Genomic DNA, 57,142 nt, shown 5'->3' with positions numbered 1-57,142 from the left:
TGGCGGGTTTTCAGCGAGTTCGCCTGGATGCCGAACTGGGCCGCGGGGAACACCCACGCGCCGCCCACCCGCCCGCGGTTGAACTCGGCGCGTGGCGTCACGGTTTCCAGGTCCAGCAGTTCCAGGTCGTCGCGAAAGCGGCTCATTTCGGTGGTGGCTGCCGTCTTTTTCTTGCCTTCGTTGTGCGACACCATGACGCTGTGCGCGCCGCCGCCGGTGGGAATGCATTCGGACTTGGAGTCCGCTCGCCACAGGCCGAAAGTGATGTAGAAGGTGTGCAGCAGGGTCGCGTGGTACGGGTCCTTCAGGTTTTCCAGGTACATCTTCCAGTTGCTGGGGATCAGCTGGCGGCTGTAGCCCAGCAGCTTGAGCGGCTTGCCCGGCAGCATGTGGTCGATCTCGGCCAGCACTTCCGGGCCGCAATAGTCTTCGAAGCTGGGGGCATCCTCGGAAAACGTGGCCCAGATCGAACCGCCGCGGTTCACGCTGCGCAGCTTGCGGATGCCGTTCTGCTTGGGGTCGAAGTCCTTGGGCATGCCGCCCTTGCCCATGGCGCCGCGGCGAAACGGCACCCCCTGCAGGTTGCCGTTCAGGTCGTAGTTCCACTGGTGGTAGGGGCAGGTGAAGTCGGTCACCTTGCCGGTGTTGTGCCAGCAGATCTGCGCCCCGCGGTGCGCACAGCGGTTTTCCAGCACGCCGACGTCACCGGTTTCGGTGCGCACCATGATCACCGGACGATTGCCGATCCAGTTGCGCTTGTAGCAGCCCACGTCGGGCACTTCGCATTCCAGGCCGACGTAGTTCCAGGTCTGGCCGGCAAAGAACACGTCCATTTCCTTCTGGAATATGGCCGGATCGGTATAGACCCAGTTGGGAATGCGCGTGTAGCCCTCTTTGGGCCAGCGGCGTTCAAGATGAATGGGGGCCGCGGCAGGCGTGTCCAGCAGGGCGGAGTCGGAACAGGTCATGGCAGGTTTCCTTGCAGCGGATTCAGATGGGAACGATCAACGACGTGCGCACGCGATAGTTGTCGTACACGCAGTCGCGCCGGTTGATCGCAATGCCGCCCGGCGTGACGCGGAGCACGTCCAGGTAGCGGCCGACCATGTTCAGGGTCGGCTCGCGGTCGGACAGCGACTCCATCACGGCGAAATTGGCCTGGGACACGATGTGCTCGCCCTGCACGTCCATCACGCGCACGCCGCTGATGAAATGGCGCAGCGAGCGCGGCTCGAACATGGTGGTTTCGCGCAGCGCCGTCACGCGGTCGCGCACCATGTTGCGATTCATGCAGTAGATCAGGCCTAGCGGCAGGCCCGCATCGTGGTTTTCTCGGGACAGCACGCGGTAATGGCAGTCTTCGGTGAAGAAGTCCGGCCATTGCTCCAGCCGGCCTTCGTCCAGGCAGAAGGCGTAGTCGTCGTAGAAGTCCCGCAGGCGCGCGCGCAACGACGGCGCGTCGGACAGTTCAGTCAGGGTCATGGTGGGTCCGGGTGTCGATTCGTCGGGGCGCGCGGTCACGAGGCGGCGGCCAATTGCGCGCGGTTGCTTTCAAAGCCGCTCTGGCTGCCCAGCGCCAGGATGGGTTCCTGCATGCGCTCTTGCCAGATCAGCGATTCCATCGCGATCTGCAGCGGGTGGTCTTGCACGGTCAGCGCCGACGTGGTCTCGGTGCCCGAGTGGTGCGAGTGCATGGCCCAGCCGGGGGCCGACAGGATCAGGTCGCCCGCCTTCCAGTCCAGCCGCACGCCATTGACCTTGCTGTAGCCATTGCCGCGCAGGTAATAGTTGATGGCCGACGAACTATGGCGATGCGGCACATGGTGGTTGTCGGGCGGCGACGACGAGATGGTCGCGAAAAAGCTGTGCGTGGTGCCGATGCGGCGTTCCGTCGCCGGGTTGTACAGCACGAAGAGGCGGCGGCCGTTGTAGCCCCGCGCCATGTCCTCGACCGTGGGCAGGTGGCGCGACACCGCCTGCCAGGGCCAGAGCAGCGCCTTCGAGTCCAGCACGTCGATATCGATCAGCCATTCATAGCCCAGCAGCCACGCGCCCTCGGGCGTGATCTGTTCGCGCAGCGCCAGGTCGCGCGACCGGGCGGCGTCCGGCGCCCTGGGCGGCGCGGGCCGGGTATTGGCGTCGGCCGGCGGCACGGCGCCGTCGAACTCTTCGACGTAATGGATTTCCAGCTTTTCCAACAGGGGCGCGTTGGAATAAGACAGCCGCACCCAGGGCGTCTTGCCCTCGTTGCGATACGAATGCACCTGCATGGCGGGCGTATTCCAGACGTCCCAGTGGCCCACGCGGATGTCGCGGCCCGCCACCGTGGCCACGCCTTCTCCGCTGATACAGATTTCCAGCATGTTGGAATTCTTGCGCAGGTTGAAGCTGCGCTCGCCCGGGTTCACCACGTTGATGGTGACGTCCGTGCCGGGGGCCAGCCCCAGGCCCGGCGCGCTGGCCTCGGGATGGGTGATGAGCGAGGCGCGGCGGCCGTTGTCCGGCCGGGGCGCGTCGATCAGGCGTGCGATTTCCAGATCGATGTCCTCTTTGGGGATCACGATCGACGGCCATTTGTTCTGTTCCCGGGGCGGCGCCCCGCTGACGTCGACGAACATGCTTGTCTCCTCTTCCCGCCGGCGTCGGCGGTCTTGGTTGATGGAATGCGGATCAGGGCTGCGCCAGCAGCAGGTTTTCGCGGGTCTGGGGCGGCAGCGCCAGGCCCAGGTCCTGGTCGCGGGCGTGTTCAAAGACCACCCGCGCCATCGCCAGGTCCGACAGGCCCATGCCCATGCCCTTGAAGATCGTCAGGCGGGCGTCCGCAGGCCGCGCCAGTCCCTGCGCCAGCCAGTCGCTCAGCACCGTCACGCCCGGCCACGGCGCGCCGTCGGCGCCAAAACGCTCGCGCAGTTCACGCGAGCCGCGGCGGGCGTTTTCCAGGTCGTCCACCACCACGCCATCTGCGCGCTCAAACACGTCCTGGGCGAACTCGGCCTTGCTCGGCAGAATCGCGCCCACGGCGTTCAGGTGCCGGCAGTCCGCCAGCCGCGCCGCGTCCACGAACGGGTCGACGGCGCGCGTGATCAGCGTGACGATCTCGGCGCCGGCCAGGGCGTGTTCCAGCGTGTCCGACGCCTGGATGTCGAAGGCATACTTGTCCGCCACGCTGGCCACGAAGGCGCGCCGCTTCTCGGCCGTGGGGCTGTAGACGCGGACCTGGCGCAGCGGGCGCACCGCCGCCAGCGCGGCCAGCTGGGTGACGGCCTGCGGACCGGTGCCGATCAGCGCGGCGCAGGTGGCATCCGCCGGCGCCAGCGCCCGGGTGGCCACCCCGCTGATCGCCGCCGTGCGCAGCATGCCCAGGGCGCGTGCCTCGATGATGGCGCGCAGCGCGCCCGAGCCGGCATCGAACAGGCTGAACAGCGATCCGCCGCCCGCCTTGGTATGCACCCAGGTCTTGAAGCCGGCATAGCCTGCCGCGCCGGTCTGCACCGAACCCAATGCATGCATTGAACTGCCGTCGCCCCACGTGGCCAGCGTCTTGGGCAGATTGCGCGCCTGCTCCCTGCCCTGCGCGATCAGCATGTCATGCAGGGCGTCGATGGCCCGGGGAATATTCAGGACGGACACGACATCGCGTTCCGTCAGGTACCGCAGCGCATCAGCCATGCGGGTCTCCTGGTTGACGCGGCGGGTTCGTCCGCCACGATATTGCTCAAGGTGCCGATCCCGGGAATCTCCACTTCCAGCCGATCGCCCGCCGCCAGAAATCGCGGCGGCTTGCGGCTGGCGCCCACGCCTTCCGGCGTGCCTGTGGCGATCAGGTCGCCGGTGGATAGCGGGGTGAAGGCGCTGATGTAGGCGATCAGCTCGGGAATGGGAAAAATCAGGTCCGACACGTCACCGTGCTGCATGACCTCGCCGTTCAACCGCGAAATGACCTGCAGGCGGGCGGGGTCGCCGATCTCGTCGGCGGTCACCAGCCAGGGGCCGATCGCGCCGCTGCGCTCGAAGTTCTTGCCCGGCGTCACCTGGGCGTTGTGCTTCTGGAAATCGCGTACCGAGTTCTCGGCCATGCAGGTGTAGCCGACGACGTGCGACAGCGCATCCGCCGCGGCGATGTGGCGCCCACCCCGGCCAATCACCACCACCAGTTCGCCTTCGTAGTCGAACTTCTCGGACGCGCGCGGCTTCCACACGGCTTCCCGGTGGCCGACCACGCTGTCCGCGAACCGCGGAAACAGCGAGGGGTGGGCGGGCAGCTCGCGTCCGGCCTCAAGCACATGGCGGCCGTAGTTCAGCCCCACGCACAGAATCTTGCGAGGCGCGGGCACAGGCGGCAGCCATTGCAGGTCCGCCAGCGCAATACAGGACAGGCCCGGCGCCTGGGCGGCCTGCGCGATCCGGGCCGGGCCGGCCGCGAGCGCGGCGATGACATCGGGCCATACGGGGGTCAGCACCACCACCTCGGTGCCGCGCAACACGCCCCAGCCGGGGCGGCCTGCGTGGGCGAAGCTAATCAGCTTCATCTTGTCTCCTGGGCTATGTCAGGTCCCCAATGGCATGCAATGGACTTTTCTTTGCATGCATTGAGGCGCTTATTTTCGTCTCAGACGCTATTTTTCCGAATTATTGCATGCAATTTTGATAAATCGCAAGACAGGTAGAGATATTTACAGCCCTATTGCATGCAATTTTCTGGGTACACTGGAGCCCCCTTTCAGACTATCTTCAGCCCACGCTCCGCTATGGCCGCACAGATCGACAAAGTGATTTCCGAACTCCGGGACATGGTGCTTTCGGGCGCCCTGCAACCCGGAGAACGCGTGGTGGAATTGCAGTTTTCCGCCCGCCTGGGTGTGTCGCGCACGCCGCTGCGCATCGCGCTGACGGAACTGGAAAAGGAAGGCCTGCTGGAACGGCTACCGTCCCGGGGCTTCCGGGTACGGGCGTTCACCGTGGAAGAAATCGGCGACGCCGTGGATGTACGCGGCGTGCTCGAAGGCATGGCGGCCCGGCTGCTGGCCGAACGCGGCGCGTCCGAGGCCGTGCTGGCCCAGTTGTCCGAAGCCGTCGAAGAAGGCCGCGCGCTGCTGGCGCCCGCCCGGCGCGATCCCAACACCACCGTCGACGCCCGCGCCTGGGGCCAGATCAATCGGCGCTTTCACGAAATCCTGTGCGAGGCCGCCGGCAACCGCGCCCTGCTGTCCGCGCTGGAACACAACAACAAGACCCCGCTGGCCGGCCCCGCCGCGCTGACGCTGCCGTCCACCCCTTCCCTGCTGGAAACGCCGTTTGTGCTGCGGGCGCAGGCAGACCACGAAGACCTGCTGCGCGCCATCACCCGGCGCGAAGCCGTGCGCGCCGAAAACCTGATGCGCGAACACGCCTACCGCAGCCGCGAGAACAAGCGCGTGCTGCTGGAATCGCTGCGCGGCGCGTCAGCGGCGCGGCCATTGCTGGCCGACCACGCGGCGTAGGGAAACGTTCTTTTGCAACGGGTCTGGCGCATCGTCCAACGCCCCGTCGTCCCAGGTGGCCTCGGCATCCACGGTGTATCGAGGCCGCTTGCCGCCCTTGCCTGGCGGCCACCCTGCGCCCGTGCCCGCCCTGCCCTGAGACGAAAATATGACAGATCTTCATCCCGACATGAGTCCCGAAGCCTTTGCCGCCGCGCTGCGCGAGAACGCGCAGGCGCAGCAGTTTCCCGGCGGCATGCTCATGCCATCCGGCCCGCAGGACTACGTTGGCGCCGTCATCGCCATTACCGGCACGCTGTACTTCGAAGACGGCTTCACGCCCTCCAAGCGGGCGGCGATTGCCCAGTGTTTCGATGATTACCGGGCCCAGGCCGGCGACGTATTCACCTGGCTGTGGCGCGGCGAGCCGCCCTCGGGTCCGCCCTGCCTGCCCTATGCCAAAGCCCCTGCCATCCGCGACTGGTTCAAGGACCGCGACGAAGACGAACAGATCGACCTGAATTACGCGAGCGGGGTCAAGCGCCAGGACGCAGGCCCGTACTCGTTCTATGTCAATGCCGCGCCGAACTGGATTGCCAGGAAAGGACGGCGGCTGGACGTGTTGCGCTTTGCGCTGCCCTTCGTGGACATCATCGAACAGCCCAAGGCATTTCAGCGCCTGTTCGTCGAGTTCGCGCGCAAGCTCGAAGCGCGGCATGGACACGGCGGCTTCGGCTTCGTGCTGACGCCTTCCGAATGGAATGCCAACCAGCCCACCGAGGCCTTCGTCTCCGAGCAGATGCGCGGCGTCGATGTCGGCGCGCCGGTGTTTTCCGCCTCCAAGCTCAAGCGCGACACCTTCAAGACCGTTTCCTGGCTGACGGCGATCAATCACAATATGGTCGAGCAGGCGGGCGGCTTGCATACGCTGCGCTCGGCGCTGCCCCCCGACTGGTTCGCGTTCTACGACTACGGCACAGGCATCGTGATACAGGCGGGCAATGAACCGGATACCGCCGCGACATTGATCGACCCCAAGCCGCCCCAGTATGTGCTGCCCAATGCCGCGCTCAAGGCACTGAGAAGTTCAGAGCCCGGAATACATTTGGCAGCCAGCGCGGCCGGAGAGCCGCGTCTGACCGGCGTCAAGCGCGAGGCCTGGCTTCAGCGCTTCGACGTGACCGACGATGAATTGCTGGATGCCAAGGCCCGGCTGCTGGACACGCCACGGCTGGATCAAGTCCATACGCTGGACCGCACGCCGTGATCGTCCCCTAGCCCTGCCGTCCGCTCGCGCATGCGGTAGTGCCGCAACCCGATCCGCGTTCGGCCACCGCGTCAGGCCGGCGAAACTGCGTGTGGCAGACACCGGTTTCGGGCAACACCAGCTCGACCCGCCGGGCGGCCTCCCAGTCGCCGGCCAGGGCCGCCGCCACCGAGCGCACCTGTTCGTAGCCCGTCCACATCAGAAACGTCGGCGCCCTGCCGTAGCTTTTCATGCCCACCACGTATAGCCCGTCTTCCGGATGCGACAGTTCCTCCGCACCGTGCGGCCGCACGGTGCCGCAGCTATGCACATTCGGATCGATCAGCGGGGCCAGCCGGACCGGGCTTTGCGTAGCCGGATCCAGTTCCAGGCGCAGTTCGGACAGCAACCCCACGTCGGGCCGAAAGCCCGTGGCCACGATGACTTCGTCCACCGGCGGCAGCACCTGGCTGTCGGCATGCAGGCGCAGCCCTTCAGGCGATGCGGCGATCCGGTCGACATGAACGCCGGTATGCAGCGCGATCTTGCCTTCATCCAGCAGCCGCCCGATCACCAGACCCAGTTTGCCGCGTTCCTGCAATTGGTCGTTCTTGCCCCCGCCCAGGATGCGTTCGAGCGACACGCCGCGAATCGCCCACGACACCTGGGTGCGCGGCTCGGCGGCGGCAAGTTCGGCCAGGTCGTGAAGCGCGTTAAACGCGGAATGGCCGCTGCCCAGTACCAGGACGCGCCGGTTGGCATAGCGCGGGCGCGCAGCGCCCAGCACGTCGGGCACGCCGTAGGCGATGCGGTGCGCTGCGCCGATTTCGCCCAAGGCAGGAATCCCATGCGCCCCCATCCAGTTGGGCGTCGAGTAGGTGCCGGACGCATCGATCACCGCGCGCGCCAGCACATCCCGCTCGCCGTCCGGCCCTGCCACCCGCAACAGGAATGGCGCCTGGCCGCGCGGCGCGCTGCGCATCACGTCGTGGCCCACGCGGCTGACCGACACCACGCGGCTGTTCAAGTGCAGGCGCTGGCGGATCGGCGCCAGCTCGGCCAGCGGCCACAGGTACTGTGCCAGCAGATCCCGGCCCGTGGGATACGCATCAGCCGGTGGCGCCACCCAGCCCGTGGGCGCCAGCAATGCCGCGGCCTTGACGTCGACGTTGAAGCTCCACGGCGAAAACATGCGCACATGGCCCCAACGGCCAATGCTGGCCCCCGCCGCGGCCCCGGCTTCGAACACCAGCGGCTCAAGCCCCCGGTCCAACAAGTGGGCCGCTGCGGCCAGGCCGACCGGCCCGGCGCCGACGATGGCAATGGGTAGGTGATTCATGCTCATGACTGATACCTCTTCCTTCCAGACAAGCGTGGGGGGATTCCCACTATTAATTGGTACTACCAACTATTTGATTGAAAAAAATGCCGTGCTTGCGCCACGGCAGACCTGCATGGATGCTGTGCCTGGATGCGCTATTGCGCCTGGCTGGCCGTCACCGCGCCACAGCGCGCCTGCGCCGCGCGCGTCAGTTGGCCCAGCAGCGTCAACGCGCCGTCCAGTACCGCTGGCGGCATGTGTTCGATCATGGCGGCCTCTTCGGCGATCAAGTCCGCGCGAATCGTCTGGTACAGCGCCCTGCCCTTGGCGGTAGGCGTCAGTTGCACCGCGCGCCGGTCGGCGGCATCGGCCACCCGCGTGACGTAGCCCTTGCGTTCCAGTGAATCGACGACCCGGCTGGCCGTGCTTTTGTCCAGGAACATCTCCTGCGCCAGCGACTGCAGCCGCAGCGAGCCCTGCTTGACCAGGGTTTCCAGCGCATAGCACTGCGCCACCGACACGTCGTAGCAACAGATGCGGTCGCGATCACGGAACTGATGCACCCGGATCAGTTGATTGACGGCCTCGTAGAGGGCTTCTGCGTCCTGGGTCGCGGTGCGCGTGCGGGGGGAGCTCATGGCTGAATCGACGATCCACGAATAATTAGTTGTTAGTAGCAACATTATCCGCTGCGCCCAGCGCTGTCAAGCCCCGGCCCCGCCACGCCTAAGCGGTCGCCAACCGCTCGGCCATCGAATAGCGATCGATGTAGTCGCGGAAATGCTTCAGGAAGGCGGCCTCGGCCGGCGTGTGCTGGGCGTCTCGGTGCCACAGCAGATGCAGGTCCACCGAGCACACGCCCTCGCCCGGCGGCAGCCGCCACAGGCGGCCTTGCGCCAGGTCTGCCTGCACGCTGTGTTCCGGCAGGCAGCCGATGCCAAAGCCGGCGATCAGCAGCCGCTTGACCTCATCGTGATGCGTCGACGACGCGACGATGCGGCCTGAAAAACCGCGCTGGTCGCGAAAGATGGTCAGCGGCGACAGGCTGTCGCCCAGGGCGTCGCTGGCAAAAGACACGAAATTCTCGCCCAGCAGGTCTTCGATGCGGATGTCCTGACGCCCGAACAGCGCGTGATTGCGGCCGCAGAACAGCGCATAGCGTTGTTGCAGGAAGACCTTGTGATCCAGCCGCTTGGGCATCTGCCGGCACAGCGCGATGCCGGCCGTGGCCGCGCGCTGCTGGACCAGGGTGCTGATCTCGCTGCTGGGCAGCACGTCCATCTGCACCTCGATGCGCGGATGCACGCGATGAAAGTCCGCCCAGAAGTTGTCGTACACGGTGGAGTGGATGCGGCTGGCCACCAGCAAGTGGATGCGTCCCACTTCGGCCACGTCGGTCTGCGACACGTGGGTCAGCAGGTGCGACACATTGCCGTGTATGGCTTCGGCCGCGCGGCAGACTTCTTCGCCCGCGTTGGTGACGGTGAACGCGGTGTTGTGGCGTTCGATCAGCCGCCGCTGCAACTGGTCTTCCAGGCGTTTGAGCGCCTGGCTGACGGCGGACTGCGTCAGGTGCAGCTTGGCGGCAGCGCCGCTGATGCTGCGTTCCTGGACGATGACCAGGAAGGTGCGCAGCAGGTTCCAGTCCAGGCGTTCGCCGGGGCGGGTGGCCAGGGGGGTCGTAGAGGGCATCAGGGCGTTCCGCGGCAGGCGACGGCGGCGGCCCGGCCCGGGAAGTGCCCCGCAGCGCCAGCAAAACCGCCATACATAAACAAAATTTAAGTTAATTATTATAAAACATAAATTGACGTTATATGGCGCCGGGAGCGATAAACCGCCTTCGAACATCAATACCCATACAAGGAGACACCCATGGCCGCTCCCGCCAGCCCTGCCCCGCAACGGCAACCGGTTCGCGCCGCCACCGCCGCCTTCGTCGGCACCACCATCGAGTGGTACGACTTCTACATCTACGCCACCGCCGCCGCCCTGGTTTTCGGCAAGGTGTTCTTTCCCACCGCGGACCCGTTCGTCAGCACCATGGCGTCGTTCGGCACCTTTGCCGCAGGCTTCCTGGCCCGGCCGCTGGGCGGGGTGATCTTCGGCCACCTGGGCGACCGCGTCGGCCGCAAGAACGCGCTGATGGCGACGCTGGTGATCATGGGCCTGGCCACGGTCGGCATCGGTCTGTTGCCCAGCTACGCCAGCGCCGGCCTGTGGGCGCCCGCCCTGCTGTTGCTGCTGCGCCTGGCCCAGGGCCTGGCCGTGGGCGGCGAATGGGGCGGCGCCGTGTTGATGGCGGGCGAACATGCGTCGCAACGCCGCCGCACCTTCGCGGCCTCGTTCGCCCAGCTGGGCAGCCCGGCGGGCCTGATCCTGTCATTGCTGGCGTTTCGCCTGCTCACCACGCTGGACGAAGCCGACTTCGTCAGCTGGGGCTGGCGCGTGCCCTTCCTGATCAGCGCCGTGCTCTTGCTGGTGGGGTATTTCATCCGGGTCGGCGTCAATGAATCGCCTGATTTCGCCAAGGTGCTGGAACGCCAGCAGCGCGCCGAGGTGCCCGCCAAGGAAGTGCTGCGCACCGCCTGGCGCACCGTGCTGCTGTGCATGGGCGTGTGCACGGTGGCGATCGGCGGCATCTATTTCACCAACACGTTCATGCTGTCCTACACCACCCAGACGCTGGGCCTGAACCGCGCGCTGATCCTGGACTGCCTGTTCGTGGTCGCGATCATCCAGTTCATCGTGCAGCCCGTGGCGGCCTGGCTGGCCGACGTGGTGGGCACGGCGCGCGTGCTGATCACGGCGGCCCTGTTCTCGGTGTTTGCGCCCTACCCGATGTTCATGCTGGTGACGCGCGGCGACGCCTTCAGCATCGTCGCCGGCATCGCGATCGTGCTGGTCTTCATGGCGGCCATCTATTCCGCCATGGCCGGCTACATCAGCTCGGCCTTCGCCACGCATGTGCGCTATTCCGGCATTTCGCTGTCGTACCAGCTGTGCGGTGCAGTGGCTGGCGGGCTGACCCCGCTGATCGGCACCTGGCTGACCTACCACTACCCGGGCCGGTGGCTGCCGCTGGCGATCTTCTATTCGGTGCTGTCGGCCATCACGCTGGTGTCGATCTGGGCGCTGGCCGGCCACAAGCGCCGCCTGCGCCTGGACGCGATGCACGCCGCCGCTGCCTGATGGGCGACCCGAGCGGCCACCCGGGCGACGGCCCGGACAGCCGCTTGGGGCCGCCGCCCTTTGATCATTGCTTTTCACCATTCAAGGAACCCCGCATGACACAGACAACCCCTCCCGCCCCGCTGACCGAGCAGCAGACCCGCCGCATTCTGCAAGCCGTGGACGCCCGCTTCGACGCCCAGCTGGCGTTCACGCAGGACCTCGTGCGGTTTCCGTCGCTGCGCGAGCAGGAACATACGGCGCAGGACTTCCTGTTCGAAGCCATGCGCCAGCGCGGCTTTGCGATGGACCGCTGGAAAATCGACGTCAAGGACATCGAGTCGCACCCTGGCTTCGGCCCGGTCACCGTGTCGTACGAAAACGCCTTCAACGTGGTCGGCACGTACCGCCCCGAGGCGCAGACCGGCCGGTCGCTGATCCTGAACGGCCACATCGACGTGGTGCCCACCGGCCCGGTCGACATGTGGAGCCGTTCGCCGTGGGACCCCGCCATCATCGACGGCTGGATGTACGGCCGCGGCGCGGCCGACATGAAGGCCGGCCTGGCCGCCAACCTGTATGCCTACGACGCCGTGCGCGCCGCGGGCTATGCGCCCGCAGCCCCGATCTACTTCCAGTCGGTGGTGGAAGAAGAATGCACCGGCAACGGCGCGCTGGCGGCCCTGCTGCGCGGCTACCAGGCCGACGCCGTCATCATTCCAGAGCCCGAAGAGAACATGCTGGTGCGCGCCAACGTCGGCGTGCTGTGGTTCAAGGTGCGCGTGCAGGGACACCCGACCCACACCCGCGAAATGGCCAATGGTTTCAACGCCATCGACGCGGCCTATGCCGCCATCGAGGCATTGCGCCGGATCGAGGCCAAATGGAACGGCCAGCACCATTGCCACCGCCATTTCGAGCACCTGGACCACCCGATCAATTTCAACATCGGCAAGATCGAAGGCGGCGACTGGCCGTCGACCGTGCCGCCCTGGTGCGAATTCGACGTGCGCGCGGCGATCTACCCCGGCACCACGGCCGACGAGGCCCGCGCCGAGATCGACGCCTGCCTGCAAGACGCCGTGTCCGACCCGCGGCTGGGCGGCACGCCGCCCACGGTCACCTACACCGGCTTCTACGCCGAAGGCTACGTGCTGGAAGAAGGCAGCGCCGCCGAAGACACGCTGCGCGCCTGCCACCGCCAGGCGTTCCAGAGCGATCTGCAGAGCTTCACCACGCCCGGCTACCTGGACGCCCGGGTGTTCGTGATCTACGGCAACATGCCCACCCTGGTCTACGGCCCGAAGTCGCTGGACATCCACGGCTTTGACGAACGCGTGCACCTGGAATCCCTGCGGCTGATCACCAAGACCATCGCCCTGTTCATCGCGCAGTGGTGCGGCGTCAGCGAAGCCCGCTAGCCCCTGGGGCCCGGCCTGGCAGGCATTGCCGCGCGGCCGGTCATCCGGCCGGCGCGGTATTTCAGATATCCTTGGCCGTTGCACCTGCCCCCCGCCGCCATGTTCATCCGCCAACTCAACTACCTGATCGCCCTGGACAAGCACCGGCATTTCGGCCGCGCGGCCGAAGCCTGCCACGTGTCGCAACCGGCCCTGTCCAACGGCATCCGCGAGCTGGAACGGGAACTGGGCATCACCATCGTGCGGCGCAACCGCAGCTTCCAGGGCATCACGCCTGAAGGCGAACGCGTGATCCAGTGGGTGCGGCAGATGCTGACGTCGCTGGAAGGCCTGCGCCAGGAAGCCGGGCTGATCCGCAGCGTGCCCAAGGGCCACTTGGCCATCGGCGTCATTCCCACGGCCGGCCACGCAGCCTCGCTGCTCAGCGCGCAGTACCGCGAGATCCTGCCGCAGCTGTCCATGGAAGTCGCCGCGCTGAGCACCCCCGAAATCTTCAAGCGCCTGAAATCGCAGGATATTCAGCTGGGCATCCTGTATGACCGGTCGGTGGCCGGCGCCGACTACGACGTGCTGCCGCTGTTCTCGGAACGCTACGTGCTGGTGGCCGACGCCCAGGCCTCGCTGCCGCGCCAGCTGGGCTGGGCCGAAGTGGCCGAGCTGCCGCTGTGCCTGCTCAGCCGCGACATGCAGAACCGCCAGACGCTGGACGAACAATTCAAATCGGCCGGCGCGCAGCCCGACGTGGTGCTGGAAACCAACGACATGCGCCTGCTGCTTGCCGAATGCCAGAGCGGCCGCGCCTTCAGCATCCTGCCGCTGAGCGCCCTGCCCACCCGCCATGAAGGCGCCGACCTGCGGGTGCATCCCATCACCCCGGAAATCACCCAGGACGTCTGCCTGATCCGCCTGCGCCGAGAGCCGCAACCGGCCTTGTCCGAGGCGGCCTGGCAGATCGCCACCGGGCTCGACCTGGAAGCTGCCCTGAACGAGCCGCTGAACCGGGACGCCGCCGCGTGAACCGGGATACCCGCTGAATCGCGATACCGGCGCACGCCGCACCATTCGCAGCCTTACCCCCCATGATAACCGCCGGTTATCACGAAATTCAGTCAAACGATTGGCCTGCTGCACCGCCGCAAGGCAGGCTATCGACCTTGGGCGTGGACGGCACCGTCTTGCCGTCACGGGCTGCGGCCCGGCGCCAGCAGGAGAATCATGATGAGCAAGCAACGAGAAGTGCCCGGCATCCGCCCCTACAACGGCCCGGCCGGCGGCTGGGGCGCGCTGAAGGCCACCGCCCAGGCCGTGCGCCAGCAGATGGAAGTGGTGCAGGCCCCCGTGCTGCTGCTGCGCACCAACCAGCCCACGGGCTTTGACTGCCCCGGCTGCGCCTGGCCCGACAAAGAGCACAAATCCACCTTCCAGTTCTGTGAAAACGGCGCCAAGGCCGTCACCTGGGAAGCCACCAGCAAGCGCGTCACGCCGGCATTCTTCGCCCAGCGCACGGTCACGTCGCTCTTGGCGCTGTCGGACCACGAACTGGAAAACTTCGGCCGTCTGACCCACCCCATGGCCTACGACGCCGCCAGCGACACCTTCCGCGAGGTGTCCTGGGAAGATGCTTTCACCCGCATCGGCCAGGTCATGCGCGAACTGGAAACGCCCGACCAGGCCGAGTTCTATACGTCGGGCCGGGCCTCGAACGAAGCGGCCTACCTGTTCCAGCTGTTTGCCCGCGAATTCGGCACCAACAACTTTCCCGATTGCTCGAACATGTGCCACGAGGCCACCAGCGTCGGCCTGCCGCGGTCCATCGGCATCGGCAAAGGCACCGTGTCGCTGGAAGACTTCGACCACACCGATTTCATCATCTCGATCGGCCACAACCCGGGCACCAACCACCCCCGCATGATGGGCACGCTGCACGAAGCCGCCCGCCGCAAGGTGCCGATCATCGTCTTCAACCCCTTGCGCGAACGGGCGCTGGAACGCTTCGCCGACCCGCAAAGCATCGTCGAGATGGCGACCTACGGGTCCACCGACATTGCCTCGACCTACTACCAGGTCAAGGCCGGCGGCGACGCCGCGGCGCTCAAGGGCATCATGAAGGCGCTGCTGGCGCTGGATGCCGAGCGCGGCGACGCGCTGGACCACGACTTCATCGCCCAGCACACCCAAGGCCTGGACGCGCTGGTCGCCGACCTGGAAGCGACCTCGTGGGCCGATATCGAAAAGCACAGCGGCCTGCCCCGCGCCAGCCTGGAACAGGTGGCCGAAGCCTACTCGCGGTCCACCGCCGCCATCGTCACCTACGGCATGGGCATCACCCAGCACAACAAGGGCACCGCCAACGTGCGGCTGATCGCGGACCTGCTGCTGTTGCGCGGCAATATCGGCAAGCGCGGCGCCGGCATCTGCCCGCTGCGCGGCCATTCCAACGTGCAGGGCAACCGCACCGTCGGCATCACCGAAAAGCCCTCCGAGAGCTTCCTGCGCAACTTGGAAGACGTGTTCGGCTTCTCGCCGCCGCGCGCCCACGGCCACGATTCGGTGCAAGCCATGCAGGCCATGATCGCCGGCCAGGTGCAGGCGCTGATCTGCCTGGGCGGCAACTTCGCCATGGCCATGCCCGACCCTGAACGCTGCTTCGACGCCATGAAGCAGCTGCGCCTGTCCGTACACCTGGGCACCAAGCTGAACCGGTCGCACCTGCTGGTAGGCCAGGAAACCTTCATCCTGCCCGTGCTGGGCCGCACCGAGCTGGACGTGCAGGCCGGCGGCCCGCAGTCGATCACGGTGGAAGATTCCATGTCGATGGTGCACGCATCCGCTGGCGGCTTGAAGCCGGCCTCGGTGCACCTGCGGTCCGAACCGGCCATCGTCGCCGGCATGGCGCGCGCCGTGCTGCCCGGCAGCAAGGTCGACTGGCTGGGCCTGGTCGACGACTACGACCGTATCCGCGCGCTGATCGAACGAACCATCCCGGGCTTTGACGACTACAACGCCCGCATCCGCGTGCCAGGCGGCTTTCGCATGCCGCTGGCGGCCACCGAGCGGCGCTGGAACACGCCTTCGGGCAAGGCGATGTTCTCGGTGTTTCCCGGCATCCGTGAAAGCAACACGGCGTGGGAAGACGACGTCCTGACCCTGGTCACGATACGCAGCCACGACCAGTACAACACCACCATCTACGGCCTGGACGACCGCTACCGCGGCGTGTTCGGCCGGCGCGACGTGCTGTTCATGAACCCCGACGACCTGGCCGCGCTCGGCCTGGAACACGGCGATCGGGTCGACATCGACACCGCCACCGATGGCCGCAAGCTGACGCTCAGGAACATCACCGCCATCGAATACAGCATCGCGCGCGGCACCGTGGCGGCCTACTACCCGGAAGCAAACGTCCTGGTGCCGCTGGACTACATCGACCAGGACAGCGGCACGCCGTCGTACAAGTCAGTGCCGGTGCGGGTACGACGGGCCGGGTTGGACGACTGAGCCGCGCGCCGGCGGCCGGCGTGAAAACCGGTACACCGTCGCGGGCGGCAGATTGAACAGCGTGCGGCCCACGCGGGTCGCCTTCAGGCCCAGCCGATCCAGAATCACGCGCGGCACCGGGCAACGCACGCCATAGGTGAACTGGTAAAAACAGCCCTGCGGCGCCAACGGGCCGAACGCACTCGCCAGAATGGCCATGACCTGGCGCGGCGGCATCGCCAGCAAGGGTAAGCCGCTGACCACGGCCTCGGCAGAGCCAGCCGCAAGCCCCGCACGGCCCAGGCGCGCCGCGTCGATCTGGTGGATACTGGCGCGCGGGTAGCGCCGCTGCAGCAGTTGGGCAAAGCGGGCATCCGGCTCGACCAGCACCAGGCTGGCCTCATCCACGCCCCGCGCCAGCAAGGCCCGCGTGAACGCGCCGGTGCCCGGCCCCAGTTCCAGCACGGGCCCGCCACCGGGCCGGACATCACGGGTGATCAGCTCGGCCAGCGCCGCGCCCGACGGCGCGATGGCCGCGACCTTCAGCGGGTTGCCCAGCCAGGCCGCAAAGAAATGCAGGTAATCCGAATACCGGGAGGCATGTGTCGTCATTGCAGGATTTCCGTGTCGTTCCCAAACGCCACCGCCCGGCATCATGGCCGGGCGGCGTCTGCGTAGAGTCTACGGGCCGCCGATTTAAGAAAACATGAACGCCACGGTCGTGAATATCTCTATCGGTGACGGCGCGGGGGCAAAAACACGCGGCTGGCAGGCGCCACCTCCCATGGCACGACGGCCGCGCGCGCTCGAGGTGCGTGATGCGCTTCTTCAGAATTCTCTACACTCGGTGACTTGCGCCGCAGGCAGTACTGGTAAGCGGGACGCGTGTTCGTCCCGCGCCTGGGGTCTTCGTCAGCCCAAGAGGCACGGCGGCAAGGCCCCGTGCCGCGAGCGGCCGAATGCCGACTTGCCGGCATCCATTACCCCTCCCACCGACAGCAACGCCGTAGCGGAAAACAGGCCATGAACGCTTCAAGATCCTCCAATCGCTGGGTCGCCGCCCTCGTCGGCGGCAGCCTCGCGGCCTATGGCCTGGCCGTCCACCTGTGGCAGGTGCCACTGTGGGTCGGCCTGGCCTACCTGGCGCTAAGCCTCATCACCTTCGGCGTCTACGCCCGCGACAAGGCCCTGGCCCGCGCCGGCCTGTGGCGCATTCCCGAACGTACCCTGCATGGTTTGGCGCTGGCGGGCGGCTGGCCCGGCGCGTTGCTGGCCCAGCGCTGGCTGCGGCATAAATCGGTGAAGCGGCCGTTTCGAATCGTCTACGGCATCACGGTTGTGTTGAACCTGGCCGTGTTCGCAGGGGTGTGGTCGCCGATGGGCCGCGCGCTGTGGCAGCCCCTGGCCAAGCCGTGGATGGGGTAACGGGCCTGGCCGTCAGGCCTTGCCCGACTTCAGCGACAGCACCAGCACGCCCGCCCCGACCAGCGTCAGCCCCGCCGTCGTGTTCAACCGCGCCGCCACCGCCGGACGCGACACCAGCCAGCCGGACAAGCGGGCCGCAAACGCGCCCACCAAGGCAAAGATGACGAAAGTCAGCAAGGCAAAGATCGACCCGTAGACCAGCATCTGCACCTGCACCGAGCCCCGGCTGGCATCCGCGAACTGCGGCAGGAATGCCAGCACGAACAGCCCCGGCTTGGGATTGAGCACATTCGAGAAAAAGCCCACGCTCAGCACCTTGCGCAGCGGCAGGTGGTGCGACTTGCGCAGGGTGATCAGGTCCTTGGCGCGCAGGGCCTTGATGCCCAGGTAGATCAGGTAGGCCGCGCCCACCAGCTTGATGCCCCAGAACAGCGCCTCGGACGTCTGCATCAGCAGCGACAGCCCAAACGTGGCCGCCACCGTATGCACCATGATGCCCCCGGCCGCGCCCAGCGACGACACGGCGGCGGCCACCCTGCCCTGGCTCAGGCCGCGGCTGAGCGCCAGGATGTTGTCCGGACCGGGCGACACCACCACGATCCCGCAGGCAAGCAGATAGGGCAAAAGGACTTCAAGGGGGAACATGGGGGATCTCCGACAAAAAAGGGCGATGCCACCGACGGGCCCGCGCCATCGGGCAATGATACCCGGGCAGCTGGCGGACAAGCGCGACAGCACTATATAGTGCTGCCCTGCCCCCCCCCCGCCGGAGTCCGAGATGTACATAGACGTGCGCCGCCGTTTGGTGTTCTTCGACCAGACCGATCGTTTCCTGCCCCAGCCCGGACTGGCCAGGTACGACCTTGCCAGTGGCAAGTTGTTGGCCGTACCCGGCGCGCAGGCCGGCGACGTCGTCAATGATGTGGCCCGCGACGGCAATGCCCTGGCGTTGGCCTCGGCCGACTGGGTGACGGTGCGCAACGCCAGCCGCACCCGCCTGACCTTCGTGGTCAACGGCAACGTCGCACACCAGACCGACAAGTTTCTGTCGTTCTGGACGCGATTCGACCCCTCGGGCCGTTTTGCCCTGGTCAGCGCCTTCAATGGCAAGCGCCGCCCCGTGGTGATCGACCTGGACAGCGGCGAATGCAGTGACCCCATCGCGCGCGATCTCGACGCCCGCTTCGGCGACGTCGACCCCTTCGATGGCCGCTTGTGGGCCCCGGACGAACGCGCGAAAGATGCGCTACTGGCCGTCGACTGCCGCAGCGGCGATGTTCAAAAGGTCAAGCTCCCGTTGGGCGAAAAAGTGGCGCGGGTGCGTTTCGCACGAGACGGCGCGGCCTTGTTCGCCACGGCCGCCAACAACCGCCTGCTGTGCTGCGACCGCGACGGCGCGGTGCGGTGGTCGCGCGATATCGGCGAGTACGGCGAAGTCCACGCCGGCAATATCCACTTCAACGAAGACGGCACCTACCTGTGCCTGCCCCTGTCAGAGACGCCCCGCAGCAACTGGGGCGAAGACCTGGTCATCGATGCCCGTACCGGCGCGGTCGACAACGCCATCCTGCGGCATCGCGGGCCGCCGGCACGGCTGGCGTCGGATTGGTTTGGCGATCGGCTATTGACGCATGGCGGCGAGATCGTGGATTTTCATACCGGGGCGGTGGTTGAACAGCTGACATTCGGGCCGGTCGCCAGGGCTTGATGGGTAAGTGGAAATCGCGCTGTCGCGCAAAAACGTAGACTGACACGTCGTCTCTCCCGGAGTCCCCTGTGCCCCAAGCCCCTCTGCGTGCCAGCCTGCTGGCCCTGTGTGCCGCCCTCCTGACTGCCTGCGCATCGACTTCCCCGTCGCTCCCCGCCGCATCCCTGCCAATGGTCATCGCACACCGGGGCGGCACGGCCGATGCGCCGGAGAACACGCTGGAAGCGATCCGGCTGGCCATCGAGCACCGCGCTGACGCCTTGTGGCTGACGGTGCAGTTGAGTCGCGATGGGGTTCCGGTGCTGTACCGGCCGGCGGACCTGTCGGCGTTGACCGACGCGCGTGGCTCAGTCGCCAGCCATACGGCGGCCGAATTGGCGCGAGTCAATGCAGGGTGGACGTTCCAGCGGCCGGGCACGAGCAGCAAAGACAAGGGCAACGGCAACACCAACAGCTACCCCTACCGCGACCATCCGACAGGCATTCCGACGCTGCGCGAGGCGTTGCGCGCCATCCCGCCCGGGATGCCGGTCATCCTGGACATGAAGGCCCTGCCTGCCGCCCCGCAAACGCAGGCCGTGGCTCGTGTGCTGTCCGAGGAACAGGCCTGGCCGCGGGTGGTGATCTATTCCACCGAAGCCGATTACCAACAGCGTTTTTCGGCGTATCCGCAAGCCCGTCTGTTCGAGTCGCGCGACGCGACGCGTTTGCGCCTGCTGCAGGTGAGCCTGGGCGCCGGCTGCATTGAACCGCCCGCGGCATCGACCTGGACGGCCTTCGAACTGCATCGCAAGGTGACGGTGACCGAGAAGTTCACGCTGGGTGAAGGCCGGTCGGAGATCGACGCGACGCTGTGGTCGCCCGAGTCGGTGGCGTGCTTTCGCCAGCGATCGCCACAGGTGCGGATCGTGGCGATTGCCGTGAACAATGCCGCCGATTACCAGGCGGCGGCATGCCTGGGGGTGGACGCGGTGCTGGCGGATTCGCCGGCCAAAATGGCGGCGATCCGCGCGGACCCCGCGTTCGTCAGAACAAGTACCGAATGCCGCCGTTGAACATCCACGACTGCACCCCGGCGCTGCCGATGTCTTCCTGCCGCGCCACTTCGCCGTAGAGCGAGAACTGCTCGGTGACGGTGCCGGTGGCGCCGATCGACAGCCGCATGGCGTCGCCGTACTTGCCCGAGTCAAAGCGCACGTCGCCGACGCGCACGTCGCTGCCGCCGACAAAGCCGTGCATCACATCCAGGCCCAGGTAGGGCGTGAGGATGCCGCGGTTGAGTTCGAACGGGCGCGTCAGGCGCACGCCCAGCCGGCCCGTGATCTGGTTCTGCGAGCCGATGTCCACGTCCAGCCCGTCGACATCGGTGCGGCGGTCGAAGCTCAAGCGTTGGGCGATGACCTGGGCTTGCGGTTCCAGGATGAAGCCGCGGCTCAGGGCGATGGGGTAGCCGGCTTCGACCGACGCGGCGTAGCTGTCGCCGCGCAGGTCCATGGCCTTGCCGCGCGCGTCGGTGGCGATGCTGCCGTCAAAGCGGCCGACGGACAGGATACTGTCGACGTACCAGCCCTGCTGGCTCTGGTAGGTGGCGTAGCCGGACAGGCGGTAGATGTCGGCCTTGCCCTTGCTGTGGCCATCCACCGCGTCGGGCGTGAAGTTCAGCCAGCCCAGGGTGCCCGCCGCGCCAAAGCGCCAGGTGCCGTGGTCGTCGCGCAGCCTGAGCAGGTTGCCGCCCAGCTGGATGGCGCTGTAGTCGCCGTCAGCGTCGTAGCCGTACTGCTTGAAGCCGCGGTTGCTGCGGTAGCTGAAGTCGCCGCCGTAGGCGCGAAAGAAGAATTCCCCCGGGCCCTGGTCGCGCGTCAGCTGGCGGTCGTCGCGGATTTCACCCAGGCGGCGGTGCAGCGAGTCCAGGTCGGCGATGGTGGCGTACTGCAAGGCGATGGGCGCCGTGAGGTAGCTGGCGACTTGCGGCGCGACGGCCGGGCGTGCATCGGACGGCACGCTGGGACTGCCGCCGGGGCCGCCACCGGGATCGACCGGGCCTTCGGGTGTGACGTAGGCGCTTTGCAGGCGATAGTCCCAGAAGCTGTCGCCGTTGCCCACGAGCGATTGCGAGGCATCGGCGGCGCCGATTTCCGAGCCGGGGCCATAGGCGTACAGGTGGTAGGCGTAGGGCGAATCGTGCGTGACGGCGTAGCCGCCGGGCAGCGCGAAAGCCCGAGCGGTGGCGTGCCCGCCGACCTGCACCAGCGAGATGCCTTCGTGCGCGCCCAGCGAACCGTCGGGCGTGGTGAGACCCCCGGGGCTGCCATCCACGGGCGTGACCTGCACATAGGTGGTGCCGGACGCGTCGCCCGCGATCAGCAGGCGGTCGGTGTGCTGGTCGGCCAGCGGGCCGCCGGCGTTCAGGTAGGTGTTCACGCCCAGGGCGCCGTTGTCGCCGCGGTAGTCGCCGGTGACCTGCACCACGCGGTAGGACGCGGCGCGGGTCGGGTTAGCGGCCACGTCTGCGGCGGCGCGCAGGTTCACCAGGCTGTCGACGTTGACCAGCGTGGTCACGACCGAGTCGCCGGTGACTTGCCAGGTGCTGCCGTCTGCCAGGTTCAGGTGGGTGGTGCTGCCGGCCGGCGTCAGCACGCGGCCGTCGATGACAGAGCCGCTGGCCACGATGTCGGCCTGCCCTGGCGCGTCGGCGCCGATGTTGAAGGCGGCGTTGCCGCCGGTGACGGACGAGCCGGTCAGGTTGATGACGGCCGGGCCGCCGCTCAGGTGGATGCCGTCGGCCTGGTCGGACGCGATGGCCGAGTCGGTCAGGTCAAAGACCTGGGCGGCGGCGCCTGCGGTGCCGGTCAGGTGCAGGCCCTGGGCGTTGGCGCCCGCGGCGTGCAAGGTGGCGCCGGTGGCGGAAAAGCGCGTGGCATTGGGCGACACGCGCACGGCGTCGGCGCCGTCGCCTTCGGTGCTGACCAGGGTGCCCGAGCCGTCATGGCGGCCCAGGTTGACCGTGCCCCAGCCTTCCACGTGCACGCCGTGGGAGGCCTGCCCCACTGTGTGCACGTAGGCGCCATCGATGTCGGCGACGGACCCGGACTGCACGCGCACGGCCACCGCGTTGTTGCCCTGCGTCTGCACCGCACCGCCCTGGAGTGTGACGGGCGCCGAGGACGTGGCGAACAGGCCGTAGGTGCCGTCCTTGACCCCGTTGATGGTCGTGCCCACCAGGCCGACCTGGCCGCCACTGACGTAGACGCCGTAGCTCTGGTCGGACTGGATCCACATATTGTTGCCCTGGAACACGCCGTTGCTATTCACATAGACGCCGACCGCCCCGGCGCCCTGCGTATGGATGCGGGTGCCGTCGCCGGTGTAGGCGCCCTGGCTTTGCACCAGCACGCCATAGCTGGTGGCGGCTTCGGTGGTGATGGAGCCGCCGTTTGTCGTGATCCGGGCGCTGTCCAGCACGTGGATGCCATGGGCGTTGGCGCCGCGCGTCAGGATGTCGACCTGGTTCAGTTCTGCGCCTGCGCCCTGCCACAGCTCGACGCCCTTGGAGTTGTCCTGCAGCGTGGTCAGGGTGGAATCGTGCAGCACGGTGGTGGCCTGCGCGCCGAAAGAGCGCAAACCGTGCGAGTCCAGGAAGTCGGTGATGACGTAGACATTGGTACCGGTGAACTCGGACGCGGCCGCGCCCGTGCCCACGTTGTAAATGCCCCGCACGCTGCCGCCGGTCGCATGGATGTACGTGCCCCCGGCCTTGACCTCGATCTTGCCGCCGCTGCGCACATACAGGCCGTCGATGGCGTCGCCGCTGACGTTGATATGGATGGGACTGCCGTCGCCGCGCGAGGGGTCCAGGATGGCGCTGCCGCCGATGACCTGGATGCCGGTGCCGCCCATCTGGGCCGGATACGGCGGGGTCGGGTTGATGATCGTGCCGCCGACAAAGACTTTTTCTTCACCGTCACGCACCTGGAAGGGTTCGGTGTAGGTGCCTTGCGGCACTTCCTGCGCCAACACCGGCATGGCGGCGAAGGCGGCAAACAGCGCGACCGTCAGGGGAGCCAGGCGGGAAATCAAGCGGCGCGTCTGACGGTTTCCGTGTTGAGCCCGCGCGGCGCGCGTCACCCTCCTGTCTGCCATCTTTTGTCCGTTCGTTCCCGCCTTGCTACATCCACCTTCCTGGTCTGCGCATCTCATGATGGGCTCCTGATTGAAGTCGTTGATGACGACCGACGTCAGCCAGGGGGTGCGCACTTGCTGCTGTGCGCTCTTGTGAAGCGACCAACGTCAGCACTGCCACCACGTTAGCGCTAGCATTTGATAGGTACAAACCCTGATGAACCGTCCCTTGATCTCGCGCAACGACAAGGGAAATTTGGCAGGAATAATTGTGTGAAAGCGCGTCAGGAATCGTTAATTTTCAAAGACTTGGGTTTTTTATTCCCGGGTCGGCATGGCCAAGCGCGCACGCGGTGCGTCGGCCGCGTCGAGCAGGTTGACTCGACCTGATCGCAACCCCGCGCCCATTGGCAAATTTCATCATCTTCGCTCAAACCTAGGGTTTCCACTCATAAATTCGCTGAATTCCAAGGATAAGAATTCAGAATTTTTCTTATGGAAGGGGCGCGCGTATAACGACTGACGCAGCAACCTCAACCCACTTTCAGAGAGATAAACATGAGGGGAAATTCCAAGACGGGCCACCAGCCGGTGCGCGCGTCCACGGCCGCTTTCGTCGGCACCATGATCGAGTGGTACGACTTCTATATCTACGCCACCGCCGCCGCGCTGGTGTTCGGCAAACTGTTCTTTCCATCGGCCACGGGCTTTTACGGCACGCTGGCCGCGTTCGGCACGTTTGCCGTGGGCTTTTTCGCGCGGCCGCTGGGCGGCGCGATCTTCGGGCATATCGGCGACCGCATCGGGCGCAAGAAATCGCTGGTCATCACCTTGCTGATGATGGGCACGGTGACAGTGCTGATCGGCCTGTTGCCGACCTACGCGTCGATCGGCATCTGGGCGCCGATCCTGCTGGTGCTCTTGCGCATCGTGCAAGGCGTGGCGGTGGGCGGTGAATGGGGCGGCGCCGTGCTGATGGCGGGCGAGCATTCGCCGGACAAGAACAAACGCACCTTCTTCGCGTCGTTCGCGCAGCTGGGCAGCCCGGCCGGCCTGATCCTTTCGATGCTGATGTTCAAGCTGGTGACGGGGCTGGACGACGCGGCCTTCCTGTCGTGGGGCTGGCGCGTGCCGTTCCTGTTCTCGGCCGTGCTGCTGGCCGTGGGCTTCGTGATCCGCCTGAGCGTGAACGAATCGCCTGATTTCCTGGAAGAAAAGCAAGCCCGGGCCGAGAAGCAAAAGCTGCCTCAACATTCCAAACCCGAACGCGCCCCGCTGGCGCAGGTGCTGACCGGCGCGCCCAAGCTGCTGGCGATGGCGGTGGGCGCCAATGTGCTGGGCATTGCGGGGTTCTATTTCACCAGCACGTTCATGATCGCCTACACCACGCAGTACGTGGGCCTGAACCGCGCGGTGATCCTGGACTGCCTGCTGGTGGTGTCGATCATGCAGTTCTTCATCACGCCGCTCGCCGCCTACATCGCCAGCCGCGTGGGCAATCTGCGGTTCCTGGCGTTCACCGCGCTGGTGTCGATCTTCACGCCGTACGCGATGTTCAACCTGGTGGACATGGGATCGCTCTCGTCCATCACGCTGGGCATCGGCGTGGCGGTGCTGTTCATGGGCGCCTACTATGCGGTGATTGCGGGCTTTGTCAGCGACAGCTTTCCCACGGCGATCCGCTATACCGGCATTTCAATGGCCTATCAGCTGTCGGGCGCGATCTTCGGCGGCCTGACGCCGATGCTGGGCACGGTGCTGGCCGAGAATTTCAAGGGCCAGTGGTGGCCGCTGGCGCTGCTGTTCTCGGGGATTTCGCTGCTGTCGCTGGTATCCGTGCTATTGCTGGGGGCCTACGGCCAGCGCCGCGTTCAATTCCAACTGAAGGGGCAACAAGCATGAAGGCGTTTTTCCACGACGACCAGAAACTGCATCATCCGCAGACCTACTTCTCGCGCGGCAAGATGCGCACGCCGCAGGAAGTGCCGTCGCGCCTGGACGCGCTGGCGCAGGCCGCCCGCCACCTAGGCTTTGACGTGCAGGCGCCTGCCGACCACGGCACCGAGCCGTTGGCCGCGGTGCACACGCCGGCCTACCTGCAGTTCCTGCAGAACGCCCACGCAGACTGGAAAAAGCTGCCCGAGGACTGGGGCGACGAGGTCGTGTCCAACGTCTTCGTGCGGGAACCCAACGCGCTGCGCGGCGTGCTGGCACAGGCGGCGCGCTACCTGGCCGACGGCAGCTGCCCGGTGGGGCCGAACACCTGGCGGTCGGCCTATTGGTCGGCGCAGTGCGCCGTGGCCGCCGCCGACCGCATCGTGGCCGGCGACCGCCATGCCTACGCCATCTGCCGTCCGCCCGGCCACCACGCCCGGCGCGATGCGGCGGGCGGCTTCTGCTACCTGAACAACGCCGCCATTGCCGCCCAGCGCCTGCGCGGCAAATATGGCCGCGTGGCGATCCTGGATACCGACATGCATCACGGCCAGGGCATCCAGGACATCTTCTACGAGCGCAACGATGTGCTGTACGTGTCGATCCACGGCGATCCCGAGAACTTCTACCCGGTGGTGGCCGGCTTTGAGGACGAGCGCGGCGCGGGCGATGGCTATGGCTACAACGTGAATCTGCCGATGCCGCACGGTTCGCCCGAATCGGTGTTCTTCGACCGCCTGGCCCAGGCGCGTGCGGCCATCGAGACGTTCCAGCCCGACGTGCTGGTGCTGTCGCTGGGGTTCGACATTTTCGAGAAGGACCCGCAGGCGATGGTGGCCGTGTCGGAAGATGGCTTCGAACGCCTGGGCCGCGAGGTGGGCGGCCTTAAGCTGCCCACCTTGATCGTGCAGGAAGGCGGCTACTATATCGAGGGCCTGGAATCCAACGCCGCGCGATTCTTCGCAGGACTGGCCGGCGCCTGACCCCCTGGCGGCCGGTTTGGCGGACAGGCCGTTATCGGCCTGCCCCGGTCCGCTTCAATGCCTTCTTGTCCGCCCACATGCCCGCCTCGACTGAACGCCCCGCCGTCCGCCCCGCCAACGCCCTGCCGCTGGCGCCCGAGCGCATGGACTGGAACCTGCTGCGCACCTTCATGTTCGTGGTGCAGGCGCGCGGCGTGGGCCGGGCCGCGCAGGCGCTGCACCTGAGCCAGCCGGCCGTCAGTCAGGCGCTCAAGCGGCTGGAAGATGCCGTGGGGGGCGTCCTGCTGCACCGGCGCAACGGCGAATTCCGCCTGACCAGCCTGGGCGAGGAAATCTACGCCATCGCCCGCGACATGTACGGCACCATGGCGCGCATCGAGAACGCCGCCGAGCAGGACCAGGCCGAGGTCGCCGGCACCTTGCGGCTGCTGGTGATGAGCCGCATCCAGAGCACGCCCTACGACGATTTCCTGGCGGACTTCCACCAGCGCTATCCCAAGGTGGAATTCCACATGGAAATGCAGCCCAGCGCCGATATTCTCGATGCGCTGGCCAAGCGTGTGCCGGCCTTGGGGATCTGCCTGTGCCGCAAGCCGGTCGAAGCGCTGGAACGCAAGCTGTTCCTGCGCCACCAGTACGCGGTGGTGTGCGGCCGGCGGCATCCGCTGTTCACGCGGCCGCGGGTGGCCATCGAAGACCTGCTGGACCAGAATTTCGTCTGTTTCGCCAGCGACCAGCTTGGCGACACGCTGTCGCCGCTGACCATCTTCCGGGACCAGCAGGGCTTCACCGGGCGCATCGTCGGCACCTCGCCGCACCTGGAGGAAGTGCGCCGCATGGTAGTGGCCGGCATCGGCTTGAGCTTCCTGCCCGAACACCTGATTGCGCAGGACGTGGTCAACGGCGAACTGCGACGCCTGCCGCCGCAAGACAGCGTGGCCGAGATCGACGTGTTCCTGACCTGGCACAAGCAGCGCAAGCTGAGCGCCGTGGAAACCGCTTTCCTGGCGGCGTTCGACCGCTTTCTGGCGCGCACGTCGCTGGCGGCGCGGGCGCGCTGACACGGCCTGGGCAATTGCCGCAGCGCATCATCGACGCCGTCCACGACAGCGGCCGAAAAGCGCCCAATCTGGCGATAATGGCGCTCTCGATCCCCGCACTTTCCCTTGAGGACGCACATGTCTCGTTGGACCTTCTATACCGCACCGGGTACCTGCGCATTGGCCACCCACATCGCCTTGCAGGAAGCCGGCGCCGACTTCGACGTCGTGAAGCTGGACTTTGCCGCCGGACAGCAGCAAAGCGCCGAGTACCTGGCCATCAACCCCAAGGGCCGCGTGCCCGCGCTGAAGACCGAACACGGCGTGCTGACGGAAACCCCCGCTCTGCTGACGTTCGTGGCCCAGCGCTTTCCCGAGGCCGGGCTGGCGCCGCTGAACGACCCGTTCGCGTTCGCCCAACTGCAGGAATTGAACAGCTACCTGGCGTCCACCGCCCACGTGGCCCATGCGCACAAGCGCCGCGGCGCCCGCTGGGCCGACGACCCCGCCGCCCATGAATCGATGCGCGCCAAGGTGCCGCAGACGATGACGGCCTGCGCCGCCTACCTGGAATCGCAGATCGTCGGGCCGTGGGTCACGGGTGAACACTTCAGCGTGGCCGATGCGTATCTGTACACGATAGGCAGCTGGCTGGAAGGCGACGGCGTGGACCTGAAAGCGTTTCCCAAGCTGACGGCCTACCTGGCGCGCGTGGCGGCCCGCCCGGCGGTGCAGCGTGCGCTGGCGCAGGCGCAGGCCAATACGTAATACGTAGTCCGTCATCCGCGGCCCCGGGGCGGCGGCCGGCCCTGCGCGCCGGCCACCCGCCGGCCGCTATCCGCCGACCGCCATCAACGCCGCGGTCGCGCGGCATCCGCCGGCAGCTCGCGAGGCAAGGTCGTGCCGTAGTCTTCGTCGGCATAGATGCAGGCCGGCAGGGGCGACACGGCGCGGCCGCCCTGCTCCCACAGCGCTTCGATCCAGTCCGCCGCCGTGTCGGCGATGGCGTCCTGCACGCAGAAGTCCGGATCATTCCTGAACAACGGCACGCGCGGCGTGACGCCGGTTTCGCCGTGCACCACGTCGAACACGTGGCGGTAGCCCTCTATTGCCTTGTTCAAGACGTACAGGTCGGGGCCGTCCAGCCCGATCACCACCGAAAACGTGCCCTCGCCATCCTGATCGGGAAAGATGCCGAACTGGATTTCGCGCGCCTTCTCGGGCAGGCGCGGAAACAGGCCGGCCAGCGTGCGCAGCGCGGTGTCGGTATGCGCGTCGAGCACGCGCCGCAGGGTGTCCTGGTAGTCTTGTCGAGTCATTGCACGGGGCCTCTCACACGAAAACCCCAAGCGTACCGGATGAATCGGTTTCTGTTATTTCTGTCTTGACAGAAATAACAGAAACCTCATACAGTGGCCCCATGAAACTGACTCCGATCGCCGAACGCTTCATCCTGCACTGGGGCGAAATGGGCTCGCGCTGGGGCGTGAACCGCACCGTGGCCCAGATCCATGCCCTGCTCTACCTGATGGGCCGGCCCTTGCCCGCGGAAGAAATCGCCGACACCCTGGGCGTGGCGCGGTCCAACGTCAGCAACAGCCTCAAGGAACTGCAGGCCTGGCGCCTGGCCAAGGTGGTGCACGTCATGGACGACCGCCGCGACCATTTCGAGACGTCCACCGACATCTGGGAACTGTTCAAGCTGATCGTCGAAGGCCGCCGCCAGCGTGAAATCGACCCTACCCTGACCGTGCTGCGCGACAGCCTGGCCAGCCCCGAGATGGCCAACGAAAGCCAGTTGACCGAACAACGCGTGCGCGAAACGCTGGAATTCATGGAAATCCTCACCACCTGGTCGGACGAAATGCTGCGCATGAAACCGGAAACCCTGATGAAGACGCTGGGCATGGGCGCCAAGATCAGCAAGACGATGCGGCGCGGCAAAAGCTGATGCGACGGACTCGGGGCGGGTTGGCCTGGCCGGGTCAGGCCAACCCCGCCGCCGCCCTTGAGCCCCTTTTTTTACACCGTTATTTCTGTCTATACAGAAATAACAGAAATAAAAGAATCGATCGATGCACCCACCTGATGAGGGCAACGGCATGAACATCCTGGTCTGCGGCGCCAACGGCTTTATCGGCCGGGCCCTGTGCGAAGCCCTGCTGCAGGACGGGCACCGGGTCTTGAAAGGCGTGCGCCAGCCCACGCGGCCGGACGAGATCGCCATCGATTACCTGGCAGACACGGACCCGGCCGCCTGGACCGACCGGCTGCGTGGCATTCACGTGGTGGTGAACGCGGCCGGCATCCTGGTTGAGCGCGGCGACGCCACCTTCGACCGGATTCACCGGCGCGCGCCCATCGCGCTGTTCGACGCGGCCTGCCAGGCGGGCGTGCGGGGCATCGTGCAACTGTCGGCGCTGGGCGCCGCCACGGGCGACACGCCCTACTTCCAGAGCAAGCGCGCGGCCGACGCGCATCTGCAATCGCTGCCGGTGGCGCACTGCCTCCTGCGGCCGGCGCTGGTCTATGGCGCGCAAGGGGCATCGGCGCGGTTCTTTCGTGCGCTGGCGTCGGCGCCGCTGCACTTGCTGCCGGCGGGCGGCCATCAGCGCCTGCGCCCGATGCGGGTGGACGAGCTGGCCGAGGTCGTCGTGCGGTGGCTGCGCGGATCGATAGCGGCTCCGCACGACAGCGCCGCCGTATTGAATCTGGTCGGCGCAACCGAGGTCACGTACCGCGACATGCTGGCCGCCTATCGGGCATCGATGGGCTTTGCGCCGGCCTGGCGGGTCACCGTGCCCGGCTGGCTGATCGGCGCCAGCGCGGCGCTGCTGGACCGCGTGCCCGGCTCGATGCTGACCCGCGACACCTGGCGGATGCTGCGGGCCGGCAACACGGCCGACGTCGCCACCACCGCCCAGGCGCTGGGCCGCCTGCCGGCCGGCATCGACACCTTCATCCGCCCGCCGGATGCCCCCGCCATGCGCCAGCAAGCCCTGGCCGCCTGGCGGCCCGGCCTGCTGCGCGGCGCGCTGGCGCTGATCTGGCTGTGGACGGCGGTGTGCAGCGCCTTGCTGTATCCCGTGGACGGCAGCCTGGCGCTGCTGGCGCCGGTGGGCCTGCATGGCACGCCCGCCCTGGCGGCCCTGTATGGCGCGGCGGCGCTGGATTTCGGGCTGGGCATCGCCACGCTGTGGCGGCCCGGCCGCCGGCTCTGGGCCCTGCAAGCCGGGCTGGTGCTGGTCTATTCCGTGGTGATTGCCGTGGCATTGCCGGCGTTCCTGTTGCATCCCTTCGGCCCCGTCCTGAAAAACGCGGCCGTGCTTGCCCTGTTAATCATGCTGCTCAGCGAGGAAACCCGGCCATGAATGCGTATCTCACGATCAAGACCCTGCACATCCTGTCGTCGGTGCTGCTGGTGGGCACGGGCTTTGGCACGGCGTTCTACCTGTTCTTCGCCAACCGAACGGGCAATATTCCGGCAATTGCGGCGGTGTCGAAACTGGTGGTGCGCGCCGACCTGTGGTTCACGACCCCGGCGGTGGTCTTCCAGCCCTTGTCGGGGTTGTGGCTGGCGCATGCGGCCGGATGGCACTGGACCACGCCGTGGCTCAGCCTGTCGATCGGGCTGTACCTGCTGGCCGGCGTGTGCTGGCTGCCGGTGGTGTGGCTGCAATACGAAATGGCCAAGATGGCCGCCCAGGCGCACAGCGGCGGCGCGGCCGCCTTGCCGGCGCGTTACTGGCACTTTGCCACGTGGTGGGAACGGCTGGGCTACCCTGCTTTCCTGGCGATGGTGGCGGTGTATTTCCTGATGGTGGTCAAGCCGGCGCTGTGGGCTGCTTAGGTAGCCACGCCCCCCGCCCGCTGGCGTGTCAGCGGCCGTTACCGCGCCGCACACGCCAGTCCACTTTGATGCAATTTCGCTGAACCAGAATCGGCCGCCTTCCCGCCCATGGGGCGGCCGAAGTACCGTTTCCCCCGGGAGCCGCCCACCGTTCCCGCCGCCGCGGTTTTCCCTGCGCCACCGACGCCGTGTTTTCCCTCATGGACACGATGTGTCCTGAAAGACACATTGCGCCCGACGGCCCGACCGGCGTTTCCCGGCCGGCCGCAATCAAGGGGAACCGCTTTGAACGTTTCAAGAGTCTTTACCGCAATGGGCCTGACCCTGCTCTGCGCGCACGCCGCGCAGGCCGGGACCACGTTCGATACCGTGAAGAAGCGCGGCTTCGTGCAGTGTGGCGTCACCACCGACCTGCCGGGCTTTGCCTACACCGACAGCAAGGGCGTGTGGCAAGGCATCGACGTGTCCACCTGCCGCGCCATTGCCGCCACGATGTTCGGCGACGCCACGAAAGCCAAGATCGTGCCGCTGACCACCCAGGCGCGTTTTACCGCGCTGCAATCGGGCGAGGTCGACGTGCTGACGCGCAACACCACCCAGACGATGACGCGCGATACGACCCTGGGGTTGATCGGCACGGGGGTCAATTACTACGACAGCCAGGGCCTGATGGTGCATACCGCGCTGGGCGTGAAAAGCGCCAGGGAACTGGGCGGGGCCACCGTGTGCGTGCTGCCGGGCACCACGACCGAACTGAACCTGGCCGACTGGTTTCGCGGCAACGGGCTGGAATTCAAGCCGGTGGTGCTGGAACGTTTCGACGAGATCCTGCGCAGCTTTGCCGCGGGCCGCTGCGACGCCATCACGGCCGACAAGTCCATGCTGGCCGCCACCCGCCGCAACCTGGGCGAGGCCGACCTGGTGATCCTGCCCGAACCCCTGTCCAAGGAACCGCTGGGGCCGATGGTGCGCCAAGGCGACGAGCAATGGTTCAACACCGTGCGCTGGACGCTGAACGCGCTGCTCGAAGCCGAGGAATACGGCATTACCCAAGACAACGTGGACGCGCAGTTGAAGTCCGGCAATCCCAATATCCAGCGCATCCTGGGCGTGACGCCGGGGCTGGGCAAGAACCTGGGGGTGGACGACAAGTGGGCCTACAACATCGTCAAGCAGCTGGGCAATTACGGCGAAATCTACGAACGCACGCTGGGCATGCAAAGCGCGCTGAAGCTGGAACGCGGCATGAATGCCCTGTATACGCACGGCGGCCTGATGTATGGCTGGCCGATCCGCTGACCTCGAACCTCTTTTGCGCCGAATCCAGGAGCCCCACATGAAAGCGCGCGACCCGCACCCCGACGTTCACTTTGCCACCCAGGCCATCCACCACGGCTATGACCCGGCCGCCCACCAGGGCGCGGTGTCGCCGCCCGTGTTCCTGACATCGACCTACGCGTTCGAGTCGACCGCCGAGTTCGACGCCGTGTTCACCGGCGAAAGCGACCGCTGCGTCTACGGCCGCCAGCAGAACCCCACGCAGCAGTTGCTGGAAACCCGGCTGGCGGCGCTGGAAGGCGGCCAGGCGGCGCTGGTGACGGCGTCCGGCATGGGCGCGATTGCGTCCACGCTGCTGTCGTTGCTGTCCGCGGGCGACGAGATCGCCGTGCACCACACGATCTACAACACGGCCAGCGCGTTGATGACCGAGGGGCTGCCGCGCTTTGGCATCAAGGTGGTGCGCGGCGACCTGAGCACGCCGCAAGGTACCGCGGCGGCCATCGGGCCGGCCACCCGGCTGGTGTATTTCGAGACGCCGATCAATCCGTCGGCCGACGTGCTGGATATCGCCCGCATCGCCGCGGCGGCGCAGCGCGCGGGCGCCCGGGTGATCGTGGATTCGACCTTTGCGTCGCCGGCCCTGCAACGGCCGCTGGAACTGGGCGCGGACCTGGTGATCCATTCGCTGACCAAGTACCTGAACGGCCACGGCGACGTGCTGGGCGGCGCGGTGATCGGCGACCGCGAGACGATCGACCTGATCCGCGCGTCGGGCGCCAAGTACCTGACGGGCGCGACGCCATCGCCGATGTCGTGCTTTCTGGTGCTGCGCGGGCTGAAGACGCTGGACCTGCGGATGCGCCAGCACAGCAGCAACGCACTGGCGGTGGCCGAGATGCTGCAAGGCCACCCGGCCGTGGCCAAAGTGACCTATCCGTTCCTGACGGGGTTTGCGAACGGCGACATTGCGCGGCGCCAGATGTCGGCCGGCAGCGGCATGGTGTCGTTCGAGTTACAGGCCGGCTATGACGGCGTGGCGCCGATGATGGACCGGCTCAGGATCATTGCGCGCGGCATCAGCCTGGGCGATACGGATTCGCTGATCTACCACACGGCCGGCATGATCCGCGCCCGCCAGAAGGTCAATCCGGCGCTGCGGCTGAGTCCGGGCGTATCGCCTGCGCTGGTGCGGCTGTCGGTGGGGCTGGAAGACGTGCGCGACCTGCTGGCCGACCTGGAACAGGCCTTGTCGCCGGTAAGATGAGGATTGCGTCTTTCCTGCCCCACCGTCGCCATGCCCCGAGTCGCCAAAGCCGTCGAACTGCCCGTCCTGTCGCCATTGGACCGCCAGGCCGGCCCGCTGGGTCGCCAGTTGGCCGCGCAACTGCGCGACGCGATCCGCAGCGGCGCCTTGCGGCCCGGCGAGCTGCTGCCCGCCACTCGCCTGCTCGCGGCGTCGCTGGGCGTGGCCCGCGGCACGGTGGTCGACGCGTTCGACCAGTTGGCCGCCGAAGGGCTGCTGCAACCGAAAGGCGGCGGCGGCACCCGGGTGGCGCGGCAGGCTGCCAATCGGGCCACCACGGCCCCGGCGGCGCCCGCCGACTATGTGCGCCCGCTGCCGGCCGCCGCCGCGCGCTATGCCGAGATCGCGGCCACGATGTACCCGCTGCCCGCCGCGCCCTTCGCCATTTCGGTGCCCACCGGCCGGGTCGCGCCCGACGACAGCTGGCGCAAGCTCAGCAACCGGGTGCGCGCCACGCGGGTCGGCGCGCCGGCCGGCTACGCCGATCCGCAAGGGCTGCGGTCGCTGCGCGTGGCCATTGCCGACTATGTGCGCCGCGCCCGCTCGGTGGTGTGCACGCCCGACCAGGTCATTGTCACGGCGGGCACGCAGCAAGGGCTGTACCTGGCCTGCGCCGTGCTGCTGGGGGAAAACGACCAGGCCTGGGTCGAAGACCCGGCCTACCTGGGCATCACGGCGCTGCTGGAAAGCACGGGACGGCCCGGCCGCATCGTGCGGGTGCCGGTGGATGCCGACGGGCTGCGGGTGGACGAAGGCCTGCGCCGTGCCCCGCACGCCCGCGCCGCATTCGTGACGCCGTCGCACCAGTACCCGCTGGGCATGCCGATGGCGCCGCCGCGGCGCGAGGCGCTGCTGGCCTGGGCGCGGGCGCGCAACGCCTGGATCGTGGAAGACGACTACGACAGTGAACTGCGCTATGCCGGCCACCCCTACCCCGCGCTGCAGGGGCAGGACAGCCGCCATGTGGTCTACCTGGGCACGTTCAGCAAGATCCTGTTCCCGTCGCTGCGCATCGGCTACCTGATCGCGCCGCCCGACCTGGCGCCGGCGTTCTGCGGCGCGCGCATCATGATGGACCGCCATCCGCCCACGGCCGACCAGCACGTGCTGGCCGCCTTCATTGCCGAAGGCCTGCTGGACCGCCACGTGCGCCGCATCCGCCGCGCCTATGCCGACAGCCGCAGCGCCTTGATTGCCCTGCTGCGCGCGACCCTGCCCGCCGGGCTGGCCGAGGTGCAGCCCATCGACCAGGGCGTGCATCTGCTGGTGTGGCTGCATGAATCCCTGGACGACGTGCGCCTGGCGCGCCAGGCGGCCGAGGCCGGCGTGGCGGTGCGGCCCTTGTCGGTGACGTATTCGGCGCAGGCGCCGGGACGCCGCCCGGGGCTGATCCTGGGGTTTGGCGGTTATGCGGTCGACAAGATGACGCAGGCCGCGCAGATACTGGCGGCGTTGATCGCGCTCGCCGCGCCGGGGCACTGACCCGGCGCCTCGACGCGCCCGGGTCCGCGCCCGGTCCAAGGCCGACGAGCCCCTACTTCAACCCCAGCATCCCGCGCATCCGCGTGCGGATCGCGCCGGCATACGCCCAGCACCACACCGCCAAGGCCAGCATGGCCACGGTGAAATAGGCTCGCGCGTCCAGCGGCACCGGGTTCAGTTCGGACACGGTCTTGAACGGCTCGAAGCCGATGAAGTCGCTGGCGGCCAGGGCGCTGAACAGCATGGCCAGCACCGGGCCGGTGAAATGCGGGCGTTCGCCGCGCGTCTGCGGGTCGGCCCGGAATTGCCAGTGAATCAAACGGAACAGCTGGATGACGACGGCCACCAGCGGGATGACCAGGGCAAGCTGCAAAACCAGCAGCGCAACGATGACTTGAGTAGGAAGCATGGCCGCGATTTTACGGGCATCGGGACAACCCCAATTACTCGGCCGGATTCAAACAACTATCGTATTCGAGAATTATCAAATAAGAGAATTCTCGCTTCCGACAATCATGACGACAGACACGCTGTACGACTACGCCGTGATCGGCGCCGGCATCGCCGGGGCATCCGTGGCCTACCGCCTGAGCGCGGCGGCTTCCGTGGCGGTGCTGGAACGCGAAGCCCAGCCGGGCTACCACTCGACCGGCCGCTCGGCGGCCATGTTCATGGAAACCTACGGCACGCCCCAGATCAAGGCGCTGACCCGCGCCAGCCGCGCGTTCTACGAACAGCCGCCCCAGGGCTTTGCCGACCATCCGCTACTGCATCCGCGCGGCGTGCTGTACATCGCCACGCCCGAACAGCGCGACCTGCTGCACGACGTGTTCGACGATTTTCGCCGCCAGTCGCCCAACGTGACGCTGATCGACGCCGACCAGGCCGTGGCGCGGGTGCCCTGTCTGCGCGGCGACCAGCTCTGCGGCGCCATCGAGGAACCCGACGCCCGCGACATCGACGTGCATGCCTTGCACCAGGGATTCCTGCGCGGCATGACGCGCCAGGGCGCGGTGCTGCGCAACCAGGCCGAACTGACGGCGGCGTCTTTCGATGACGGCATCTGGACGCTGACGCTGGCGGGCGGCGCCACGCTGCGGGCGCGAGTGGTGGTCAACGCCGCGGGCGCCTGGGCCGACCAGACCGCGGCGCAGTGCGGCGCCCGGCCGGTGGGCCTGCAGCCTTGCCGGCGCACCGCCTTCACCTTTGCCGGACCGGCCGAGGTGGATTTTTCCCACTGGCCGGCGGTGGTGGGCGTGGACGAAAGCTATTACTTCAAGCCGGACGCGGGCCAGTTGCTGGGTTCGCCCGCCAACGCCGACCCGGTGGCCGCGCACGATGTCATGCCTGAAGAACTGGACGTGGCCACGGGCATCTACCGCATCGAAGCGGCCACCTCGATGACCATCCGGCGCCCCAGACACACCTGGGCCGGGCTGCGCTCGTTCGTGCGCGACGGCGATTTCGTGGTGGGCTGGGACGCCGATGCGCCCGCCTTTTTCTGGCTGGCGGCCCAGGGCGGCTACGGCATCCAGACGGCAGCCGCCACGTCCGAACTGGCCGCGGCGCTCTTGACGCACCAGCCCGTACCCACCCATTTACAGGCGCACGGGGTGGATGCCCACGCGGTACGCCCCGAGCGCTTGCGCTGAACGCAGTCCCCGTCGTACCCCTTCATCCCTTTTCGAGCGGAGCGGTTGCATGAAGATATTTTCCGGGTCCCTGGCGACCGAAACGAACACCTTTTCCCCCATCCCGACCGGCCTGTCGGCCTACCGGGCCCGCGGCTATTACCCCGCCGGCCAGCACCCGGACCGCATGCAGATGTTCTCGGGGCCGCTGTGGGCCGCGCGCCAGCGCGCCCAGGGCAAGGACTGGACGCTGGTCGAAGGCATGACGGCGGGCGCCACCCCGGCCGGCATCACCACCCGCGACGCCTACGAAACCTTGCGCGACGAGCTGCTGGACGACCTGCGCCGCGCCGGCAAGGTGGACATCGCCCTGTTCGGCCTGCATGGCGCCATGGTGGCCGACGGCTACGACGACTGCGAAGGCGACCTGCTGCGCCGGGCCCGGGAAATCGTCGGCCCGGACACGGTGATCGGCGCCGAGCTGGACCCGCACTGCCACCTGACCGACGCCATGGTGCAAAGCGCCGACTTCCTGGTGTGCTTCAAGGAATACCCGCACACCGACATCCTGGACCGCGCCTACGACCTGGTGGATCTGTGCGTGGCGCGCGCCGAAGGCCGCACGAAGCCGACCCGCGCGGTGTTCGACTGCAACATGATCTCGATCATGCACACCAGCCGCGAACCCATGCGCAGCTTCGTCGACCGCCTGCTGGCCATGGAGGGCAAGGAAGGCGTGCTGTCGGTGTCCATCGCCCATGGCTTTCCGTGGGGCGACACGCCGGACATGGGGTCCAAGGTGCTGGTCTATACCGACGGCGACCAAGGCCAGGCGGACGCGCTGGCCAAGGCCCTGGGCGAAGAGCTGATCGGTTTGCGCGACCGCCTTGCCCCACCCTACCCCGGCGCCGACGAAGCGCTGGACCAGGCGCTGGCGCGGGACGATTTTCCGGTGGTGCTGGCCGACTCGGCCGACAACGCCGGCGGCGGCGCGCCCAGCGACGCGACCTTCATCCTGGACCGGGTGCTGGCGCGCGGCATCCGCGACGTGGCCACCGGCCCGTTCTGGGACCCTGTGGCCGTGCTGCTCTGTTTCGAGGCGGGCCAGGGTGCGCGCATCCAGCTGCGCATCGGCGGCAAGGTGGCGCCGGTGTCGGGGCAACCCCTGGACGTGGAAGGCGAGATCCTGGCGCTCAAGCGCGATGCCGTCATGACCGGGCTGGCGGGCACGCCGGCCTTGCTGGGCGACGTGGCCGTGGTGCGCAGCCAGGGGGTGACGATCGTGCTGACCACCAATCGCATCCAGGCCATGGACACCGACCTGTTCACCCAGTTCGGCGTCGACCTGAACGCGATGAAGCTGATCATCGTGAAATCGTCGCAGCACTTCTATGCCTCGTACTCGAAGGTGGGCCGCCACGTCATCTATGTGGAAACGCCGGGCGCCATCACCAACGACCTGAACGCCTTGCCCTTCACCAAGCGCAAGCTGCCGAAATGGCCCTTCAAGGGCTGATGCCTTCAATCGCTGAAATCACAGCCGCCGCCCACGCAGGCGGCGGCCGACAAGACCAAGGGGATGACCATGATGAAACGTTTCAGCCTGCTGGGCGCAGCCGCCCTGCTGGCGCTGGGCGCGGCCACCGCGCCGCAGGCCCAGGCCCAGCCCAAGCCGACGACGCTGCGGATGGTGCCGCACGCCGACCTGAAGACGCTGGACCCGCTGTTCAACACCGCCTACATCACGCGCAACCATGGCTACATGGTGTTCGACACCCTGTTCGCGCAGGACAGCCACGGCCAGCCCAAGCCGCAGATGGTGCAAAGCTGGACCACCTCGCCCGACGGCAAGAGCTGGACCTTCACCTTGCGCCCCGGCCTGAAATTCAATGACGGCACGGCCGTCACCGCCGAAGACTGCGTGGCCTCGCTGCAGCGCTGGGCCAAGAAAGACACGCTGGGCCAGGCGATGATGGCCGCCGGCGCCGAACTGGCCGCCACCAGCGCCGATACCTTCACGCTGACGCTCAAGCAGCCGTTCGGCCTGGTGCTGGACGCGCTGGCCAAGCCGTCCGGCATGCCGCCGTTCATCCTGCCCAAGCGGCTGGCGCTGACCGACCCGAACACCCAGGTCACCGACATGGTGGGTTCGGGCCCGTTCCTCTTCAAGCGCGATGAATGGGTGCCCGGCAACAAGGTGGTGTACGTGAAGAACCCGGCCTACGTGCCGCGCGCAGAACCCGCCGACGGACTGGCGGGCGGCAAGGTGGCCAAGGTCGACCGGGTGGAATGGATCTACATTCCCGACGGCAACACGGCCACCGCGGCGCTGATGAACGGCGAAGTCGACATGATCGAGCAGACCACGCCCGATTTCCTGCCGGTGCTGGAAAGCAACCCCGACATCACCTTGAGCACGTCCGTGGCCTCGCAGGGCATGGTGATCGTGAACGCGCTGCACCCGCCCTTCGACAAGCCGCAGGCGCGCCAGGCGCTGTATTACCTGGTGAACCAGAGGGAAATGGTGTCAGCCATCGGCTACCCCGAGAAGTACCGGGTGGACTATTGCCCCACGTTGTACATCTGCGGCTCGCCCCTGGCCACCGACGCGGGCGCCGCGCCCTACGCCAAGACCGACCTGGCCCGCGCCAGGCAATTGCTGCAAGAGGCCGGCTACCAAGGTGAAAAGGTGGTGCTGCTGTACCCCACCGACCACATCAGCGCCCCGGCGGTGATGGTGATGGCGCAGAACATGAAGAAGGCCGGCATCAATGTCGACCTGCAATCGATGGACTGGGCCTCGCTGGCCGCGCGCCGCCTGAAGAAAGACCCGCCCGCCCAGGGCGGCTGGAACGTGTTCCTGACCTGGGGCGGCTATTTCGACGCCAGCACGCCGGTCACCAACCCGTGGCTGTCGGCCGCCTGCGGCAACAGCCTGCCGGGCTGGCCCTGCGACAAGGAACTGGACACCCTGCGCACCCAATGGATCCAGGAAACCGACGCGGCCAAGCGCAAGGAGATTGCCGCGCAGCTGCAAGCGCGGGCCTACCAGACGGTGCCGTACGTGATGTGGGGCGAATTCAAACCGGTGTCGGCCGTGCGCGGCCTGAAACACACCGAGCTGATGAAGACCGGCATCCCCGTGATGTGGAACGTGGAAAAGCCGTAGCGGCCTGCGTGCCGCGGCACCGGAATACCGGACATGCGACTGCCCGCGCGCCGGGCAGATCGCCAGGGGGGATAGCAAGGTGAAATACATTCTGCGCCGCATCGCGGCCGTCATACCGGTCATGGCCGTGGTCGCGGTCGTGGTGTTCATGCTGATCCACCTGTCGCCGGGCGACCCGGCGGCGGTCATCGCGGGCGACAACGCCACGGCCGACGACGTGGAAAAGATCCGCCAGAACCTGGGGCTGGACAAGCCGCTGCTGCAGCAATTCGGCATCTGGCTGGGACACCTGGCCACCGGCGACCTGGGCACGTCCATCGCCACCCAGATGCCAGTGGCGCAACTGATCGGCCAGCGCCTGGGGCCGACGCTGTCGATTGCCGCCTTCACCATGCTGTTTGCCGTGCTGATCGCCGTGCCGCTGGGCGTATTGGCCGCCTGGCATGTCGGCCGACTGCTGGACCGGCTGGTGATGGTGGGCGCGGTGTGCGCGTTTTCGGTGCCGGTGTTCCTGATCGGCTACTGCCTGGTGTATGGCTTTTCGATCAAGCTGGGCTGGCTGCCGGTGCAGGGCTACAAGCCGCTGGCCGACGGACTGGTGCCGTATCTGCGCCACCTGGTGCTGCCGTGCCTGTCGCTGGGCCTGGTGTACATCGCGCTGCTGACGCGCATGACCCGCGCCACCATGCTCGAAGCGCTGTCCGAAGACTACATCCGCACCGCCCGGGCCAAGGGCCTGTCGGCCGGGCCGGTCGTCTGGCATGCGCTGAAAAACGCCGCCAACCCCATCGTCACCACCATCGGCGTGGGCGTGGCGCTGCTGATCGGCGGCGTGGTGGTCACCGAGACCGTGTTCGCCATTCCCGGCCTGGGCCGCCTGACCATCGACGCCGTGCTGCGCCACGACTACCCGGTCATCCAGGGCGTGCTGCTGGTGGCCTCGGGCATCTACGTGCTGATCAACCTGCTGGTCGACCTGAGCTATCGCCTGTTCGACCCGCGCATCCGTTACTGAAAAGGGGCCTTCCATGACCACCGCTACCCTGCCCCTGGCTGTTGCCCGACCGCGCTGGCGCCGCGCCGCCCGGTCGCTGCGGCGCCATCCCATGCTGTATGTCGGCTGTGCCATCCTGGTGGCCCTGGCCGTGATGGCGCTGGCCGCGCCCTGGCTGGCCACCGTCGACCCGCAGGACATCAACCCGATGGCACGCATGAAGCCGCCGTCGGCCGAACACCTGTTCGGCACCGACGCGCTGGGCCGCGACGTGTATTCGCGCACCGTCTGGGGTGCGCGGATTTCGCTCTTGGTCGGCGTGGTGGTAGCGCTGGCGGCCACCGTGGGCGGCGTGCTGCTGGGCATGCTGGCCGGGTATTTTCGCCGGCTGGATGCGCTGATCATGCGCATCATGGACGGCCTGATGGCCATCCCCGGCGTGCTGCTGGCGATTGCGCTGATGGCCACCCTGAAAGGCGGGCTGGGCACGGTGATCGTGGCGATCGTGGTGCCGGAAATTCCCCGCGTGGTGCGGCTGGTGCGCGCGCTGGTGCTGACGATCCGCGAGCAACCCTACATTGAAGCCGCGGTGGCGTCCGGCACGCGCGTGCCCGCCATTCTGCTGCGCCACATCCTGCCCAATCTGTTCGCGCCGCTGATGGTGCAGGCCACCTTCATTGCCGCGTCCGCCATCCTGACCGAGGCCGTGCTGAGCTTTCTGGGCGTGGGCATTCCGCCGCACACGCCCAGCTGGGGCAACATCATGGCCGAGGGCCGCAATTTCGTGGCGGTGGCGTTTCACATCATCCTCTATCCGGGCCTGTTCCTGGGCGTGGCCGTGCTGGCCGTCAACCTGGTGGGCGACGGGCTGCGCGACATGCTCGATCCACGCCTGGCGAAAAAGATCTAGGAGCCGCCATGCGATCCGATCCCGTACTCAAAGTGCATGACCTGACCACCTGTTTCGACGGCGACGAGACCACCGTCGTGGCGGTGGACGGCCTGTCGTTCGACCTGATGCCGGGCGAAACCCTGGGCCTGGTCGGCGAATCCGGCTGCGGCAAGAGCGTCACGTCGCTGTCCATCATGCGGCTGCTGCGCGCCCCGGGCCGGGTGGCCCGCGGCCGCGTCGACTTCGAAGGCCGCGACCTCTTGGCCCTGCCCGAGAAAACCATGCGGGCGATCCGCGGCAATCAGGTGTCGATGATCTTCCAGGAACCGATGACGTCGCTGAACCCGGTGTTCACCGTGGGCCGGCAGATCAGCGAATCGTTGATGCTGCACCAGGGCCTGTCCAGGCGCCAGGCCTTGAAACAGGCCGAGGCATTGCTGGAACTGGTGCAGATTTCGGACCCCGCGCGGCGGGTGCGCGAGTATCCCTACCAGCTGTCCGGCGGCATGCGCCAGCGCGCCATGATCGCGATGGCGCTGGCCTGCCAGCCCAAGGTGTTGATCGCCGATGAACCCACCACGGCGCTGGACGTCACCATCCAGGCGCAGATCCTGCACCTGCTGCGCGACATCCAGGCGCGGCTGGGCACGGCCATCGTGCTGATCACGCACGACCTGGGCGTGGTGGCGCAGATGTGCCAGCGCGTCATCGTGATGTATGCCGGGCGCAAGGTCGAAGAAGGCCCGGTGGACGACATCCTGGACCACGCCGCGCATCCCTATACCCAGGCGTTGATCCGGTCGCTGCCTGATTTTGTCGACGGCCAGGACCACACGGCGCGGCTGGCGGAATTGCCGGGCATCGTGCCGGTGATGACGCCGGACTCGCGCGGCTGCGCCTTCGCGGCGCGCTGCCCGCGGGCGCTGCCGCGCTGCACCGATGAAACGCCGCCGGAGGTCTCGGCCGGAGCGCGCCACCGGGTGTGGTGCTGGGCACGGCTGGATGAACCGATGGCGATGATGACGGGAGACGCGCGATGAACCTGCACGATGCACCGTTTGCGCCGGACGTATCTGCGTCCGCCATGTCCTCGCCCGACGCGAACTCGCCCCCATCCGCCCCGCCGCTGTTGCAGGTCGAAGGCCTGAAAAAGCACTTCGCCGTCGAAGGCGGCCGCGTGCTGCGGGCCGTGGATGGCGTATCGCTGTCGGTTGCGCGCGGCCAGACGCTCAGCCTGGTGGGGGAATCCGGCTGCGGCAAGTCCACCACCGGCAAGTGCCTGATCCGCCTGACCGACCCCACCGCGGGCCGCATCCTGCTCGAAGGCGCGGACCTGGCCGGCATGAACAGCCGCGCGCTGCGGGCCATGCGCCAGCGCATGCAGTTCATTTTCCAGGACCCGTTTTCGTCGATGAACCCGCGCATGCGGGTGCGCGACATCATCGGCGAGCCGTTGCGCAATTTCGGCCACGGCCAGGGCGCCATCCGTGAACGCGTGGCGCAGTTGCTGGCCCGCGTCAGCCTGCGGCCGGATGCCGCCGACCGCTACCCGCACGAATTCTCGGGCGGCCAGCGCCAACGCATCGTGATCGCGCGCGCCCTGGCGCTGGACCCCGGCCTGATCGTCTGCGACGAACCCGTGTCGGCGCTGGACGTGTCGGTGCAGGCGCAGGTGATCAACCTGTTGATGGACCTGCAGCGCGACCTGGGGCTGACCTATGTGTTCATCTCGCACGACCTGAGCGTGGTGCGCCACATCAGCCACCGCGTGGCCGTGATGTACCTGGGCAAGATCGTCGAAACCGGCAGCCGCGACGCGGTGTTCAACCAGCCGGCGCACCCGTATACCCGGGCGCTGCTGGCGGCCGTACCGTCGGCCCGCCGGGGCGAACGCGCCCCCGTGGCCGTGCTGAAAGGCGAAATTCCCAGCCCGCTGGCGCCGCCGTCCGGCTGCGCGTTCCGCACCCGCTGCCCGATGGCCCAGGCGCGCTGCGCCGAAGAAACGCCCGCCCCGCGCCAGGTCGGACCCGACCAGGAGGTGGCGTGCCATTTTGCCGCGTCGCCCCCCCCTTCAACCGGAGCCTTCCATGCCCCACCCCGACACCCCGCCCTTTGACTTGATTCTTGCCGGCGGCACCGTCATCGACGGCAGCAACACCCCCGGCCGGCGCGCCGACGTCGGCGTGCGCGGCGACCGCATTGCCGCCCTGGGGGACCTGGCCGGCGCCGCCGCGCATCGGCGCGTCGACGTGTCGGGCCAGATCGTGGCGCCCGGCTTCATCGATTCGCACACCCACGACGACAACTACCTGCTCAAGCATCGCCACATGACGCCCAAGATCTCGCAGGGCGTCACCACCGTGGTCACCGGCAACTGCGGCATCAGCCTGGCGCCACTGACGCACGCCACCCCGCCCCCGCCGCTGGACCTGCTGGACGAAGGCGGCTCGTACCATTTCACGCGGTTCGCCGACTACCTGGCCGCGCTGCGCGCCACGCCGGCCGCCGTCAACGCGGCCTGCATGGTCGGCCATTCCACCCTGCGCGCCGCCGTCATGCCGGACCTGCACCGCGCCGCCAGTCCCGCCGAAATCCTGGCCATGCAGGCCCTGGCCGAAGAAGCCATGGCCAGCGGCGCCATCGGCATCTCGACCGGCACGTTCTACCCGCCCGCCGCCCACGCCACCACCGAAGAGATCATCGAGGTCTGTCGGCCACTGCACACCCATGGCGGCGTGTACGCCACCCATATGCGGGACGAAGGCGAGCATGTCGTAGAAGCCCTGGAAGAAACCTTCCGCATCGGCCGCGAGCTGGACGTGCCGGTGGTGATCTCGCACCACAAGGTCATGGGGCAGCCCAACTTCGGCCGTTCGCGCGAAACGCTGCCGCTGATCGAGGCCGCCATGGCGCGCCAGGACGTGTCGCTGGACGCCTACCCCTACGTGGCCGGTTCCACCATGCTCAAGCAAGACCGCGTGCTGCTGGCCGGGCGCACCGTCATCACCTGGTGCAAGCCCTTTCCTGAACTGAGCGGACGCGACCTGGACGACGTGGCCGCCGAACGCGGCAAGTCCAAATTCGACGTGGTGCCCGACCTGCAACCGGCCGGCGCCATCTATTTCATGATGGACGAGCCCGACGTACAGCGCATCCTGGCGTTCGGCCCCACCATGATCGGGTCCGACGGGCTGCCGCATGACGAGCGCCCCCACCCGCGCCTGTGGGGCACCTTTCCCCGCGTGCTGGGCCATTATTCGCGCGACCTGGGCCTGTTCCCCCTGGAAACCGCCGTGTGGAAGATGACCGGCCTGACCGCCGCCCGCTTCGGCCTGGCGCAGCGCGGCCAGGTGCAGCCGGGCTACTACGCCGACCTGGTGGTGTTCGACGCCGCCACGGTGGCCGACACCGCCACGTTCGAACGCCCCACCGAACGCGCCGCCGGCATCCATTCGGTGTACGTGAACGGCGTGGCGGTCTGGCAGGACCAGGCGTTCACCGGCCAGCACGCCGGCCGGGTGCTGGCCCGTACCGCCGCCTGAACTGCCGACTCAGCCGCGCCAACCCTTACAATCCGCGATACGCCTCCAAACCCTAGACGCCAGACCGCTACATGGCCCCACCCCGCAATACGCCCCCGCCCGAAATCGTGGGCAAGGAAGAAATGGGCGCCCGCCTGCGCGCCGAGCGCAAGGCGCGGAAAATGACGCTGCAGGCGCTATCGCAGGCCAGCGGCATCGCGGTGTCGACCCTGTCCAAGGCCGAGCTGGGGCAGATTGCCCTGAGCTACGAGAAGTTCGCCGCGCTGGCCCGCGCCCTGGGCATCGACATGACGCGCATGTTCATGCTGCGCGATGCCTCGCAGGCGGCCCAGGCGCCCACGTTCGTCAAGAACACGCTGCGCGACGCGCGGGATTACGTCACCGACAACTACCACTACCGCCTGCTGATGGGCGAGTACCCGGGCAAGAAGATGATGCCCATGGTGGCGCTGATCGACGCGCGCGAGGTCGTGGAATTCGAAGACTACATCCGCCACCCCGGCCAGGAATTCGCCCTGGTGCTGTCGGGCAAGGTGCGCATCCAGTTCGAAAACGGCGACAGCGTGGTGCTGGACAAGCTGGAATCCGCCTATTTCGACAGCGGCATCGGCCACGTGTACCTGTCGCTGAGCAAGAAGCCGGCCGAAGTGCTGGCCGTGTGCAGCGACCTGGACGACGTGCCGTCCCGGATCAAGCCGGCGCGGCAGGACACCTAGCCCGGGCGGTCCTGCGGCACGGCCTCGAACAGATAGACGTTATCCGGTTGCAGGTAGCGCAACCGATATCGGCCGACGCGCGTCTGGCCGTCGGGCAGCAGGTAGTCCACCTGCAAGCCGTCGGGTTCTGCCTCGCCGCCCGCCCCCAGATAGGTATTGACCGGATAGCTGAACCCCTGCCCCGGCGCCTCGCGCACGGCAGCGCAGGCCGAGAACAGGCGCGGCAACGCATACAGGCGGCCGCCCTGCGCCACCAGCACCTGCGGATAGCGCCCGCCCCGGCCGCTGGCATTGAAATGCAGTTCCACGCAGGCCCAACCCGCCCGCCGCCAGACGGCGACCTGCGCGAGATTTTCCGGGTCGATGGCGGCGATGGCTTGCCGCGAGGCCTTGGCGGCAGCGCCTTTACCGAACTCAGTGGCGGATGCGGTGCGGCCCGGGTCAGTCGCCGCCAAATCCGTTCCCTGCGCCAGGCGCCAGCGCCGCTCGCCGATCGACAAGGACTGTCCATCGAAGCCGATGCCCGGCGTACCCTTGGGCGGGTCCATGTCCAGTTCCCCCGGCGCGATCCATTGGGTCGCCGAGTAGCGCCGCACCGCCACGGTCATCGCGTTGACCCACAGGCAACGGCGCGGCGTATCGGTGCAGGCCTGCGCCAAAGGCACGCCATCGCCCGGGAACAGGTTGCCGCCCAGGGATTCGTAGAAGGCCGGGTAGCTGGTGAAAGGCGTGGCGGCGGCCGGCATCGCAGGCGTTGATGCGGCCGCGGCCCCCACGGGCTGAGCCTGCGCCAGGCTGACTCCCACCGCCAGCCCCAAGACGCCCAAGGCCGCAACCCTTCTGGCCGCCCCGTCACGACCCGGCACGGGACGCCCGGGCGGGAAACAGGACGGCGACATGACACGCAACGAAATATTCATGGCCGCCAGCCCAGCGGTTACCGCCTGCGTTGACCACCCCTACGGGAAATCCCGTAGAAACTTTCCTTGGCCGACCGGGGTCCCTCTTTATTCAGCTATTTGTCAGACGTCGGTCTGGCCGGACTTGTCTGTCCGGCCGCGTGCCCGCGCGTCGGCGACCTACCGGGAGAATTCCATGCCGCCTGTCACCCGCCCCATGCGCCACAGCCCCAGTGCAGCCGGCGCGCAGGGCGGCGGCGCGGCGGCGGGGGCGTTGGGGCCGCCCGGGCTGTCGGTCATGGACGCCACCGTGGTGCTGGTCGGCGTGGTGATCGGCATCGGCATCTTCGGCTTTCCGCCGCTGGTGGCGCAGCATGCCTCGTCCGAAGCCATGTACCTGGCGTTCTGGCTGGCCGGCGGGCTGGTGATGCTGGTGGGCGCGCTGTGCTACGCCGAGCTGGGCGCGGCCTACCCCGGCGCGGGCGGCGAATACCTGTACCTGTCACGCGCCTGGGGGCCGCGCGTGGGCCTGCTGTTCGCCTGGGCCCGCTGCACCGTGATCCAGACCGGCGCCATCGCGGTCGTGGCCTTCATCTATGGCGACTACGCCCAGCAGCTGTTGCCCCTGGGCACCCACGGCGCGACGGCGCACGCGGCCCTGTCGGTGGTGGCGCTGACCGCCCTGAACGTGGCCGGCACCCGCCATTCCAAGCGCCTGCAATGGCTGTTCACCCTGCTGACGCTGGCTGCGCTGGCGACCGTGCTGACCGCCGCCCTCTTCACCCAGTCGCCCGTCTCGCCGGTGCCGGCGCCCCTGACCGGCAATGCCGCCGGCCTGATGGGCATGGGCATGGTGTTCGTGCTGCTCACCTACGGCGGCTGGAACGAAGCGGCCTACCTCAGCGGCGAACTGCGCAACCCCGGACGCAACATGGCGCGGGTGCTGCTGATCGGCACCGCGGTGGTGACCGGGGCGTACCTGCTGACCAATCTGGCGTTGCTGGAACTGTTCGGCCTGCAAGGCCTGCGCGACACGCCCGCCCTGGGCGCGGCCGTCATGCAACTGGCGGCCGGCCCCTATGCGGCGGCATTGCTCAGCCTGGTGATCTGCGCCACGGCGCTCAGCACCATCAACGGCACCATCATCACCGGGGCGCGGGTGTATTACGCGCTGGGCCGCGACGTGCCGCGCTTGCGGGCCCTGGCCGGCTGGAACGACCGCAATGAAACGCCTGTCAGCGCCTTGCTGGCCCAGGGCGTGATCACGCTGGCCCTCTTGGCCGTAGGCGCCTTCAGCCAGAACAGCGTGCAAGCCATGGTGGCCTACACCGCCCCGGTGTTCTGGCTGTTCATGCTGCTGGTGGCCGCGTCCGTCTGGCGCCTGCGCCGGCGCGACCCCGACCGCCCGCGGCCGTTTCGCGTACCGCTGTATCCCTTGACCCCCGCGCTGCTGGCGCTGGCCTGCGCCGGGCTGGTGTATTCCAGCGCGGCCTATGCCGGCGCCGGTGCGCTGATCGGCCTGGCCGTGCTGGCCGCGGGCGTGCCGATGCTGCGGGTGCTCAAGCCGGCAAGCCCCCTTCCCTAGCCCCAGGAGTCTTCACCATGCAACGTGCCCACGCTTTTCTATCGCCCGTCCGCCGCCGCACCGTCATGGCATCCGCGCTGGCGCTGGCCTTGTCCCTGGCCGTCCTGGCCGAGGCCCGCGCCGCCGGGCCGGCCGCCCTGCCAGTCACCCCTGCAAAACCGGTCGCCGCGACGCCCGAGGCCCAGTCCGACGCCTATGTGCCCGACGTGGGCCAGGACGGCAAGGACGTCATCTGGGTGCCCACGCCCCAGACCCTGGTCGACAAGATGCTGGACATGGCCGCCGTCACCCCGCAAGACCGCCTGATGGACCTGGGCTCGGGCGACGGCCGCCTGGTCATTACCGCCGCCCAGCGCGGCCTGACCGCCAAGGGCATCGAATACAACCCTGATCTGGTGACGCTGTCGCGGGGCAACGCCGCCAAGGCCGGCGTGTCCGGCCGCGCCAGCTTCGAGGTGGCCGACCTGTTCCAGACCGACCTGTCTCAGGCCGACGTGATCACCATGTTCCTCTTGTCGACCATCAACGAAAAGCTGCGCCCCCGGCTGCTGCAGCTGGAACCGGGCACCCGCATCGTGTCCAACACCTTCCGCATGGGCGATTGGGAACCGGACGCGTCCGAGACCATCACCGAGGCCTGCCAGACCTACTGCAACGCCTTGCTGTGGATCGTGCCGGCCAAGGTCGACGGCAAATGGGACGTGGCTGGCCAGACGCTGCGGCTGGAACAGCAGTACCAGAGGCTGACCGGCAAGCTGGGGTCCAGCGAGATTTCGGACGCCCGCATGGACGGCCGCACGATCTCGTTCACGGCCGACGGCGTGCGCTACACGGGCGAAGTGAACGGCACCACCATCAGCGGCAGCGCCGCCGGCAAGGGCGAGTGGTCGGCGCGGCGGATCTGAACCCAGCCCGGTGCCTGGACGGGTCCGGGCGGTCGGGGGCTAGAAGCCTCTCAGCGCGCCGCGCCCTTGACCACCCGGTGCACGAACTGCAGCTTGCCCACCACCTCGCCCGGCAGCACGAAGGGGTAGAAATCCCGCTGCCCCATGCTGCGCGACAGCTCGTTGAGCACCCCGGTCAGCGCCACCCAGGCATTGACCAGGTCGAGGAAGCCCTGGCCTTCGGGGTCGTCCTGGTCGTACAGCGATACCCGGGTAAAGGGTTCGTAGGCCTGCTCCACCGCCATGCGCGTGACGCCAAAGCTGATGGCGGTGTCCAGCGTATCCATCATGTGCAGGTAGTGGGCCCAGGTCTCGGCCCAGTCTTCCCAGGGATGGCACGAGGCGTACGTACTGATGAAATGCAGCGCCCAGTCGGCGGGCGGCCCCTGTTCGTAATTGCGTTGCAGCGCCTGGGCGTAGTCGGCGCGCTCGTCGCCGAACAATTGGCGAAAGGGTTCCAGCCAGTCGCCGCCAGCCACCAGCTGGTCCCAGTAGAAATGACCGATCTCGTGACGAAAATGCCCCAGCAGCGTGCGATAGGGTTCGTGCATGGATTCACGCACCTGCACCCGGTAGGCGTCGTCGGCTTCCAGGATATTGATGGTGATCAGGCCCTGGTTGTGGCCGGTCAATAACGGCGCGCCGTCCGCGCCCGGAGCCAGCAGGTCGAACGCCAGTCCGCCGTCGCCTGGCTCTTGCGAGCGCCGGATCGGCAGGCCCAGTGTCATCAACTGCGCGATCAGCTGGCGCTTGGCGGCTTCCACCTTGAACCAGAGCGGGCCGTTCTCGGGAATCGACAGGTCGGGAATGGTGCGATTCAGGCTGCACGCCAGGCAGAGCGAGTCGGCGGACGTGGCCGGCAGCAGCCAGTTGCACAGGGCCGGCGTGGCAAAGTTGCCGCAGCGCTTGAAGGCCCTGCCCCGCACCCGGCCGGCTTCGGCCCACACACCTTCCGTCTTGCCCGGGTCCAGCGCCAGCACGTGGCCGCGCTTGGGGTCGAAACCCAATGGCCGATGGCAGTTCAGGCATTCGGTATTGCCAAAGAAGATCTGCTGGCCGCAGACGCACTGGAACGCCTTGGCGCGGGCGTGCCGCTGGCGTTGGCGCTGGCGTTTGGGCGCATTGAGCTGGCGCCCCAGCGCATCGAAGAAATACGTCATGCATCGACCTCCGGAAACAAGGGCGGCGCCGGCTCGGTCGGAAATTCCGCCAAGGGGGCCACCGTGACCTGCACACTCAATTCATGGCCGCCGCCGCGGATCACCCCGCGCAGCGGCGTCACGTCGCCATAGTCGCGGCCCTGGGCCAGCACCACGTGCGACACGCCCGGCACCAGGTCGTTGGTGGGGTCCAGGTCCAGCCAGCCGCCGGTGGCCGCCAAGCCCGGGCAATGCACCGACACCCAGGCATGCGACGCGTCCGCCCCGATCAGGCGCGGTCGGCCCGGGGGCGGCTGCGACATCAGGTAGCCGCTGACATAGCGCGCCGGCAGGCCGATGGCGCGCAGGCAGCCGATCATGACGTGGGCGAAATCCTGGCACACCCCGGCCCGCTGGCGAAACGCATCCAGGATGGGCGTGGACACCTGGGTATGGGCTGGGTCGTACGTGAAATCGTGGTGGATGCGATGCATCAGGTCGATGGCCGCCAGCGCAATCGGCCGGCCTGGCGTGAACGACACCAGCGCGTAGTCGCGCAGTTCGCCGTGCAGCGGCACATAGGGCGACGGAAACACGAATTCGCCTTCCGGCGCGTAGTCGGCGCCCGCGTCGTAGCGCAGGCGTTCGGCCGCGGCCTCCCAGGGGGCGGTGGCCGTCGGGTCCAGGCCGTCAAAGCGCGGGCGCACGGTGACCTGGCTGGTGGCGCGCACGGTCAGCGCCTCGTGCGGCGCATACAACGCAAAGGTGGCGCGGCGGTTGCCGAAGACGTCCAGCGATTCGGCGTAGTCGGCCGGCGCGGGAGTGATGGCCAGCGTGTAGCCGTCCACCTGCTGCCAGGCGTCGTGCAACGGCCGCAGGTAGCACAGGTGGTGGGCCAGCTCCACCGGCGCTTCGTAGCGGTAGGCGGTGACGTGGCTGACCCCCAGGGTCTGGGACGCGTCGGGCGAGTCAGGCAAGGTCATGGCGGTGGTCTCGGGTCAAGCCGTCAGCGTCTGGTCGCGGCCGGACACATGGCTGAAATAGCGGCGGCTGATGTCGTTGGACAAGGCGCTGGCGGCGGCATCGAGCTGCGCGGCCAGGTCCAGCAAGGCCTGGTAGCGGCCCTGGCCGTCGCGTTCGCACAAGGCCGCAAGCGCCGTGCCTGCCGCGCCGCCCTCGGCCAGCACGGGCAACAGGTCGGCCAGCGCCGCGCCGGGGCCGTCCGCCGCCCCCGGCAGGCGCGCCAGTTCCTTGCGCAGCACCCCCAGCACACAGGCGATGGACCGCGGGTTGGCCGGTTCCAGCACCAGCAGGTTCAGCAAGGCGGGAATTTCCTGGCGCCCCGGGTAGTGGGCGCGATAGGTGATGGTGCTGTCGAACAGGTCCAGCAGCAGGCCGAAGGCGCTGTCGCCCAGCACGGCGTTGCGCCGGAACAGCGCGCTGAGCAGGTTGGCCATGGCGCACAGGCGTTCCAGTTGGCGGCCCAGGGTCAAGAGGCGCCAGCCATCGTCACGCGTCATGCGGTCGGTCTGCGACCCCGTGATGGCCGACAGCTGCGTACCCAGGCGTTTCAGGGCCGCCACCACGTCGGGCGCGGACACGGCGATGCCTTCGTCGGCCAGGGCCGCCTGCGGGTCGACCGCCAGGTCGGCGAGGCAGCCGGCGGCCGTGACCACCAGGCGCCAGTGGTCGGGCGACAGGCGGTCGCGGATCTGGCCCGCGGCAAACGACAGCGCGGCCAGGTTGCGCGCCAGCCCGCCGCCGTCGGCGGCCAACTCGGCCACCAGGGTGTGTTCGAACATGCGCACCGACAAGGTGGGCGCCAGCGGCATCAGGCCGCTGCGCCGGCACAGCGTGGACACGGCCTCGAACAGGTCGCGGGCGTTGTCGTCGTCGCTGTTCAGCCAGGTCAGCGTCACCTGCGCCAGGCGCACGTCGTTTTCGGCGCGCTCGGTATAACGGCCCATCCAGAACAGGTTTTCGGCCGCGCGGCTGGATACCGGCCGGTGGCTGTGGGCCAGGTCTTCGGGCCGCAGCTTGGCCGGCAGCATCGAAAATGTATCGACCGCCCCGCGGGTGGTGACCCAGGTATCCATGCTGCTGCCACCGCGCTGCATCGACACGATCTGCTGTTCGCGGCTGGCGATGCGGGTCAGGCCGCCCGGCAGCATGTGCCAGCCCCCCGCCCCGTCGGCAATGGCAAAGACCCGCAGCATGGCCGCGCGCGGCACGATGTGGCCCGCCGCCCAGGTCGGCGCCTGCGACAGCGGCAGGTACTGCTGGATGGTGTAGGCGTCCGGCTGCTCGGCAATGCGGTCGCGCAGGGCGTCGCGCTCGGCCGGCGACACCGCGCCGCCGATCACCGGCTCGAAACCGCCGCGGGCATGCCCCGGGTACGTCGCCTTGACCACCGCCCCCGGCAGGTCGGCCAGCACCTGTTCGCGCGCCGCCGCTTCGCCGCACCACCACGACGGCAGCGACGGCAAGAGCAGGTCCTGCCCCAGCAGCCGGCGGCTGATGGCGGGCAAAAAGCCATTGATGGCCGGCGATTCCAGGAAGCTCGTGCCCAGGGAATTGGCCACCAGCACATTGCCGGCGCGCATCACCTGCAGCAGCCCGGGCACGCCCAGCGTGGAATCGGACCGCAGCTCCAGCGGGTCGCAGAAATCGTCGTCCAGCCGCCGCAGCACCGCGTGCACCCGTTCCAGCCCGTGCAGCGTCTTCAGGAACAGCAGGTTGTCGCGCACCACCAGGTCGCTGCCTTCCACCAGGGTCACGCCCAGGTAGCGCGCCAGATAGGTCTGCTCGAAATAGGTTTCGTTGTAGGGGCCGGGGGTCAGCAGCACGATGCGGGCGGTGCCCGGGACCGCCGCCGGGCTCAGGCGGTACAGCATGTCCATCAGCCGACGGTAGCTGCTGGCCAGGTGCTGCACCCGCAGTTCCTTGAAGGCCTCGGGAAACAGGCCGGACACGGTCAGGCGGTTTTCCAGCAGGTAACCCAGCCCGGACGGCGCCTGGGTGCGCTGCGACACCACCCGCCAGCCGCCGTCGCTGGCCCGCGCCAGGTCGAACGCGGCAATGTGCAGGTAGGTGCCGCCCGGCGGCAGGTAACCGCGCAGCGGCCGCAGGTAGCCAGGGTGGCCCTGCACCAGGGCCGGGGGCAGCAGGTTTTCGCGCAGCAGTTCCTGCGTGCCGTAGACGTCGGCCAGCACCCGGTTGAGCAGCGCCGCGCGCTGGGACAGGCCCTGCTCGATCGTGGCCCAGTCCTGGTCGTCGATGATGAACGGCAGCAGGTCCAGCGACCACGGCCGGGTCGGACCATTGGCGTCGGCGTAGATGTTGTAGGTAATGCCGTTTTCGCGAATTTGCCGGGCCACGCCGTCGGCGCGGCGGTCCAGGTCGGCAAAGCCATCGGTGCCCAGCAGTTCGAAGAACCGGGGCCAGGGGTCGCGCAGCCGGGTGGCGCCGGGCGCGTCGGCCGGCGCCCGCAGTTCGTCATAGTGCCCCGGCCGGGCGGCCAGGGCGGCGTGGACTGCCAGCGAGACCGCGTCCTGGGACGGGTCCGTCTGGAAGAGAAATTGCGGCATGCGCGTCGAAATCGGGTGATCAGAGGCGTCAATCGTGCCTTAAATCCAACGAGAACGGAAATTCCCGGCTGGGCCGGGCCGGCGCCGGGTCCAGCCGGCCCGCCGTATGGCCGATTCTTTCGAAACGGGCCAGGCGGCGGCTTTCGGCTTCGTAGGCATTGACCGGGAAGCTCTCGGGGTTCAGCCCGCCCGGGTGCGCCACGTGGTAGCGGCAGCCGCCCAGCGACCGCTGGTTCCAGGTATCGACGATGTCGAAGGTCAGCGGGGCGTGCACGCGGATGGTCGGATGCAGCGCCGACGGCGGCGACCAGGCCTTGTAGCGCACCCCGGCCACGTACTCGCCCACCGTGCCGGTGGGCTGCAACGGCAGCGTGCGGCCATTGACGGTGACCACGTGGCGGCTGCCGTTCAGCCCGGTCACCCGGACTTCCAGCCGTTCCAGCGACGAATCCACGTAGCGCACCGCGCCCGCCGACGAACTTTCCTCGCCCATCACATGCCAGGGTTCCAGCGCGCCGCGCAGTTCCAGGTGGATGCCGCGCGCGGCCACGTCGCCGAACAGCGGGAAGCGGAACTCGAAATGCGGCGCGAACCAGGCCGCGTCAAAGGCATAGCCGGCCTCGTTCAGATCGGCCATCACATCGGCGAAATCCATCTTCACAAAGGCCGGCAGGAGGAAGCGGTCGTGCAGTTCGGTGCCCCAGCGCGTCAGCCCGGCGGTATAGGGAGTTTTCCAGAAATGCGCCACCAGCCCGCGGAGCAGCAACTGCTGCGCCAGGCTCATGCGGGCGTGGGGCGGCATTTCGAAGGCGCGCAGCTCCAACAGGCCCAGCCGCCCCGTGGGGCCGTCGGGCGAATAGAGCTTGTCGATGCAGAATTCAGACCGATGGGTGTTGCCCGTCACGTCCACCAGAATGTTGCGCAGCGCCCGGTCCACCATCCAGGGCGGCACCTGGGCGCCTTGCTCCCGGCAGCGCTTGTGGATTTCCTGGAAGGCCAGTTCCAGCTCGTAGACCTGGTCGTTGCGGGCCTCGTCGATGCGCGGCGCCTGGCTGGTCGGGCCGATGAACAGCCCCGAAAACAGGTACGACAAGGACGGATGGTTGACCCAGTACGCCAACAGACTGGCCAGCACGTCGGGGCGGCGCAGGAACGGGCTGTCGGCCGGCGTCTTGCCGCCCAGCACGAAATGGTTGCCGCCCCCGGTGCCGGTATGGCGGCCGTCGGCCATGAACTTCTCGGTCGACAGGCGCGTCTCGAACGCCGCCTGGTAGAGGAATTCGGTGTGGTCCACCAGTTCGGTCCAGTTGGACGCCGGGTGGATGTTGACCTCGATCACGCCCGGGTCGGGGGTGACCTGCAGCACCTTCAGGCGCGGATCGCGCGGGGGCGGATAGCCTTCCATCACGATCTTCACCGACAGGTCGCGGGCGGTGGCCTCCACCTGCGTCACCAGTTCCAGGTAGTCCTCCAGGCGCTGCAACGGCGGCATGAAGACGTACAGCACCCCGGCGCGGGCCTCGACGCACAGCGCCGTGCGGTTGACCCAGGCGGCGGACTCGAACTTGTCGGGGCTGCGGCCGGCGTTGCCGTTCGGGTCAGTGCCCGTGGCCGAGCCGGCATAGCCTGCCTGGCCCGTGGCCGCCTGTCCGTTCCCGCGCGCACCGTTGCCCTGGCCGGCGTCCCTGCCCGCCGCCCCCCCGGGCGACGGCTGCATCCGCAACGGCGCCGCGGTCGGCAACGCCCGCCGCGCCTCGAACGGATCGCGCTCCAGCAGCACCGGCGCATCGGCCTCGGCCACCCAGGGCAGCGAATCCAGCGGCAGCCGGTAACCCATGGGCGAATCCCCCGGGAACAGGTACATGCGTTCATCGCGCAGGAACCAGGGGCCGGACACCCAGGCCGGCCCATCCAGATCCGGCCCGTCGCCCCGGCGCACCGGCAGCGCATAACCCGTGACGCTGTCCAGCCTGGCCTCGAATACGCGGCGCAGGCGCGCGCGTTCCATCTCGTCATCCAGCCGCGAATCGAACGGGTCGACGTTGACCGGCAGGCGGCGCTCGCGCCACAGGTAATAGAAGACGTCCTCGTAGCCGGGCACGATATATTCATCACCCAGCCCCAGCCGCGCGCAAAGCGAGCCCATGAAGCGGCGCGCGTCGGCGGCGCCGTAGCGGCTGCGTTCGCGTTCGTCGGCGAACCGCGCCGGGTCCTGCCAGCAGGCCTGGCCGTCTTCGCGCCAATAGATCGACAGCGCCCAGCGCGGCAGTTGTTCGCCCGGATACCATTTGCCCTGGCCGAAGTGCAAAAAGCCATTGGCGCCATAGCGCTCGCGCAACCGGTTCAGCAGCGCCACGGCGTAGCCACGCTTGGTCGGCCCCAACGCCGCCGTGTTCCATTCGGCGCCCTCGCGGTCCTCTACCGACACAAAGGTCGGTTCGCCGCCCATGGTCAGGCGCACGTCCATCTGGTCCAGCCGGACGTCGATGCGCAGGCCCAGGTCGCGGATCGCCTGCCACTGGTCATCGGAATACGGCTGGGTCACGCGCGGCGATTCAAAGATGCGCGTCACTTCCATGGTGTGGGTGAATTCGACCTCGGCTTCGTCCACCGCGCCTGTCACCGGCGCCGCGCTGCCGGGCTCGGGGGTGGCCGCCAGGGGAATGTGCCCTTCGCCTGCCAAGAGGCCCGAGGTCGGGTCCAGCCCGATCCAGCCCGCGCCGGGCAGGTAGACCTCGCACCAGGCGTGCAGGTCGGTAAAGTCGCTTTCCGCGCCGCCCGGGCCGTCCAGCGCCTTCACGTCGGGTTTGAGCTGGATCAGGTAGC

The 57,142-nt window shown here is 67.8% G+C and carries 48 protein-coding genes (2 of these 48 running past the window's edge); 30 read left to right on the top strand and 18 right to left on the bottom strand.

Features of this window, described 5'->3' with window-relative positions:
• The 5 genes in view from AC3WMR_RS08515 to AC3WMR_RS08495 are tightly spaced (at most 52 nt apart) and all read right to left on the bottom strand, a layout consistent with a single transcriptional unit that may run on beyond the window.
• A protein-coding gene (locus AC3WMR_RS08515; protein ID WP_492263584.1) for an aromatic ring-hydroxylating dioxygenase subunit alpha crosses the window boundary here: on the bottom strand, nt 1-968 show its 5' portion. It extends 301 nt beyond the left edge of the window; only the first 968 of its 1,269 coding nucleotides appear in the window; its start codon is at nt 966-968; its stop codon lies beyond the left edge, outside the window.
• A 22-nt stretch (nt 969-990) separates the two neighbouring features.
• Complete coding sequence (locus AC3WMR_RS08510; RefSeq protein ID WP_492263583.1) at nt 991-1,482, bottom strand: aromatic-ring-hydroxylating dioxygenase subunit beta; 492 nt, start codon at nt 1,480-1,482, stop codon at nt 991-993.
• Nucleotides 1,483-1,517: 35 nt separating this feature from the next.
• Nucleotides 1,518-2,618, bottom strand: coding sequence for a cupin domain-containing protein (locus AC3WMR_RS08505; protein ID WP_492263582.1), 1,101 nt, complete (start codon nt 2,616-2,618; stop codon nt 1,518-1,520).
• Nucleotides 2,619-2,670: 52 nt separating this feature from the next.
• Entirely contained in the window at nt 2,671-3,669 is a 999-nt protein-coding gene (locus tag AC3WMR_RS08500; RefSeq protein ID WP_492263581.1) for an ornithine cyclodeaminase family protein, read from the bottom strand.
• Nucleotides 3,645-4,529, bottom strand: a complete 885-nt coding sequence (locus tag AC3WMR_RS08495) for a fumarylacetoacetate hydrolase family protein (protein ID WP_492263580.1) — start codon at nt 4,527-4,529, stop codon at nt 3,645-3,647. Before AC3WMR_RS08495 ends, AC3WMR_RS08500 begins: the two co-directional genes overlap by 25 nt.
• A gap of 219 nt (nt 4,530-4,748) precedes the next feature.
• On the opposite strand from AC3WMR_RS08495, the gene AC3WMR_RS08490 reads away from it, so the two are divergent.
• On the top strand, nt 4,749-5,480 hold the full coding sequence (locus AC3WMR_RS08490) for a GntR family transcriptional regulator (protein ID WP_492263579.1): 732 nt from the start codon (nt 4,749-4,751) through the stop codon (nt 5,478-5,480).
• A 148-nt stretch (nt 5,481-5,628) separates the two neighbouring features.
• Nucleotides 5,629-6,726 (top strand): type VI immunity family protein, encoded by a 1,098-nt coding sequence (locus tag AC3WMR_RS08485; RefSeq protein ID WP_492263578.1) that lies wholly within the window; start codon nt 5,629-5,631, stop codon nt 6,724-6,726.
• A gap of 7 nt (nt 6,727-6,733) precedes the next feature.
• Here the strand turns inward: AC3WMR_RS08485 and AC3WMR_RS08480 are convergent, their stop codons facing one another.
• From AC3WMR_RS08480 to AC3WMR_RS08470, 3 genes are all read right to left on the bottom strand, one after another.
• On the bottom strand, nt 6,734-8,050 hold the full coding sequence (locus AC3WMR_RS08480; RefSeq protein ID WP_492263577.1) for an NAD(P)-binding domain-containing protein: 1,317 nt from the start codon (nt 8,048-8,050) through the stop codon (nt 6,734-6,736).
• A 131-nt stretch (nt 8,051-8,181) separates the two neighbouring features.
• Complete coding sequence (locus tag AC3WMR_RS08475) at nt 8,182-8,664, bottom strand: MarR family winged helix-turn-helix transcriptional regulator (protein ID WP_492263576.1); 483 nt, start codon at nt 8,662-8,664, stop codon at nt 8,182-8,184.
• A gap of 88 nt (nt 8,665-8,752) precedes the next feature.
• Nucleotides 8,753-9,718, bottom strand: a complete 966-nt coding sequence (locus AC3WMR_RS08470; protein ID WP_492263575.1) for a LysR family transcriptional regulator — start codon at nt 9,716-9,718, stop codon at nt 8,753-8,755.
• A gap of 180 nt (nt 9,719-9,898) precedes the next feature.
• On the opposite strand from AC3WMR_RS08470, the gene AC3WMR_RS08465 reads away from it, so the two are divergent.
• The 4 genes from AC3WMR_RS08465 (at nt 9,899) to AC3WMR_RS08450 (ending at nt 16,113) form a co-directional block, all read left to right on the top strand.
• Nucleotides 9,899-11,215: an MFS transporter gene (locus AC3WMR_RS08465; protein WP_492263574.1), complete on the top strand. Its 1,317-nt coding sequence runs from the start codon at nt 9,899-9,901 to the stop codon at nt 11,213-11,215.
• Between the two features lie 95 nt (nt 11,216-11,310).
• On the top strand, nt 11,311-12,615 hold the full coding sequence (locus AC3WMR_RS08460) for an ArgE/DapE family deacylase (protein WP_492263573.1): 1,305 nt from the start codon (nt 11,311-11,313) through the stop codon (nt 12,613-12,615).
• A 78-nt stretch (nt 12,616-12,693) separates the two neighbouring features.
• On the top strand, nt 12,694-13,632 hold the full coding sequence (locus tag AC3WMR_RS08455; protein ID WP_492263572.1) for a LysR family transcriptional regulator: 939 nt from the start codon (nt 12,694-12,696) through the stop codon (nt 13,630-13,632).
• 201 nt (nt 13,633-13,833) lie between these two features.
• On the top strand, nt 13,834-16,113 hold the full coding sequence (locus AC3WMR_RS08450; RefSeq protein ID WP_492263571.1) for an FdhF/YdeP family oxidoreductase: 2,280 nt from the start codon (nt 13,834-13,836) through the stop codon (nt 16,111-16,113).
• On the opposite strand, the gene AC3WMR_RS08445 is transcribed toward AC3WMR_RS08450, so the two are convergent.
• Complete coding sequence (locus AC3WMR_RS08445; protein ID WP_492263570.1) at nt 16,072-16,704, bottom strand: class I SAM-dependent methyltransferase; 633 nt, start codon at nt 16,702-16,704, stop codon at nt 16,072-16,074. The two genes, AC3WMR_RS08450 and AC3WMR_RS08445, sit on opposite strands and share 42 nt — an antisense overlap.
• A gap of 411 nt (nt 16,705-17,115) precedes the next feature.
• Here AC3WMR_RS08445 and AC3WMR_RS08440 point away from each other — a divergent pair, with 411 nt between their 5' ends.
• On the top strand, nt 17,116-17,517 hold the full coding sequence (locus AC3WMR_RS08440) for a DUF1294 domain-containing protein (protein WP_492263569.1): 402 nt from the start codon (nt 17,116-17,118) through the stop codon (nt 17,515-17,517).
• A 12-nt stretch (nt 17,518-17,529) separates the two neighbouring features.
• Here AC3WMR_RS08440 and AC3WMR_RS08435 read toward each other — a convergent pair whose 3' ends face one another.
• Nucleotides 17,530-18,162, bottom strand: coding sequence for a LysE family translocator (locus AC3WMR_RS08435; protein ID WP_492263568.1), 633 nt, complete (start codon nt 18,160-18,162; stop codon nt 17,530-17,532).
• A gap of 133 nt (nt 18,163-18,295) precedes the next feature.
• Between AC3WMR_RS08435 and AC3WMR_RS08430 the strand changes: the two genes are divergently transcribed.
• Together AC3WMR_RS08430 and AC3WMR_RS08425 are read left to right on the top strand one after the other, a co-directional pair.
• Nucleotides 18,296-19,225, top strand: coding sequence for a YncE family protein (locus tag AC3WMR_RS08430; protein WP_492263567.1), 930 nt, complete (start codon nt 18,296-18,298; stop codon nt 19,223-19,225).
• Between the two features lie 68 nt (nt 19,226-19,293).
• The gene (locus AC3WMR_RS08425) at nt 19,294-20,280 is read left to right on the top strand and encodes a glycerophosphodiester phosphodiesterase family protein (protein WP_492263566.1); all 987 of its coding nucleotides are present in this window, start codon (nt 19,294-19,296) and stop codon (nt 20,278-20,280) included.
• On the opposite strand, the gene AC3WMR_RS08420 is transcribed toward AC3WMR_RS08425, so the two are convergent.
• On the bottom strand, nt 20,252-23,302 hold the full coding sequence (locus tag AC3WMR_RS08420) for an autotransporter family protein (RefSeq protein WP_492263565.1): 3,051 nt from the start codon (nt 23,300-23,302) through the stop codon (nt 20,252-20,254). The two genes, AC3WMR_RS08425 and AC3WMR_RS08420, sit on opposite strands and share 29 nt — an antisense overlap.
• 600 nt (nt 23,303-23,902) lie before the next feature.
• Here AC3WMR_RS08420 and AC3WMR_RS08415 point away from each other — a divergent pair.
• From AC3WMR_RS08415 to AC3WMR_RS08400, 4 genes are all read left to right on the top strand, one after another.
• Nucleotides 23,903-25,246 (top strand): MFS transporter, encoded by a 1,344-nt coding sequence (locus AC3WMR_RS08415; protein WP_492263564.1) that lies wholly within the window; start codon nt 23,903-23,905, stop codon nt 25,244-25,246.
• A complete protein-coding gene (locus AC3WMR_RS08410; RefSeq protein ID WP_492263563.1) occupies nt 25,243-26,262 on the top strand; it encodes a histone deacetylase family protein in 1,020 nt (339 codons plus the stop codon). The genes AC3WMR_RS08415 and AC3WMR_RS08410 overlap by 4 nt, the downstream gene beginning before the upstream one ends.
• Nucleotides 26,263-26,405: 143 nt before the next feature.
• The gene (locus AC3WMR_RS08405) at nt 26,406-27,323 is read left to right on the top strand and encodes a LysR family transcriptional regulator (protein ID WP_492263651.1); all 918 of its coding nucleotides are present in this window, start codon (nt 26,406-26,408) and stop codon (nt 27,321-27,323) included.
• 117 nt (nt 27,324-27,440) lie between these two features.
• Nucleotides 27,441-28,070 (top strand): glutathione S-transferase family protein, encoded by a 630-nt coding sequence (locus AC3WMR_RS08400; RefSeq protein ID WP_492263562.1) that lies wholly within the window; start codon nt 27,441-27,443, stop codon nt 28,068-28,070.
• Nucleotides 28,071-28,153: 83 nt separating this feature from the next.
• On the opposite strand, the gene AC3WMR_RS08395 is transcribed toward AC3WMR_RS08400, so the two are convergent.
• On the bottom strand, nt 28,154-28,621 hold the full coding sequence (locus AC3WMR_RS08395) for a DUF6389 family protein (RefSeq protein WP_492263561.1): 468 nt from the start codon (nt 28,619-28,621) through the stop codon (nt 28,154-28,156).
• 101 nt (nt 28,622-28,722) lie between these two features.
• On the opposite strand from AC3WMR_RS08395, the gene AC3WMR_RS08390 reads away from it, so the two are divergent.
• From AC3WMR_RS08390 to pdxR, 6 genes are all read left to right on the top strand, one after another.
• On the top strand, nt 28,723-29,253 hold the full coding sequence (locus AC3WMR_RS08390; protein WP_025138603.1) for a GbsR/MarR family transcriptional regulator: 531 nt from the start codon (nt 28,723-28,725) through the stop codon (nt 29,251-29,253).
• A gap of 151 nt (nt 29,254-29,404) precedes the next feature.
• Nucleotides 29,405-30,673 (top strand): SDR family oxidoreductase, encoded by a 1,269-nt coding sequence (locus tag AC3WMR_RS08385; RefSeq protein WP_492263650.1) that lies wholly within the window; start codon nt 29,405-29,407, stop codon nt 30,671-30,673.
• Complete coding sequence (locus AC3WMR_RS08380) at nt 30,670-31,152, top strand: DUF2269 family protein (RefSeq protein ID WP_492263560.1); 483 nt, start codon at nt 30,670-30,672, stop codon at nt 31,150-31,152. Before AC3WMR_RS08385 ends, AC3WMR_RS08380 begins: the two co-directional genes overlap by 4 nt.
• Before the next feature lie 312 nt (nt 31,153-31,464).
• Nucleotides 31,465-32,451, top strand: a complete 987-nt coding sequence (locus AC3WMR_RS08375; protein ID WP_492263559.1) for an amino acid ABC transporter substrate-binding protein — start codon at nt 31,465-31,467, stop codon at nt 32,449-32,451.
• Nucleotides 32,452-32,488: 37 nt separating this feature from the next.
• Nucleotides 32,489-33,697 carry a trans-sulfuration enzyme family protein gene (locus AC3WMR_RS08370; protein WP_492263558.1) on the top strand — a complete coding sequence of 403 codons (1,209 nt, stop codon included), beginning with the start codon at nt 32,489-32,491 and terminating at the stop codon, nt 33,695-33,697.
• A 30-nt stretch (nt 33,698-33,727) separates the two neighbouring features.
• Nucleotides 33,728-35,218: a MocR-like pyridoxine biosynthesis transcription factor PdxR gene (pdxR, locus tag AC3WMR_RS08365; protein WP_492263557.1), complete on the top strand. Its 1,491-nt coding sequence runs from the start codon at nt 33,728-33,730 to the stop codon at nt 35,216-35,218.
• A gap of 52 nt (nt 35,219-35,270) precedes the next feature.
• On the opposite strand, the gene AC3WMR_RS08360 is transcribed toward pdxR, so the two are convergent.
• Nucleotides 35,271-35,627 (bottom strand): hypothetical protein, encoded by a 357-nt coding sequence (locus tag AC3WMR_RS08360; RefSeq protein WP_175218708.1) that lies wholly within the window; start codon nt 35,625-35,627, stop codon nt 35,271-35,273.
• 106 nt (nt 35,628-35,733) lie between these two features.
• Between AC3WMR_RS08360 and AC3WMR_RS08355 the strand changes: the two genes are divergently transcribed.
• The 9 genes from AC3WMR_RS08355 (at nt 35,734) to AC3WMR_RS08315 (ending at nt 46,162) form a co-directional block, all read left to right on the top strand.
• Nucleotides 35,734-36,870, top strand: coding sequence for an NAD(P)/FAD-dependent oxidoreductase (locus tag AC3WMR_RS08355; protein WP_492263556.1), 1,137 nt, complete (start codon nt 35,734-35,736; stop codon nt 36,868-36,870).
• 49 nt (nt 36,871-36,919) lie between these two features.
• A complete protein-coding gene (locus tag AC3WMR_RS08350) occupies nt 36,920-38,365 on the top strand; it encodes a M81 family metallopeptidase (RefSeq protein WP_492263555.1) in 1,446 nt (481 codons plus the stop codon).
• A gap of 69 nt (nt 38,366-38,434) precedes the next feature.
• On the top strand, nt 38,435-40,018 hold the full coding sequence (locus tag AC3WMR_RS08345) for an ABC transporter substrate-binding protein (RefSeq protein ID WP_492263554.1): 1,584 nt from the start codon (nt 38,435-38,437) through the stop codon (nt 40,016-40,018).
• Nucleotides 40,019-40,097: 79 nt separating this feature from the next.
• A complete protein-coding gene (locus AC3WMR_RS08340; RefSeq protein WP_492263553.1) occupies nt 40,098-41,033 on the top strand; it encodes an ABC transporter permease in 936 nt (311 codons plus the stop codon).
• 13 nt (nt 41,034-41,046) lie between these two features.
• Nucleotides 41,047-41,922, top strand: coding sequence for an ABC transporter permease (locus AC3WMR_RS08335; protein ID WP_175193008.1), 876 nt, complete (start codon nt 41,047-41,049; stop codon nt 41,920-41,922).
• A gap of 8 nt (nt 41,923-41,930) precedes the next feature.
• Nucleotides 41,931-42,944, top strand: coding sequence for an ABC transporter ATP-binding protein (locus AC3WMR_RS08330; protein WP_492263552.1), 1,014 nt, complete (start codon nt 41,931-41,933; stop codon nt 42,942-42,944).
• The gene (locus tag AC3WMR_RS08325) at nt 42,941-44,020 is read left to right on the top strand and encodes an ABC transporter ATP-binding protein (RefSeq protein ID WP_492263551.1); all 1,080 of its coding nucleotides are present in this window, start codon (nt 42,941-42,943) and stop codon (nt 44,018-44,020) included. The genes AC3WMR_RS08330 and AC3WMR_RS08325 overlap by 4 nt, the downstream gene beginning before the upstream one ends.
• Entirely contained in the window at nt 43,992-45,446 is a 1,455-nt protein-coding gene (locus AC3WMR_RS08320) for an N-acyl-D-amino-acid deacylase family protein (RefSeq protein ID WP_492263550.1), read from the top strand. Before AC3WMR_RS08325 ends, AC3WMR_RS08320 begins: the two co-directional genes overlap by 29 nt.
• A gap of 71 nt (nt 45,447-45,517) precedes the next feature.
• Entirely contained in the window at nt 45,518-46,162 is a 645-nt protein-coding gene (locus AC3WMR_RS08315; RefSeq protein ID WP_175193012.1) for a helix-turn-helix domain-containing protein, read from the top strand.
• On the opposite strand, the gene AC3WMR_RS08310 is transcribed toward AC3WMR_RS08315, so the two are convergent.
• The gene (locus AC3WMR_RS08310; protein WP_492263549.1) at nt 46,159-46,989 is read right to left on the bottom strand and encodes a hypothetical protein; all 831 of its coding nucleotides are present in this window, start codon (nt 46,987-46,989) and stop codon (nt 46,159-46,161) included. The two genes, AC3WMR_RS08315 and AC3WMR_RS08310, sit on opposite strands and share 4 nt — an antisense overlap.
• Before the next feature lie 370 nt (nt 46,990-47,359).
• Here AC3WMR_RS08310 and AC3WMR_RS08305 point away from each other — a divergent pair, with 370 nt between their 5' ends.
• A complete protein-coding gene (locus AC3WMR_RS08305; RefSeq protein ID WP_025138586.1) occupies nt 47,360-48,646 on the top strand; it encodes an APC family permease in 1,287 nt (428 codons plus the stop codon).
• Between the two features lie 17 nt (nt 48,647-48,663).
• On the top strand, nt 48,664-49,551 hold the full coding sequence (locus AC3WMR_RS08300) for an SAM-dependent methyltransferase (protein ID WP_492263548.1): 888 nt from the start codon (nt 48,664-48,666) through the stop codon (nt 49,549-49,551).
• A 50-nt stretch (nt 49,552-49,601) separates the two neighbouring features.
• Here the strand turns inward: AC3WMR_RS08300 and AC3WMR_RS08295 are convergent, their stop codons facing one another.
• The 4 genes in view from AC3WMR_RS08295 to AC3WMR_RS08280 are tightly spaced (at most 28 nt apart) and all read right to left on the bottom strand, a layout consistent with a single transcriptional unit that may run on beyond the window.
• On the bottom strand, nt 49,602-50,750 hold the full coding sequence (locus AC3WMR_RS08295) for a zinc-binding metallopeptidase family protein (protein ID WP_492263547.1): 1,149 nt from the start codon (nt 50,748-50,750) through the stop codon (nt 49,602-49,604).
• Complete coding sequence (locus AC3WMR_RS08290) at nt 50,747-51,712, bottom strand: transglutaminase family protein (RefSeq protein WP_492263546.1); 966 nt, start codon at nt 51,710-51,712, stop codon at nt 50,747-50,749. Before AC3WMR_RS08290 ends, AC3WMR_RS08295 begins: the two co-directional genes overlap by 4 nt.
• A gap of 15 nt (nt 51,713-51,727) precedes the next feature.
• On the bottom strand, nt 51,728-54,316 hold the full coding sequence (locus tag AC3WMR_RS08285; RefSeq protein WP_492263545.1) for a circularly permuted type 2 ATP-grasp protein: 2,589 nt from the start codon (nt 54,314-54,316) through the stop codon (nt 51,728-51,730).
• Between the two features lie 28 nt (nt 54,317-54,344).
• Nucleotides 54,345-57,142 carry the 3' portion of a transglutaminase family protein gene (locus AC3WMR_RS08280; protein ID WP_492263544.1) on the bottom strand. Its footprint extends 607 nt past the window's final position, so the window shows 2,798 of its 3,405 coding nt (coding positions 608-3,405); its start codon lies beyond the right edge, outside the window; the stop codon is at nt 54,345-54,347.

This window comes from Achromobacter sp. FW305-C-28 (genome assembly GCF_058783235.1).
This window is presented reverse-complemented; position numbering and strand designations above follow the sequence as displayed.

Excerpts from the sequence above, each read along its gene's own strand:
- AC3WMR_RS08510 (WP_492263583.1), bottom strand. The coding sequence starts at position 1,482 with ATGACCCTGACTGAACTGTCCGACGCGCCGTCGTTGCGCGCGCGCCTG.
- AC3WMR_RS08505 (WP_492263582.1), bottom strand. The coding sequence starts at position 2,618 with ATGTTCGTCGACGTCAGCGGGGCGCCGCCCCGGGAACAGAACAAATGG.
- AC3WMR_RS08500 (WP_492263581.1), bottom strand. The coding sequence starts at position 3,669 with ATGGCTGATGCGCTGCGGTACCTGACGGAACGCGATGTCGTGTCCGTC.
- AC3WMR_RS08495 (WP_492263580.1), bottom strand. The coding sequence starts at position 4,529 with ATGAAGCTGATTAGCTTCGCCCACGCAGGCCGCCCCGGCTGGGGCGTG.
- AC3WMR_RS08490 (WP_492263579.1), top strand. The coding sequence starts at position 4,749 with ATGGCCGCACAGATCGACAAAGTGATTTCCGAACTCCGGGACATGGTG.
- AC3WMR_RS08485 (WP_492263578.1), top strand. The coding sequence starts at position 5,629 with ATGACAGATCTTCATCCCGACATGAGTCCCGAAGCCTTTGCCGCCGCG.
- AC3WMR_RS08480 (WP_492263577.1), bottom strand. The coding sequence starts at position 8,050 with ATGAGCATGAATCACCTACCCATTGCCATCGTCGGCGCCGGGCCGGTC.
- AC3WMR_RS08475 (WP_492263576.1), bottom strand. The coding sequence starts at position 8,664 with ATGAGCTCCCCCCGCACGCGCACCGCGACCCAGGACGCAGAAGCCCTC.
- AC3WMR_RS08470 (WP_492263575.1), bottom strand. The coding sequence starts at position 9,718 with ATGCCCTCTACGACCCCCCTGGCCACCCGCCCCGGCGAACGCCTGGAC.
- AC3WMR_RS08465 (WP_492263574.1), top strand. The coding sequence starts at position 9,899 with ATGGCCGCTCCCGCCAGCCCTGCCCCGCAACGGCAACCGGTTCGCGCC.
- AC3WMR_RS08460 (WP_492263573.1), top strand. The coding sequence starts at position 11,311 with ATGACACAGACAACCCCTCCCGCCCCGCTGACCGAGCAGCAGACCCGC.
- AC3WMR_RS08450 (WP_492263571.1), top strand. The coding sequence starts at position 13,834 with ATGAGCAAGCAACGAGAAGTGCCCGGCATCCGCCCCTACAACGGCCCG.
- AC3WMR_RS08445 (WP_492263570.1), bottom strand. The coding sequence starts at position 16,704 with ATGACGACACATGCCTCCCGGTATTCGGATTACCTGCATTTCTTTGCG.
- AC3WMR_RS08440 (WP_492263569.1), top strand. The coding sequence starts at position 17,116 with ATGAACGCTTCAAGATCCTCCAATCGCTGGGTCGCCGCCCTCGTCGGC.
- AC3WMR_RS08435 (WP_492263568.1), bottom strand. The coding sequence starts at position 18,162 with ATGTTCCCCCTTGAAGTCCTTTTGCCCTATCTGCTTGCCTGCGGGATC.
- AC3WMR_RS08430 (WP_492263567.1), top strand. The coding sequence starts at position 18,296 with ATGTACATAGACGTGCGCCGCCGTTTGGTGTTCTTCGACCAGACCGAT.
- AC3WMR_RS08415 (WP_492263564.1), top strand. The coding sequence starts at position 23,903 with ATGAGGGGAAATTCCAAGACGGGCCACCAGCCGGTGCGCGCGTCCACG.
- AC3WMR_RS08410 (WP_492263563.1), top strand. The coding sequence starts at position 25,243 with ATGAAGGCGTTTTTCCACGACGACCAGAAACTGCATCATCCGCAGACC.
- AC3WMR_RS08405 (WP_492263651.1), top strand. The coding sequence starts at position 26,406 with ATGGACTGGAACCTGCTGCGCACCTTCATGTTCGTGGTGCAGGCGCGC.
- AC3WMR_RS08400 (WP_492263562.1), top strand. The coding sequence starts at position 27,441 with ATGTCTCGTTGGACCTTCTATACCGCACCGGGTACCTGCGCATTGGCC.
- AC3WMR_RS08395 (WP_492263561.1), bottom strand. The coding sequence starts at position 28,621 with ATGACTCGACAAGACTACCAGGACACCCTGCGGCGCGTGCTCGACGCG.
- AC3WMR_RS08390 (WP_025138603.1), top strand. The coding sequence starts at position 28,723 with ATGAAACTGACTCCGATCGCCGAACGCTTCATCCTGCACTGGGGCGAA.
- AC3WMR_RS08385 (WP_492263650.1), top strand. The coding sequence starts at position 29,405 with ATGAACATCCTGGTCTGCGGCGCCAACGGCTTTATCGGCCGGGCCCTG.
- AC3WMR_RS08380 (WP_492263560.1), top strand. The coding sequence starts at position 30,670 with ATGAATGCGTATCTCACGATCAAGACCCTGCACATCCTGTCGTCGGTG.
- AC3WMR_RS08375 (WP_492263559.1), top strand. The coding sequence starts at position 31,465 with ATGGGCCTGACCCTGCTCTGCGCGCACGCCGCGCAGGCCGGGACCACG.
- AC3WMR_RS08370 (WP_492263558.1), top strand. The coding sequence starts at position 32,489 with ATGAAAGCGCGCGACCCGCACCCCGACGTTCACTTTGCCACCCAGGCC.
- pdxR (WP_492263557.1), top strand. The coding sequence starts at position 33,728 with ATGCCCCGAGTCGCCAAAGCCGTCGAACTGCCCGTCCTGTCGCCATTG.
- AC3WMR_RS08360 (WP_175218708.1), bottom strand. The coding sequence starts at position 35,627 with ATGCTTCCTACTCAAGTCATCGTTGCGCTGCTGGTTTTGCAGCTTGCC.
- AC3WMR_RS08355 (WP_492263556.1), top strand. The coding sequence starts at position 35,734 with ATGACGACAGACACGCTGTACGACTACGCCGTGATCGGCGCCGGCATC.
- AC3WMR_RS08350 (WP_492263555.1), top strand. The coding sequence starts at position 36,920 with ATGAAGATATTTTCCGGGTCCCTGGCGACCGAAACGAACACCTTTTCC.
- AC3WMR_RS08345 (WP_492263554.1), top strand. The coding sequence starts at position 38,435 with ATGATGAAACGTTTCAGCCTGCTGGGCGCAGCCGCCCTGCTGGCGCTG.
- AC3WMR_RS08335 (WP_175193008.1), top strand. The coding sequence starts at position 41,047 with ATGACCACCGCTACCCTGCCCCTGGCTGTTGCCCGACCGCGCTGGCGC.
- AC3WMR_RS08330 (WP_492263552.1), top strand. The coding sequence starts at position 41,931 with ATGCGATCCGATCCCGTACTCAAAGTGCATGACCTGACCACCTGTTTC.
- AC3WMR_RS08325 (WP_492263551.1), top strand. The coding sequence starts at position 42,941 with ATGAACCTGCACGATGCACCGTTTGCGCCGGACGTATCTGCGTCCGCC.
- AC3WMR_RS08320 (WP_492263550.1), top strand. The coding sequence starts at position 43,992 with ATGCCCCACCCCGACACCCCGCCCTTTGACTTGATTCTTGCCGGCGGC.
- AC3WMR_RS08315 (WP_175193012.1), top strand. The coding sequence starts at position 45,518 with ATGGCCCCACCCCGCAATACGCCCCCGCCCGAAATCGTGGGCAAGGAA.
- AC3WMR_RS08305 (WP_025138586.1), top strand. The coding sequence starts at position 47,360 with ATGGACGCCACCGTGGTGCTGGTCGGCGTGGTGATCGGCATCGGCATC.
- AC3WMR_RS08300 (WP_492263548.1), top strand. The coding sequence starts at position 48,664 with ATGCAACGTGCCCACGCTTTTCTATCGCCCGTCCGCCGCCGCACCGTC.
- AC3WMR_RS08295 (WP_492263547.1), bottom strand. The coding sequence starts at position 50,750 with ATGACGTATTTCTTCGATGCGCTGGGGCGCCAGCTCAATGCGCCCAAA.
- AC3WMR_RS08290 (WP_492263546.1), bottom strand. The coding sequence starts at position 51,712 with ATGACCTTGCCTGACTCGCCCGACGCGTCCCAGACCCTGGGGGTCAGC.
- AC3WMR_RS08285 (WP_492263545.1), bottom strand. The coding sequence starts at position 54,316 with ATGCCGCAATTTCTCTTCCAGACGGACCCGTCCCAGGACGCGGTCTCG.